Below are 56,401 nucleotides of genomic sequence, written 5' to 3'. Positions count from 1 at the left end.
GCGTGTCGCCGAATCCATCAAGGCCATGCAGCGCGACGTCGTCGCCGACCTGCGTCGTGACGTCCGCCCGACAGGCGAGGTGCTGCGTGAGTACCTTCAGCGCGGGCAGCACGTCATGCAGTCCACCGCCGAGGGTCGCGCCTTCGCCGGCGCGCTGCGGCTCATCGGCGATCCGGAACGCATCGACAACCTCACCGAGCAGCTGCACACGCTGCTCGCCCAGCCGTTCACACGCCTCATGGACGGGGAACAGCGCAAGGAGCTGGACGCCATCGGCCGCCGCGTCGAGCTCGGCGTCGAGGAGGTGCTCACCGCGCAGCGCCGCGCCTCGCGCGTCATCACCGGACAGGTCCGCACCCACGACCCGATCCGCGACCGTCAGGTCGACGATCTGCTCCGCGACGTCATGTCGGGTCTGCAGACGTGGACCCGCAGTTCGTCCTCTGATGCACCGGTCGAGCCGCTGCGCAGTCTTCCGATGGCCGACGTCGGCCATCTGCGGCAGTCGGTGAGCGACATCCGGCCTCCCGGCGCGCCCGCTCCGCTTCCCACCTCGGACGAGGACGCGGTGTTCACGGATGCTGACACCCGCGCGTGGGGCGGACCCCGGTACGCCGAGCTCGAGGCGTATGTCGCCGGCCTCGGCGACGAGTTCGATCTGGGCGACGCGTTCCAGGGGGCGGACGACGACGCCCGACGACCGGTGGACCTCGTCGGCCTCCTCGAGATCGCGCACCGCAACGGCATGAGCGAACCCGGCGGGGTGTCTGTCGTCGAAGCCCTGCGCCCTGACGGGACGACGCGACGGTTCGCGTTCGGATCCGTGACCGCCCGCACCGCGAAGGAGCACGATGATGACTGAGACCGCCACACAGAGCGATCTCGACGCCACCGACGCCGCCGTGGAGGACGCTGCCGCGGGCGAGGCGTTCATCGCGCCCGCTGCGATGGAGAACGACCTCGACGAGCTCTTCCCCGGCGACCGCGGCGTGCTCGACCCCGCCGTGCGGCGTCTGTTCGTCCACGTCCTGCAGCGGCGGTTCCTCATGGCGGACCGCAACCGCGAGGAGTGGACGGTGCTGCTCGACAACCAGCAGCTCATCGAGTCGCGTCTCAACGATCTCTTCGTGCGCCTCGTGGTCGACCACGACCGCGGCGTCGCATACAAGCAGCAGGTGCGCTCCGACGAGTTCGAGATGCCGATCCTGCTCAGGGATGCCGCCTACACGCGCTCCGAGACCCTCGTGCTCGTGCACCTGCGCACCGTCTATCAGCGCGAGTCGGCCGCGGGTGAGCCGGCGGCGCGCGTGGACATCGAGGACGTCGAGCAGACGGTCATGAGCTACTTCGTGGACGCCGACGGCGACACCGCTCGCCGCCAGCGGTCGATCCGCAAGGCGATGGACCGGCTCGCGCGCGACGGCATCGTCGACGAGGAGACCACCGGCCGGTTCCGCATCAGCCCACTCGTCGAGATCGTGCTGAGTGCCGAGAAGCTGCGCGAGCTGCGCGACTGGCTGCGGACCCAGTCGGATCCGGCCGTCGCGGGGGGCGCAGCATCCGTCGCCTCCGTCGATGTGTTCGACGAGGCCGAAGACGACGACGAAGACGACCTCGAGGAGGCCGCGCTGTGACGATGCTCGACACGCTGTTCGGGCTGATCCCGGCGGCATCGCGCGGGCAGCAGTGGCTCGCCGAGGACCTGCAGCTCGTGAACTGGGGTGGTTACGACGGCGCGCACCGCGTGCGGTTCTCACCCGAGGCGACCCTGCTGTGCGGCGGCTCGGGCTCGGGCAAGTCGACGCTGATGGACGCGTACATCGCGCTCATGATGCCCCACACGACGCCGTTCAACGGCGCGTCGAACGGGGGAGTGACGGGGCGTCCGCGCGGCGACGAGCAGCGCAACATCCTCTCCTACGGACGCGGCAAGCTCGACGAGTCGCGCACCGAGGAGGGCACGAAGATGCGCGTGCTCCGCGGCGACGGCGAAGACACGTGGACCGCCGTCGCGATGACGTGGATCGACCACGACGGGTCCCGCTTCACCGCCGTGCGCGCGTGGTACATCCCGGCCGGCGCGCGCGTGCTCGAAGACACCGTGCGTGTCCGCGCGACGACGGACCGCGCGTTCGATCTCAGCTCGCTCCAGCAGGCTGCGGCGCTGCGCCTCTCCGACCTCTCGCTCCGCAACGCCGGACTCGACCCCGTGAGCACCGATCGCGAGTTCTCGGCGCGGCTGCACGCGGTGCTCGGGATCGGCGCCGCGGGCGCGGGTGGCAAGGCGATGAGCCTGCTCGCCCGCATCCAGGCCGGCCAGCAGATCACGACGGTGGACGATCTGTACAAGCGGCTCGTGCTCGAAGAGCCCGAGACGATGACCACGGCCGACGCCGTCGTCGCGCACTTCGACGGCCTCGAGAGCACGCGCACGCGCATGCTCACGGCGCGCCAGCAGGTGAGTGCACTCGAGCCGATCCATGAACTGCGCGAGAAGATCGCGGCAGCGGTGGAACGTGTGCGGCTCATCGACGAGGTCGGCGAGTTCTCCGACCCGGCATCGCTGGCGACGCTCTGGCGCGCCGATCGGCGACTGGGCATGCTGCGCGAGGTCGAGACCGAGCTGCGCGATCGGAAGAACGCCGCCGACACCACGCTTCGTGAGAAGCGTGCGCTGGCCGACGCCGCAGAGGCGGAGCGCGACGGACTCGTCGAGGTGCTCCGACTCTCGGGCGGCGATCGCCTCGAGACCGCGCAGCGGGAGCTGCGCGAGGTCGAGCGGCGGCTGACCGCGACGCAGAGCCGCCGCGCGGGGTTCGACGCAGACCTGCGCGCCATCGGCGAGGCCGCCGCCACGCACGCGGAGTTCACCGAGCTGATGGACCGCGCCCGCGCAAGCCTCGCAGACCGCGATGCGAAGGGCGGCGTGCGGGCCGAGTATGCCGAGGCGATCTCGGCGGAGAAGTCCGCAGCACGCGAGATCGCCGAGCTGGAGGCTGAGGTGCGGCGCGCGACCGGGCTGCAGGGCAACATCCCGCGGGCGCTGCACGAATCGCGCGAGCTCGTGGCGCGTGCGGCCGGCATCGAGGTCGAGGACCTGCCGTTCGTCGGCGAGCTCGTCGAGGTGCGCACGGAGTTCGAGCCGTGGCGCGAGGCCTTCAACCTCGCGCTGGGTGGTTTCGCGACGACGCTGCTCATCGACGTGGACCATCTCGGGCGGTTCCGCACGGCGATCGACGCGGTGCGCACGCCGGTGCGGCTGCGCTACGAGGGCGTCCACGCCGGACTCGACGAGGCGGACCTGCGCGACACGACCACGCTGCCCGGTCGTCTCGATTACCAGAGCACGCCGTTCACGGGCTGGCTGCAGGAGCGCCTCGCCGACCGCTTCGGCTTCGTGTGCGTCGACTCCGCCACCGGCCTGTCGCAGCACCGCATGGCGCTCACGATCACCGGTCAGATGTCGCAGGGCAGTCGAGGTGCGCACGGCGGCCACGGCCGTGAGAACGTGCTCGGGTTCTCCAACGACCGGCGGCTCGCCGACCTCGCGCGGCAGCTCGACGACGCCCGTGCGCGGCTCGAGCGAGCGGCGGAGAACCGCAAGCGGGCGGATGCCGCGCTGGACGCCGTCGACGCTCGCTTCGCGGTGTACGCCAAGGTCCGCGATCTCACGTGGGAGCAGGTCGACGTCGCCGCCGTCACGGCCGAGCGGGACCGCTGGCTCGCCGTGCAGGACGACGTGACGGCAGCCAATCCCGAGATCGCCCGCGCGCAGGGGCAGATCGCCGCGGCCAAGGGCAAGGCGGCACGCCTGCGCGAAGAGATCGCGCGCACCACGGTCGAGCGCGAGCAGATCGAGTCGCAGTGGAGCGACGTCATCGACGACGTCGACGCGGACCAGACGGTGATCGACGCCGCCGAAGACGCGGGACGGATGCTGCGCCCCGAGCAGATCGCGTTCCTCGACGAACGTTTCAGCCTGACCGAGACATCGCGGCCGGCGAGCGCATCGGACGCGCTGGCCGGTTTCGTCGCCGCGCTCACGACCGCCGCGCAGCGGTTGACCGAGGACCGCCGGGCCGCCGCCGACTCGCTCGAGCAGCAGCGCGACAGCGTGCGGCGGATCATGGTGAGCTTCCTGGAGCGCTGGCCGAACCCGAACCTCCTGCCCGACCCGGATGAGTCCGTCGACGACTTCGAGCGCATCCTGGAGGCGCTCCGAACGAGCGGGCTCCACGAGCTCGAGGCCGAGTGGCGCGACAGCCTGCTGAAGCTGTCGGGCAACGACCTCACGAACCTCGACTCGACGCTGAGCCGCTCGATCCGCGAGATCCGCGATCGCATCGAGCCGATCAACGAGATCATGCAGGACCTGCCGTTCTACGACGACGATCACCGCCTGCAGATCACGACGCGCGAGAACCAGTCGGAGGCGCGCCGCCGCTTCCGCCGCGAACTGCGCGAGGTGCGTGCGCTCATCGAGGCGGCATCGTCCGACGATGAGCGCGAGCAGGTCTACCGGCGGATGTCGAAGCTGATCGGCCACATGCGCCGCTCGGCCCCCGACTTCGGCGACCTGATCGACGTGCGCAACCATGTGCGCGTGAGCGCCGAGCGCGTCGACGCCGCGACCAAGCAGCACGTCGCGCTCTACGACCACATCGGCGAGAAGTCCGGCGGCGAGTCGCAGGAGCTGATCGCCTTCATCGTCGGCGCGGCCCTGCGGTATCAGCTCGGCGACGCCGGTGCGGTGCGTCCGCGCTACGCCCCGGTGTTCATGGACGAGGCGCTGATCAAGGCCGACGCCCACTTCACCAAGCGCGCGATCGGCGCGTGGCGGGGCCTCGGCTTCCAGCTCGTGATCGGTGCGCCGAACGACAAGTACAGCGCCATCGAACCGCACGTCGACGTCGAGTACGACATCCTCAAGGACACCCGCGGTCGCTCGTGGGCGAAGCCCAAGGTCGGCCTGCAGGCCCGCTAGGAACCGGCGCTGAGAAGCGGCACGGTCACCACGCCCGATGCCCCGTCGACGGTCACATCGACGCCCGTCGTGATCGTCTCGGTCGCGCGCGCAACTCCGACGACCGCGGGGATGCCGTACTCCCGCGCGACGACCGCGCCGTGGCTGTTGGCGCCTCCCATCTCCATGACGAGGCCGCCCGCCGTGAGGAACAGCGGGGTCCAGCCCGGATCGGTCGAGGGGGCGACGAGGATCTCGCCGGGCTCGAGGTGCGCCCCGACCGGGTCGAGGATGACGCGCGCGGGGGCGGTGACGATCCCGGCCGACGCCGGGGTGCCCCGCAGCGCCCCGGGCTGATCAGAGGCGGCGCCGACGGCTTCCGGTTCCGTGCCGTCGGAGAGCAGCATGCGCGGCACATGCCGACGCCGGAGCTCGGTGTCGTATCGCTCTCTGCGCTCGCGGACCGTCGCACGCATGTCGGTGCCGGCCGCGGCGCGGTTCGTCTCGTCGAAGTCGAGGAAGAACACGTCGGCGGGATCTGCGACCCGACCCGCGGCGGCGAGCTCGACGCCGATGGCGACCAGTTCCGCGCGTGCCCGGCGCATCGCGATGATCATGAGGAACTTCGGCATCTCGCGCATGCCGACGAGCGCTCGAGCCCGCCGAAGGCAGAACCCGGCGGCGGCGGCGCGAAGCCGGCTGCGCTCACGCGCGCGGTGGACGAGGGTGTCGATCATCGCCTCGGCGTCGCGCGCACCGGCGGCGAAGTGCTGCGCGGGGGTCGCAGCATCCGTGTCGAGGCGAAGGTAACCCGTCAGCACGCCGAAGAGGTGGGTGGGGTCTTCAGCCCATCGCGGCATGCCGAGATCGATCTCCGCGACGGCGCGGTGGCCGTAGCGGGCGAGGAAGTTCGCCATCGCGCGCTGCAGCACGGCCGGCAACGCGCCCGCGAGGTAGGCGTCGGCGAGGTCTTCGGCGTCGCGGGTGCGAAGCGCCGCAGCCGACTCGGCGTCGCGCCGCGCGCGCACCGCGACGTCCCACAGTTCGAGATCCATCTGCGTGGTGACGTTGTCGGGCACACTGCGGAGCACGGTCTGGAGGTCTCCCGGCTGCGTCGAGCCGCGCAGCAGCCGGGCGGCGAGCCCGAGCATTCCGAATCCGACGACGGCGCCGGGCAGGCTCCGCGGCGCCAGGGGCATCGTGCGCAAGAGCAGATCGACGACGCCGTCGACGCGGGTCGGGATGTCGCCGCCGGCGATGTCCCGCGCCCGCACCTCGGCGGCGAGCCGCTGCACCCGTCGCTGGGCGGCGGCCGGGCTGAAGAACGCCTGTCCGAGGAGCAGGGGCAGCCGTATGCGGGCGGCAAGGTGCAGGAAGCCGCGGGCGAAGCGTCGCCGCGACCGCGGGAGCACCGTGAACCGCGGGTCGTCGAACAGCCCGCGCAGCACGACGGCGGAGCGCGCCTCCATCACGTCGAGCGCCCGAGGGAAGATCTCACGGCCGACCGCCGAGCGCACGACGGGCGTCGCGTCGACGAAGATGCGCTCGCCGCCGATGGCGAACGCGCCGGGTCCGTCGACGATGCGGGCCGGGCGTCGGCCGATGAGGTCGAGGAACCCCGAGCCGATCACCCGGAAGGCGGCGATGCCCATCGGCGTGATGGGCCGATGGAGCCCCTGCGCGAGGCTGACGCAGAAGTACACACGGGTGTCGGTGGCAGGGCGGGGTGCATCGCGTACCGGCACGGGGAAGAGCGTCGTCACCGGCCGCGACTGGGTGAGCCAGGCGTGCCCGTCGCCGTCGATCGCCCACTCGATGTCCTGCGGGCTGCCGAACGCGCGCTCCACTCGGTCTCCGAGCGCGGCGAGCGCACGCACCTGCGCGTCGGTGACGCTCGCCGGCTGGTCGGCCTCACCGCCGGGTCGCCGATCGAGGATCCGCCCTGTCGCCGTGTCGACGACGAAGTGATCCGGGTCGACCGAGCCCGACACGACGGCCTCGCCGAGGCCGCGTGCCGCGTCGAGCACCGCCTGACGGCGGCGACCGGTCACCGGGTCGGCCGTGAACAGCACGCCGGCGGACTCGGCGTCGACCATCCGCTGCACGACGACCGCCAGCGCGACTCCCGCGCCCTCGATGCCCTGGGCGGCGCGGTACGCGACCGCTCGGTCGGTCCAGAGGGACGCCCAGCAGCGGTGGACGGCGTCCAGCACGTCGTCGACGCCGGCGACGTCGAGGTATGTGTCCTGCTGGCCGGCGAAGCTCGCTCCGGGCAGGTCTTCCGCGGTCGCCGACGATCGGACGGCGACGGCGCCTGCCCTGGGCGCCAGGCGATCGTACGCCTCCCGCACCGCCCGGGCCACCTCGTAGGGGAACGGCGCCTCGAGCACGGCCGCACGGGCGGCCGCGGCATCCGTGATCGTCCCCGATTCGACCGCTGACCCACGCACCGCGCGCCGATACGCCGCGGTCGTGACGCAGAAGCCCGGCGGGACGTCGAAGCCCGCGCGGATCAGTTCGCCGAGGTTCGCCGCCTTGCCGCCGACGGTCGCGAGGTCAGCGACCGACAGCTCCGCGAGGTCGACCACGAAGCTCCCCTGCGGTGCGGGGCTGGACGCGGCCATGGTGTCGTCCTATCGGCCAGGTCGGCCCACGCTCGTGGGCTCAGGTGCAGAATCGCACTCCGCGCACCCCGCCACAAGATCGACACCGGCCCGGCCGGGCGTCAGTCGGCCCAGGCCCCCTCGATGGCGATGTCGCGTCCGAGCACCCTCGACGCCGCGCGGTGGCCCGAGAACATCGCGGCGGGCACGGTCGCCGGGTCGTCGGTCCACGTCGCCTCGCCGGCGAGGTGGAGCACGCCGCCGATCGGCGTCGCGAGGTCGTCGTGGTCGGCCGTCGTCGACCCGACCGTCATGTAGGCGTACGACCCGTGGGACCACGGGTCGTCCTGCCAGTCCGTGACGTGCACGTACGTCGGCAGCTCGACGCGGTCGCCGTACAGGCGCCGGAGCTGCACGAGGATGGACTCGACGATCTCGTCCTCGGTCCAGTCCCACGTCTCGACCGCCGCCGGGCCGGCCGCGAAGGTCAGCAGCGTCGGCGTGCCGTCGAGCGCGGTGAGGTCGTACCACGAGTGCCACCACCGGCTCTCCGGGCCCTGCTGGCGGATCGCGTAGACGCCGTCGTCCCAGAACTTCGTCGGGAACCGCAGGAACACCTTCTCGAACGCGTTCATCGTGAGCCTGCTCAGCGCACCTGCGACGGGTTCAGGCAATGCGGGCTCGATCACGAACTCGTCCGACTGCAGCACGCCCACCGGCACCGTGACGATCGCGGTATCGGCGGCGAACAGCCCGTGGTCGGTCGTGACCAGCACGCCCTCCGCCGACCACTGCACGTCGGACACGACATGGATCAGACGGATGTCGAGTCCCTCGGCGAGCCGCCGGGGAAGGCGGTCGTACCCGTCGGGGAACACGACCTCGTCGCCGTCGATCGAGTCGTCGTCGAGCCCGTGGGCGGCGAGGTCCTCGATCCAGGCGCCGTACTGCTCCTCCGAACGGTGCTCGAGGTACTCGCGCACGCGCTGCGTCCGCTCCGCGTCCCATCCCTGGGCGGCGAGCGCGGCGTCGGTCACGTCGCGGTACGACGCATCGGGAGCGGATGACGCGACCACCTCCCGCAGCGTGGCGTCCACGGCGTGGATGTCGTCGATGAATGCCCGGGTGGCGGCATCCGTCAATCGCTTCCCGTCGGGTCCGTAGTACGCGATCGGCCGGCTGTCGGGCTGGTAGCCGCCGACGGTGAACTCGACGGTGCGCATGCCGAAAGCCTCCGCCGCCGCGGCGACGGGGGAGTCGGTGATGCCGTGGATCCACGAGGCGCCCATGTCGGTCACGATCCCCGGGAAATGGCGGTCTGTCGAGACCCGGCCGCCCACGCGGTCGCGGGCCTCGAGCACGACGACACGATGGCCGGCCCTGCCCAGGAGGCGCGCGGCGGTCAGACCCGCCACCCCCGCGCCCACCACGATCGTGTCGAAATGCTCCATCTGCGATCCTCCTGGCCGGCGCATCACCGCGCCCTTCGACGCTAGCGGCATCCGGGCGATCGTCGATCCCCACCGCCGTCGCGTCAGAGCTTGTACCCGATGGCGCGCAGCAGATCGCGGCGGTCGGCGACGTCCTGTTCGGTCTCGACGCCGGCCGGCGGCCGGCCGTCGATGACACCCGCGACGCCGCGGCCGGCGTCGGTCACGGCGACGAGCATCTGGATGGGGTTCGCGGTCGCGCAGTAGACGGAGCAGACCTCGGGCACGGCCTTCACCTGGTTGAGGACGTTCACCGGGAAGCCGCCCTGCAGCATGATCACGAACGAGTGGCCCGCGCCGATCGCCAGCGCGGCGTCGACGGCGAGGGCGACGAGGTCGTCGTCGTTGCCGGTGCGACGCACGAGCCGCGCGCCGGACGCCTCGCAGAACGCGACCCCGAACCGCAGGGTTCCCCCCACCCCGGCGAGCGCTTCGTGAAGATCCTCGACGGTCTTGATGAAATGCGATTGGCCCACGATGACGTTCACGTCGTCCGGCTTCTCCAGCGGAACGACCTCGATGTCGACGGTCATGGGAACCTCCTCCGACAGCGCCAGCCTAGACTCCCGGCCCCCTCGCCGCGCGGGGTGCACGCGCCCTGTCCTGCCCGGCTGGTGAGCCTGGCCTACCGCATGCTCGACCTCGGTGGGACCATGAACCATGGCGACCGAGGCCGACGGGGGCGGAGCCGAGAGCGACGCCGCGCTCGCGCGTCGGCTGCAGATCCTCGCGACCGAGCACTGGGGGCTGCTCGCCGCCCGCAGCACGGCGCAGAGCGAGGTGCTCACGCGGATCAGCATCTATCTCACGCTCGTCTCGGCGGGCCTCGTCACGATCGGCCTGCTCGGGCAGGCGACGCGGTTCGGGTCGTGGTTCCCCGCGGCGGCGCTCGGCATCCTCGGGTTCCTGTCGGTCGTCGGCCTGCTCACGCTCATGCGCGTGATGACCGTCGCCGAAGAGGACCTCATGTACGTGGTCGCGATGAACCGCATCCGCGGCGCCTACGCCGACGTCGATGCCACCGCCGCCGGCTATTTCCTCGCCTCACCCAGCGACGACCAACTCGGGTCCATGGTGACGTACTCGTTCCTTCGCTACCGCGGCGGGCTGGAACAGGTGCTCGGCTCGTCGATGATCCTCAGCATCCTCGTCAACGGGTCGGTCGGGGGCATGTTCGTCGGCGGTCTCTGCGCGGCGCTCGGGATGCCCGTGATCGCGGCGGTCGTCGTCGGCGTCGTGGTCGGTCTCGCCATCGTCGCGACCGCCGTCTCTTACGGCGGGTTCCGCTACCGGATGGTGTGGAAGACGTATGCGCCGCTCCGCCCGAGCGCGGGCGCGCCGCCGCACTGGCGCGGACGCTGACCTCCACACCCCGACAGGCGGTGCAGGACAGCCGCGTCGCGTCGCGGATGTATCAGGCGGCCGCCCAGATGCTCTGTCGTGTCGTTGAACCCGACACCGAGGAGCTGTCATGCGCATCACCTACCGCATCCTGTCATTCGCCATCTGCGCGCTCGTCGCGCTGCAAGCCGCCTCGCACGCCTGGGCGTCGGCCGGCCTGGGGCTGTACATCGCCGAAGGCGGCGTCGTCGACGCGTCCGCGCAGGAGGGCCCGCCGCCTTTCCCCGAGGTGATGGGCTTCATGATCCACGGCATGAACGGCATGTTCGTCATCCCGGCGCTCGCGCTGATCCTGCTGATCGTGTCCTTCTTCGCGAAGATCCGGCGTGGGGTCGCGTTCGCGGCAGGCGTGTTCGGCCTGGTCATCCTGCAGGTGACGCTCGGCCTCTTCGGCCACGGGATCCCGCTGCTCGGGTTCCTGCACGGCGTCAACGCGCTGCTGCTGTTCACGACCGCGCTCCTGGCCGGACTCAACGCCTCGAAGCGCCGCGTCTCGGCACAGGCCGACGCGGTCGCCGCGCCCACTGCCGCCAGTGCTTCCGCCTAGAACCGCATCGGCGAAGAGCCGGTGGGCGTGGTTCGCCCGCCGGCTCGGCGCCGTGCTGGGTCTGGTCGCGGTCGGGCTCGTCGGCTGGATGTGGTGGGCCAGCGTGCTGCCCGGCTCGTACTCGGCGCTCGACATGGGCGTGCCGGATTTCGGGGGCGGCGCCGGCTCCGAAGCCCACGCCGTGGCGCACGGCCACAGCGCCGCGGCCGGCGCCGGCGCCGGCGCGGCCGTGCCGGCGAGCGCCGACGGGATCAGCGTGCCCGAGCTGACCGCCGACCCCGACCGGCCCGCCGACGTTCACGTCGAACTGACCGCGCGGGCCGAGCGCGTGAGCATCGCCGGAGGACAGCCGTTCGACGGCTTCACCCTGAACGGCACCACGCCGGGCCCGACGATCCGCGCGACGGAGGGCCAGCTCGTCGAGGTCGTGCTGCGCAACGAGGACGTGCCCGCCGGCGTCACCGCGCACTGGCACGGGGTCGACGTCCCCAACGCGATGGACGGCGTCGCCGGTGTCACGCAGGACGCCGTCATGCCCGGGCAGAGCTTCACCTACCGCTTCGTCGCCGAGCAGGTCGGCACGTTCTGGTACCACGCGCACCAGGCGTCGCATCCGCAGGTCGTCGGCGGCCTCTTCGGTGCGCTGATCCTCGATCCCGCTCCGGAGACGGATGCTGCCGCCGCCGCGGACGTGAACCCTCCTGCCGTCGACGTGGTCGCAGCGATCCACACCTATCCCGGGGGTCAGCGCACGATCGGTGGCGCTCTCGGCGACTCCCACCGCGAGTCCGCCCGGGGCGACATCGTCCGAGTGCGACTCATCAACACGGACTCGACGCCGACGAGCGCCTGGGTGACCGGTTCGCCCTTCCGAGTACTCGCCGTCGACGGTCACGACCTCGTCGGCCCCACCTCGGTCGCCGACCAGAGCGTGCAGATCACCGCCGGCGGTCGCGCCGACCTCGAGGTACGGGTTCCCGAGAGCGGGGCAGTCGGCGTCCAGGTGCCGGGGGCCTCGGTCACCATCGGCCCCGATGGCGTCGATGCCGACGAGACGTCAGCGCCCAGGGAGCATCTCGACCTGCTGTCCTACGGGGAACCGGCAGACGTCGCCCTCGACCCCGAAGCGCCGGATCGCCGGTTCGCCTACGACATCGGCCGCCTTCCCGGCTTCCTGGATGGCCGGCCGGGCTACTGGTGGACGATCAACGGCGGCATGGGGGCCGCGGTGCCGATGTACATGGTCGACGAGGGCGATGTCGTCGTCATGACGATCTCGAACAGCAGCGGCGAGGGGCATCCGATGCACCTGCACGGCCACCACCTCCTCGTCCTCTCACGTGACGGCGTACCGTCGTCGGGCAGCCCGTGGTGGGTGGACTCCCTCGATGTCGCGCACGGCGAGTCGTTCGAGGTCGCGTTCGTGGCCGACAACCCCGGCGTCTGGATGGACCACTGCCACAACCTCCCTCACGCCTCGGAAGGTCTCATGACCCACGTCGCGTATCACGGCGTCACGACGCCTTTCCGCCTCGGGCGGGACACCGGCAATGACCCGGAGTGAACGCCCGGCCGCGCCGCTCGCGTGAGAGTGTGGGCGCATGACCCTGCGTGACGGCTCGGCTCTCGTGATCCGGCAGGAGGAACGGGCGGATGCCGCCACCGACCTCGAGCGGTCGGTCGAGCTTCTGCGAGCCGTCGCCGACGGCACGATCGCCGCGCACCGGGTGGTGCGGGTGTACGCGCCGGTGCCGACGGTCGCGATGAGCCGGCGCGAGAGCCGGCTGCCCGGATTCGAGGTCGCCCGGGCCGCCGCGGTCGAGCGGGGCTTCGCCCCGGCCATCCGCCCCACCGGCGGGCGGGCGGTCGCCTACGACGAGAGCTGCATCGTGTTCGACGTCGTCGCGCGCGAGGCCGAAGGCTCGATCGACCAGGCGCGGTTCTTCCGCGAGGTGGGTGACGCGCTCGCCGCCTCGCTGCGCGGGCTCGGCGTCGACGCCCGCGTCGGCGACGTGCCGGGGGAGTACTGCCCCGGCGAGTTCAGCCTCAATGCGCGCGGCGCAGTCAAGCTCATCGGCACCTCACAGCGCGCGGTGCGGGGCGCTCGACTGCTCAGCGGGATGCTGCCGCTCGGCGCGGTCGATCGGTTCACCGATGTGCTCCTCGCGGTCAACGCGGCGCTCGAGCTCGACTGGGACCCGGCCACTTTCGGCACGCTGGCGACCGAGGTCCCTCGCATGCCGAGGACGATGGTCGAGGACGCCCTGATCACCGCGCTCGCCGCGCCGCTCTGATCGCCCGCACAGAATCGGAGGTCCTGGCCGGCGCGCCGGGAGATGGATGCTGCGGCCCGGCGTGTCGCGCAAACTCTCCGATTCTGTGCACGCGCCGGCGCACGGCTCACCCGGTGATCGAGCCGAGGGGCTGCGGGATGCCGCCGCCGGCGGGTCGGAGGGTGCGGGCGTAGTCCTCCTTGAGCACCGCCAGGTGGAACCACGCCTCGACGCCCGAGACGCCGGGGATCTCGCGGATCCGTTCGAGGCTCGAGTACAGCGCGCCGGCCGACGGCTCGACGAGGGTCGTGACCACGTCGAAGCGGCCGAGGGTGCGCGCGGCGAAGTCCACGCCGCGCCACGTGCGCAGCGCCTCGGTCACGCGATCGTCGGCGCCCGCGAGGTTGAGGCCGACGCCCATCGACAGCTGACGGTGCACGAGGCCGCGTGCCTCGACGGCGCTGATCTTGATGACGCCGCCGTCGACGAGCCGCTGTACCCGCGTCGTCACCGCCGAGGGGGACAGGCGCACGGCCTCACCGAGTGCCCGGTAGCTCTTGCGGCCGTCGCGCTGCAGCTGCTCGATGAGTGCGGTGTCGATCGCGTCGATGGTGACGTCGCCGTGGTACTCCGACACGAAGAACCCCTTGACCACATCGGTGTAGATGAGGGTGTTGATGTCGGCGACGCCGGGCAGCGCCCGGATCTGGGCGAGCAGGTCGTGCAGCGCCGGCATCGACCCGAGTCGCACCTCCGTCACGAGGTCGTACGCGCCGCCGACCGCCGAGACGAGCACGGTCTCGCTGAGGCCGCGCAGGTGCTGCGCCACGGGCTCGACACCGCCCTGCGTGCGGATGGACACGTGGGCGAGCACATGCTGACCGAGGAACACCGGGTCGACGGCGGCGACGACGCGCACGGTGCCGTCGGCGAGCATCGCGTTGAGCCGGGTCGAGACGGCGGCGCGGGACTGGCCGAGGCGACCGGCCAGCGTGTGGATGCTCGCGCGGCCGTCGACCTGCAGCTCGCGGATGAGTTCGGCGTCGAAATCCATCGCGATCCTCGAATTCGTCGATTTCCCGGAGAACGCGCGTCCTGATGCGCAGAATCCGAGTCTAGAACCATAGGAACAGGACGCCGCATGTGATTCTGTGCACCGAGCCCGACAGAACCCCAGTGGATCGCGTCCGACGCTGGAGTTCTGCGCTTGCCAGCGGCATCCGTTCGTCTCTAGCCTCATCGCATCCCCGATACATCCGCAAAGGAGCGGTCATGACTTCCACCACCAGCAGGGCGCGGCGCGCAGGCATCGCCGCGTTCGTGGGAACCACCATCGAGTGGTACGACTTCTACGTCTACGCGACCGCCGCCGCGCTCGTGTTCGGGCCCCTCTTCTTCCCGAGCGGCGACCCGCTCGCCGAGACCGCCGCCGCCTTCGCGACGTTCGCGGTGGCGTTCCTCGTGCGCCCGCTGGGCGGCATCATCTTCGGCCACATCGGCGACAAGCTCGGGCGTCGCGTCTCGCTCGTCATCACGCTGCTGCTGATGGGTGTCTCGACGGTGCTCGTCGGATGCCTGCCCACGTACGAGGCGATCGGCATCGTCGCCCCGATCCTCCTCATCCTGCTGCGCGCCCTGCAGGGCCTCGCTGTCGGCGGCGAGTGGGGCGGCGCCGTGCTCATGAGCGTCGAGCACGCTCCGGCCGGCAAGAAGACGTTCTACGGCGGCTTCACGCAGCTGGGCAACCCGGCCGGCGCGCTGCTGGCCTCGGGGATCTTCGCGATCATGTCGCGCTTCGGTGACGACTTCATCATGAACGGCGGATGGCGCATCCCGTTCCTGCTCTCGATCGTGCTGGTGGCCGTCGGCTTCTGGGTGCGCTACCGCGTCGAGGAGTCGCCGGTCTTCGAGCAGAAGGTCGAGGGCCGCAAGCAGACCATGCCCCTGGCGTTCGCACTGCGCGTCAACTGGAAGCCGATCCTGCTCGGCATCGGCCTGCTGCCGATCTCGACCGGCGGCTACTACCTCGCCACCACCTTCGCGACCTCGTACGCGACCGGCGAGCCGATCAGCATGAGCCCGCAGCTCATCCTCGACGCCATGACGATCGCCTCGTTCATCGAGTTCGTCGTCACGCTGCCGGTCGCGTGGCTCGGCGACAAATGGGGCCGCAAGAACATCATGTACATCGGCCTGGTGACCTCTGTGCTCACGTTCGTGCCGTTCATGCTGGTGCTGCCCGGCAAGGTAGAGCCCGTCATCTTCCTGCTGGCCTCCCTCGTGCGCATCGCGATGAGCGCCACCTACGCACCGATCGCCGCGATCCTCGCGCAGATGTTCCGCCCGCAGGCGCGCTACACGTCGATCGCGCTGTCGTACGGCGTCGGCGCGGCGATCTGGGCCGGCTTCTCGCCCTGGTTCGCGACCATGCTCATCGCGTGGACCGGCAGCGTCTGGTCGGTCATCTTCATGTTCATGGGGATGGCCCTGCTCGCCGGCCTCTGCACCTGGCTCGCACCGCAGCACTCCGACGAGGCGCCCGTGACGGACTCGTTCACGCCGCGCACCGACACCACGGCTGCCCGCACCCTCTGAGCACGGCTCCGTCCGCACTCGAACTCGAACCGAGGACACCATGAGAAAGCTCGCTCCCTTCGACCGCCCCGCGCAGCAGACCCCGCGCCTGGTGATCGCCGGTGCCATCCACACCGTCGACGCGCAGGACAGCACCGCCACCGCGATGCTCACGGACCGCGGACGCGTCGTCGCGATCGGCACGGCACAGGAGTGCCGGGATGCTGCGGCCGCCCTCCGCCTGGACCCCGAGGTCGTCGACCTCGGCGACGCGGTCGTCGTGCCGGGCTTCGTCGACGCCCACGCCCACCCGCTCATGTACGGCCAGCTCATGACCTGGGTGGACTGCGGTCCCGAGAAGGCGGGCAGCATCCCTGAGATCGTGGCGCTGCTGAAGGCCGCGGCCGCCGGGCTGCCGGCAGGGCGGCCGGTGCGGGGGTACGGCTATGAGCACCGCAACCTCGCCGAGCAGCGGCATCCGTCCCGTTTCGAGCTCGACGAGGTCGCGACCGACCGCGAGGTCTACCTCATGAACGCGTCGGGGCACGGCGGCGTCGTGAACTCTTACACGTTCGAGATCAACGGCGTCGACCGCGACACCCCCAACCCCGAGGGCGGCGAGATCTTCCGCGACGCCGACGGCGAGCTCACCGGCGAGATCTCGGATGCCGCGTGCAACATGCTCACCGGAGTGCACGGCGTGAAGATCGGCCACCACGGTCCGAACTTCCACCTCGCCGACGAGCCGGAGGAGCACCTGCGGCAGCTGGATGTCGCGACGCAGCGGTTCCTCGCCGGGGGAGTGACGACGATCGGCGACGCGCAGGTGTCGCGCCGCGAGTTCGACATGTACCTGCGCCTCGCCGAGGCCGGCCGGCTGGAGCTGCGGGTGTCGATGTACCTGCTGTCGCACCTGCTCGACGAGGCGCTCGAGATGGGGCTGGTCGGCCAGTTCGGCAACGCCCACCTGAGCTTCGCCGGCATCAAGCTGTACGCCGACGGCACGCTCGGCGGCTGGACGGCGTACTTCCCCGACGGCTACGTCGGCGACCCGTGCCGGACCGGGCAGCTCTACCACGAGCCCGCCGAGTACGCCGAGCTCATCCGCAAGGCGCACGCCGCAGGCCTCCAGACCGCGACGCACGCCCAGTCGCCGACGGCGATCGAGATGGTCGTGTCGGCGATCGAGGCGGCGCTCGCCGAGCACCCCGACGACGACTCCCGCCACCGCATCGAGCACTGCGGGCTGCCGACCCCGGAGCAGATCCGGCGCATGGCGGCAGCCGGCATCCGTCCCGTCAACCAAACCCAGCACTACTTCAACTGGGGCGAGGGGGTCGAGCAGGCGATCGGCACCCCGGGGGAGCGGTTCAACCCGCTCGGCGAGTTCGAGGCGGCCGGGGTGCCGTTCACGATCTCGTCCGATGCGCCTGTCGCCGAGCCCATCCCGCTCGAGGCGATCCAGACCGCCGTCACGCGCGTGACGCGCCGTGGGCACAAGCTCGGTCCCGACTCCCTCCGGGTGTCGGCGGATGCGGCGCTGCGCGCCCACACCTATGAGGGCGCGGTCTCACTGGGCCGCGAAGACGACCTGGGCTCCCTCGAGGCCGGCAAGTACGCCGACTTCGCGGTGCTCGGCGCCGACCCGCTTGCGGTCGACGCGAGCGAGATCTCGCGGATCCCGGTGCTCGAGACGTGGGTCGCGGGCGAACGACGGTACGCGATGGCGCGCGTCGAGGCGCTGACACCATGACCGACATCGCGGACCAGTACTCCGACACGACCGGCCGCGCCGTGCTCGAGACCGTGCGCAACTACGGGGTCACCGCGGTGTTCGGCATTCCGGGCACGCACAACCTCGAGTTGTACCGGCCGCTCGAAGGCCTCGGCATGCGCGCGGTGACCAACCGCCACGAGCAGGGCTCGGGCTATGGCGCCGATGGCTGGGCGCAGCAGACGGGGCTGCCCGGCGTCGTCATCACGACGTCGGGCCCGGGTCTGCAGAACGCGATGAGCGCGATCGGCACCGCGTTCTGCGAGTCGCGGCCGCTGCTGGTGATCTCGCCGGGCGTGGCCCTCGGGGCCGAGTTCCGCGACGTCGGCACGCTGCACGAGACGAAGGATGCGACCGCGATGGTCGGCGCGATCGCGGAGTGGTCGCGTCGCGTGACGACGGCGGCGGACGCCGTGGACGCGGTGCACGATGCGTTCGCGCTGTTCCGCACCGGGCGCCCCCGCCCGGTGCACATCGAGATCCCGCTGGACGTGCTCGAGGCTCCGGCCGACGTGCCGGCGGCGGCGCGCGAGGCTCGTCCGGCTCCCGCGCCGGTTCGCGGTGACGCGGCTGCGGTGCGCGACGCCGTGAAGCTGCTGACGGATGCTGCGCGCCCGGTGATCGTCGCGGGTGGCGGCGCCACGCGTGCCGGCCGCGCGATCACGGCGCTCGCCGAGCGGCTCGGCGCCCCGGTCGTCACGACCCTCAACGGCAAGGCCACCGTGGATGAGCACCACCCCTTGTCGCTGGGGTCGAACCTGCGCCTCGAGGCCGCGCGCCGGGTCGCCGAGGACGCGGACGTGCTGCTCGTGCTCGGCTCGAAGCTCGGCGAGGCCGAGCTGTGGGCGCCGCGACTCGACGCGCGCGGCGCGGTGGTCCGCGTCGACATCTCGGCCGCGCAGCTCCACAAGAACCTCGACGCGTCCGTCGGCATCGTGGGGGACTGCACCGCCGTGGTCGAAGACCTCCTCGCCGCGCTTGCCGACGAGCCTCGCGCACTCCGTGACGTGACGGCCGAACGCGCCGCGATCGCCGCCGAGACGGCCGGAATCCTCCCCGGGACGGTCGCGCTCGCCGAGACTCTCGCGGCCGCACTTCCGCCCGACGCGATCGTCGCCGGCGACTCGTCGCAGATCGTGTACCTGGCGCTCGCCAACGTGCTGCGCCAGTCGTGCCCGCACTCGCTCCTGTACACGCCGACCTACGCGACGCTCGGCTACGGGCTCCCCGCCGCGATCGGCGCCCGCATCGCCCAGCCCGCCGTCGGCGGCCGCCCCGTCGTCGCCGTTGTCGGCGACGGCGCGCTGATGTTCTGCGTCAACGAGCTCGTGACGGCAGTCGAGCAGCGCCTCGACCTCACCGTCGTATGCGTCGACAACGGCGGCTACGCCGAGATCAAGCAGAACGAGGTGGATCGCGGCATCCGCCCGGTCGGCGTGGATCTCGTGCAGCCCGACTGGGTCGCCCTCGCCAACGCGTTCGGGGCGACCGGCCGGCGTGCCGAGACCTCCGACGACATCGCCGCTGCGCTCGGTGAAGCCCTCGCCGCCGGCGGCGTTCAGCTCGTCCACATTCCGCAGAACGCCGGGGCGCAGCATCCGTCGACCGAATCTTCGACCCTGAGAGGTGAGTCATGACTGACGACCGCGAACCCGTCGGCCCCGTCGACGCATCTGTCTACCCGCGCTACGCCGGCATCGCGACGTTCGCACGGCTGCCGCGCATCGAGGAGGTGCCGCGCGCCGATCTCGCGATCGTCGGCATCCCGTTCGACACCGGCGTGAGCTACCGCCCGGGAGCGCGTTTCGGCCCGTCGCACGTGCGCGAGTCGTCGCGGCTGCTGCGGCCGTACAACCCCGCGCAGGACGTGTCCCCGTTCGCGGCCGCGCAGGTCGTCGATGCCGGTGACATCCCGGCGAACCCGTTCGACATCGGCGAGGCCGTCGCCGACATCGAGACCGCGGCCACGGCCCTCGGCGAGCGCGTCGACCGCATCGTCACCGTCGGCGGCGACCACACCATCGCCCTCCCGCTGCTGCGCGCCGTGAACAAGAGGCACGGGCCGGTCGCCGTGCTGCACTTCGATGCGCACCTCGACACCTGGGACACCTACTTCGGCGCCCCCGTCACGCACGGCACGCCGTTCCGCCGCGCGAGCGAGGAGGGTCTCATCGACCTCACCGCGAGCTGCCACGTCGGCACGCGCGGGCCGCTGTACTCGAAGCAGGACCTCGACGACGACGAGCGTCTCGGCTTCTCGATCGTCTCGAGCGTCGACATCGAGGAGCGCGGCATCGAGGCCGCGATCGAGCGCGTTCGCCGCCGCGTCGGCGACAAGCCGCTGTACATCTCGATCGACATCGATGTGCTCGACCCTGCCCACGCCCCGGGCACCGGAACCCCGGAGGCGGGCGGCATGACGAGCAGGGAACTGCTCCGGATGCTGCGTGCCCTGAGCGACCTGGACGTCGTGGGGGCGGACGTGGTCGAGGTGTCGCCCGCGTACGACCACGCGCAACTGACCGGCATCGCCGCGAGCCATGTCGTGTACGAGCTCGTCACGCTGATGGCGGCGCAGATCGACGCCGCGCGGAACTGAGTCCTAGCGCGCACCGTGCCCGGTGACAAGCCCCTCCACACGGCGTTCTGCCCGCCGCAGTCTGGGAGGACCCCAGAAGGAGGACGCTCATGAGCGACCACGCAGAGCACATGGACACCCCGCGGCAGAACGCGCGCGCCGAGGAGCCGATCGCGGCCACGCGCCGCGAGCAGCGCGAGCGCGAGGCGGCCGACCCCCGCGTCGGTACCCCGGCCGACGCCCGCCAGAACGCCGTGCCGGAGCGGGATGAGTCGATCCCGCAGGAGCCCGTCGAGCACAGTGCGACGACCGACCACGACGTGATCCGCCAGTGGGCGGAGGACCGTCACGCGACCCCGGCCATCGTCGAAGGCACCGAGGACGACGGCGACGTCGGCGAACTCCGCTTCGACTTCGACTTCGGCAACGACCTCGAAGACCTCAAGGAGGTCTCGTGGGACGACTGGTTCCGCGCCTTCGACGAGCGCGGCCTGGAGTTCGTGTTCCAGGAGAGCACGCGCCCCGACGGGTCCGCCTCGAACGACTTCACCCTCGAGCCGGCTGGTCAGACGCGCACCTGACGCCTCATTGCCGGGCTGCGCCCGCGGGTGCGTGAGACTGAACGCATGGGTTTCACGCGCGCCGAACTGCAGACGTACCGCGGGCGCAGCATCCCGGATCTCATGCCCTCGCACCCGAAACTGGTGTTCGTGGGCATCAACCCGGGTCTGTGGACGGCCGCCACCGGCGTGCCGTTCGCGTACCCGGGCAATCGCTTCTACCCGGCCCTCGTCGCGGCCGGCATCATCGAACGGATGCCGCGCATCGGGGATGACGGCATGGCCGAAGCCGACCGCCGCATGCTGCTCGACGCGGGCATCGGCATCTCGAGCATCGTGCGGCGCGCCACGGCGCGCGCGGACGAGCTCTCGCGGACAGAGCTCCGCGAGGGCGCCGAGCGGCTGGCCCGCGATGTCGCCGGCTGGAGGCCCGCCGTGGTCGCGATCCTCGGGCTCACCGCCTATCGGCAGGGCTTCGCGCAGCCGCGGGCGATTGCAGGCCGGCAGCCCGACGATCTCGGCGGCGCCGCACTGTGGGTGGTGCCCAATCCGAGCGGCCTGAACGCCCACATGACGGTGGCGACGCTGGCCGAGGCGTACGCGGAGCCCGCTCGAGCCGCGGGCGTGATCTCGTGACCCGCACTCGTCGGCTCGTCGCCGCGCTGCTGCTCGTCGTGACGGTCGCCGCAGGGCTGCTGGTGCACGGCCTGCTGCCGGACACGGCAGCGACCGACATCGCCGGGGACGCCCTCTACGCCGTCGCGGCGTACCTGGCGGTGGTGCTGACCGCCCCGCGCCTTCCCCCGCTCGCCGCGGGCGGGATCGCCGCCGCGTGGTGCGTCGCCGTCGAGCTGTTCCAGCTCACAGGGCTCCCGCTCGTCTGGGGTGCGACCTTCCCACCCGTGATGCTCGTCCTCGGCACGGTGTTCGACGCCCGCGACCTCCTGGTCTACGTCGCGACGATCATTCTCGCGACCGCCGTCGATGCCGGGATCCGCAGAGTCCGGCGTGCGGCCGAGGCTCCTGGCAGCTGACCCCGCCTCAACAGGTCAACCGGGCCTCTACAGGACCAACGCCGCGCGCTTCTCCTGTAGAACCCCGGTTGACCTGTGGGAGAAGGGAGGAAGCCGGGGTCAGCCCGCGGCGCGGGCGCGGGCCACCATGATTCCGCGCTGCGAGGTCGGGAAGCGGTCGAGCATCGCGCGGAGCTCGATGGCGTCGACGTCGGCGCCGAAGGCCTCGGCGCCGGGCTCGAGCATGATGCCCGCAGCGAGGGGCCCCGCGAGCACCGGGTCGAAGCCCAGGTCGTCGACGAGCCGCATCACGAGTGCGACCGATGCCTCGTCGTCGCCCGCCACCGCGATCGCCTTCCGACCGGGGGACCCGACCGGCCGCGCCTCCTCGTCGAGATCGCGGTAGCCCATGTGGTTGAACGCCTTCACGACCCGGGTCTCGGGCATGAACCTCTGCACCGTCTCGCTCGTCGTGGTGCGCAGGTCGCCGAAGTCGGCTCGCAGCCCGTCGACCTCCCACCAGTAGTTCATCGCGTCGATCGCGAGCTTTCCCCGCAGATCTTCGGCGGGCAGCGTGTGGTGCTGGGGGAGCGGCAGAGCGAGCACGATCGCATCCGCGTCGCGTGCGGCAACGGATGCCTCGACCGCGACCGCGCCGGGAGCCACAGCCTCGATCGTGCCGGCGATCCGTGCGGGGTCGCCCGAGCCGGCCACGAGCACGCGGTGACCGGCGGCGATCGCGAGGCGGGCGAGCACCTGCCCCACCCGCCCGGCGCCGATGATGCCGAGCGTCCGGATGCGGGGTGGCGCGCCGGCATCCGTGATCCCCGTCCCCGTGCGCTCACCCACGCGAATCAGGCTAGCCGCCGTATCACCCGCGAGTCGGTTCCGCTCCTCACCGGTGGAGATCCGCCCGCCGGGCGGTCCCGGTGAACGGAGGCAGCTATGGCCGAGTCATGGACGATACGTCTGGAGCGGCTGTTCGTCGACAATGCGGACGAGGACGACTTCTGGTCGGACGGAGACGAGCCGTACATCGTGATGGTCGGATTCCGGTCGAAATTCCTCACGCCGGGGTCGACGAGCGTGTTCTGGAGCGGGGTGCTGAACGACGACTGGGCGAACGGGATCGATTCGGGGGAGTCGAAGGCCGTTCCCGCGAATCAGGGCGCCGTGCGCTTCGACGACGTCACGCGTCCGACTGCGGAACAGGTGAAGTCGGGGCAGTTCCCCGAGCTGCTGGGCGCTCTCGTGCTGGTGTTCGAATCGGACGCGACGCCGTTCTCCGCGGTCCGCGGCCTCATCAACGACCTCGTGAATGCGGTGCGCACGCAGCTGAAGAGCCTCGTCGAGGGCGGCAAGCTGTCGCTCACCGATCCGAAACCCGACATCGACGCGGCCGTCGCGAAGATCCGCGCCGCGATCGAGCCCGACACGCTCGGCAAGATCGGGCTCTTCCTGAGGTCGTGGGGCGATCCCGACGATCTCATCGGCATGACGCCGCTCATCTTCGCGGCCGTCGACACCTCGATGGGGCTGCCCATCCCGGTGGTCGCGCCGGCCCCGGTCAACCTCACGTACACGCCGAGCGGAGTCAAGTACCGGCTGACGGGGAGCCTCTCGCAGGCGCCGACGGGTGTGGGCTGGGAGTCTCTGGGCGGTGGACTGAACACCGGGCCGGCGGCGGCTTCGTGGGGCACCGGCCGGCTCGACGTGGTCGCGGCGGGCACCGACAACGCCGTCTGGCACAAGTGGTTCGACGGCAGCTGGCACAACTGGGAGTCGCTCGGCGGGATCATCACCGCAGACCCGGCGGTCTCGTCGTGGGGAACGCGCCGGCTCGACGTCTTCGCCCGCGGCACCGACAACGCGCTCTGGCACAAGTGGTTCGACGGCAGCTGGCACAACTGGGAGTCGCTCGGCGGTGGCCTGAGCTCGGGCCCGGCGGCCGCCTCGTGGGGTGCGGGACGCGTCGACGTGTTCGTGCGCGGCACGGACAACGCGCTGTGGCACAAGTGGTTCGACGGCGGCTGGAGCGGCTGGGAGTCGCTCGGCGGAGGCCTCACCTCCGACCCCGCGGTCGCGTCGTGGGGTCCCGGTCGCCTCGACGTGTTCGTGCGCGGCACCGACAATGCGCTCTGGCACAAGTGGTTCGACGGCGGCTGGAGCGGCTGGGAGTCGCTCGGCGGTGTGCTGACGTCGTCTCCGGGTGTCGCCGCGTGGGGCCCCGGACGCCTCGACGTCGTCGTGCGCGGCACGGACAACGCCTGCTGGCACAAGTGGTTCGAGAACGGCTGGAGCGGCTGGGAGACCCTCGGCGGCGGCTTCACCTCGTCGCTCGACATCTCGTCGTGGGGTCCGCGCCGGCTCGACATCGTGGGTCGCGGCAACGACGGCGCCCTGTGGCACAGCTGGTTCGACAACGGCTGGTCATGACGGATCACGGATGCCTCGTCCCGGCACAATCGGCGGGACGAGGCATCCGTGTGTCGGCGTCAGGTTGCGTCATCCGTCATCCGGGCCGACCATGGGGGAATGGGGGATGCCGAGACCGACGGCCCGGCAGCGGTCGAACCCGACAGCATCGCGCCGTCGAAGCGCCGACCGAACGTCTGGGTCGTGCTGGCGCTCGCCGCGGCGCTCCTCGCCGGCGCCCTGACCGTGGCGTGGCTCGTCCGTCCGCCCGCCACGGAGGCATCGGCCGCACCGACTCCGACCGTGACGGCGACCCCGACCCGCACCGCCACGCCCGCACCCACGCCGACCCCCACGGGGTTCGCCGCGAACACCGCGTCGTACGACGTGTCGACCCTCCCGCAGATCAGCGTCTTCGCCATCATTCCGGCGCTGCCCGTCGACGATGCCGCGTTCACCGCCCCGCTGCCCACGCACGCCGTCGCAAAAGGCATCGGCGCCCCCGTCTGGGCCGATCCCACCGCCGAGCCGGTCGCCTACCTCCCGCACGAGTACCCCTATGACGGCACCTCCGTCCCGGTGGTCGAGGAGCAGGAGAACTGGGTCAAGGTCCTCCTCACCGGGCGCCAGGCCGTCCCCTCGCAGGGCAACCCGGCCCAGACCGCCGGGTGGATGCGCAAGACCGACATCGACCTCGCCCCGACCGACACCAGCGTCGTCGTGAGCATCTCCGGTCGCACGATCGACATCGTCCGCGCCGGCGTGCCCGAGCGCATCGCGTCGGACTTCGCGTGGGGCACCGATCGCACGCCAACCCCCCTCGGTCGCGCGTTCATCATGACGACGCGTGTGGTGCCCGAGTACGCGTACACGCGCGGCCACCCGATCGTGTATCTGTCGGTGCAGTCGCCGACCCTCGACGGCTTCGGGGGAGCGGATGTCGCGGTCACGGCCTTCCACTACCACGACGACCGCTCCGGACCGATCTCGAACGGATGCCTCCGCGTCGACCCCGATGCGATCACCAAGCTCTCCGAACTCCCGCTCGGAACCCCCGTCATCGTCAATCCGTAAGCTCCACCGCCACACAACCCCACTTCGGAGGATCCTCATGCAGCAGCGCGCACTCGGCCGCACCGGACGCTCGGTCTCGGCGATCGGCCTCGGCACCTGGCAGCTCGGCGCCGATTGGGGTGCCGTCACCGAGGACGACGCGACCGCGGTGCTCGCAGCATCCGTCGACGAAGGCGTCACCCTCTTCGACACCGCGGATGTCTACGGCGACGGGCGAAGCGAGTCGATCATCGGCCGATTCCTCGGCGCGCGGCCCGGCCACGGCATCACGGTCGCGACGAAGATGGGCCGACGTCTCGCGCAGGAGCCGGAGAACTACACGCCCGAGAACTTCCGCGCGTGGACCGACCGCTCGCGCGCGAACCTCGGCGTCGACACGCTCGACCTGGTGCAGATGCACTGCCCGCCGACCGCGGTGATCGAGGATGACGCCACGTACGACGCCCTCGATGCGCTCGTCGCCGACGGTGCGATCGCGGCGTACGGCGTCTCGGTCGAGACGACGGCGCAGGCGCTCGCGGCGATCGCCCGCCCGAACGTGACGAACGTGCAGATCATCTTCAACCCGTTCCGCCTCAAGCCGCTCGACGAGGTGCTGCCCGCCGCCGAGGCCGCCGGGGTCGCGATCTTCGCGCGCGTGCCGCTCGCATCGGGCCTGCTGTCGGGCAGGTACACCGCGGCCACGACCTTCGCGGCCGACGACCACCGCACCTACAACCGCCACGGCGAGGCGTTCGACCGCGGCGAGACGTTCTCGGGCGTCGACTTCGAGACCGGCGTCGCGGCAGCTGCCGAGCTCGCCGCTGCCCTGCCGGACGATGTCTCGCTGCCCGCCGCGACCCTCGCGTGGATCGCATCGCGCCCCGGCGTCACGAGCGTCATCCCCGGCGCGCGCAACGTCCGGCAGGCGGAGTCCAACGCGGCGGCGGCCGCCCTCGTCGAGGGTGGCTTCGACCTGGCCGCGTTCGACCGCGTCGTGCACGACGTGTACGACCGCGACCTCCGCGCAGCGATCCACCCGCACTGGTGAACCTCCGTCGCTGAATCACGGATGCCTCGACCCCGCGCAGCGCGCCGGGCCGAGGCATCCGTTTCCGGGGGTCTTTACGGGGTGGGGTAGTCCACCACGAACTGCGGGGCTCCGGTGTTGGTGGCGTCGGCCTGGTCGCCGACGCCGTTCACGACGTGCTGGAGCGTGCCGGCCGACAGGTTCACCGTCATGATGTGGTGCAGCTTCACGCCGGGCGCCTCAGGCACCTCGAACCCGTTCGCCGTGATGATCGACGGGTTGTTCTGGTTGAACACGTACACGCCGGCGCCGTCGAGCTCGTGGTTCTCGACGTGGTCGGCCACCTTGTAGCCGGGGTATCCGAGAGTGCCGTTCGGCTGCGTCCAGTCGGCCTGACTGGGCGGGTCGTAGGGGAGCTCGTTCTGGTAGAGAATGACCCGGCCGTTCTCGCCGTTCCAGAGCGTGTTGTACCTCTGGAAGTGCTCGACGAACAGCCCCGTCGCGGTCACGTCGTCACCGTTGACGATGACGCCGTTCGTGCCGGTGTTGGTGTTCCAGCGCTGGGTGTCTCCGTTGACGCCGTTGTTCGGGTCGAAGCCCTCGACGCCGTGGTCGCCGCGCCACACCCAGGTGTGGTCGATGAGCACGTCGTCGGCGTTCACCTCGAGCGCCGTCGTCGACTTGCCCACGTGCGGGCCGCCGACGCGGAAGTACACGTCGCTCAGCGTGATCGGGTTCTGCGCATCGAGCTTCTTGTTCCCGTTGGGGCTGCCGACGCGCAGCAGCACCGGCGAGAGCTGCGCGCCCGCGTCGATGGTGACGCCCGCGACGACGATGCCGTCGGCGTCCTTCACCTCGAGCGGCACCGCGCCGTTCACCGCGGTGAGCGTCGCGTGACCGAGGCCGAGCACGACCGTGTTCGCGCGCTTGACCTGGATCGACTGGGCGACGTCGTAGATGCCCGGCGTGAGGATCAGGTGCTGCCCGCGCGCGAGCGCGTTGTTGATGTCCTTCACCGAGTCGGATGGGGTTGCGATGTAGAAATCGGTGATCGGGATGCTGCGCCCCGCGGTCTCACCCGCGCCCCAGCTGATCCCGCTCGTGTCGCGCTGTGCCGCAGGCACCCGGACGTTGTAGCGGCCCTCGTCGTCGACGTAGAGGTACGGCTTCTCGCGGCTGACCGGCGTCTGGTCGACCGTCGTGTACGGCGGGTTCGGGAAGCCGGCCTCGTCGGGCGCGCCGACGACTCCCGAGAACACCTGGTTCCAGACGGCGTTCGACCAGCCGGCGACCTCACTGTTGCGGATCAGCCACTGCTGCTGCGAGCCGTTGATCACGAACGGCAGACGCGAGTCGGTGATGAAGCCGCCGCTGGCGTACTGCGGCCCGGCGGTGCAGTAGTCCATGAGCGAGAGGTTGCCGCCCGAGATGTCGAGGCGCCGCATCGAGACGGCCTGCGACACGGCCCAGAAGTCGGCACCGCTGCGGCACCCGCGATCGGGTGTCTGGATGTCGATGGACAGGTTCGAGATCGTGCGCCAGAAGTTCACGAGCGCGAGGCAGTTGCCCGTGCCGCCGTCGGCGAGACAGCGGTTGTAGACCTCGACGGCGCCGTGGACGGTGACGTCCTCGGGCGAGGCGCCGAGGCCCGCGATCTCGGTGTAGTAGCCGACCTTGACCTGCAGCGGGTCGGCGGTCGAGCCGTACTGGCCGGGCAGGAAGTACACGGCCTGGCGGTTGGTGCTCATCTCGGCGTCGACCTGCTGCGCGTGCAGCGCGTCGAGGTCGGCCTGGATCTCGTCGACGGGAGTGTCGGGGGAGTAGATCGTGACGTTCGGGCCGAAGTCCGGGTTGTACGGGTCGACGGCGCGCGGCGGCGCTGCGACGGCCGGTGTGGCCATCAGCGCGCCTGCGACGAGGGCAGTGCCGGTCACCACGGTGCCGATGCGCACGGCGCGGGCACGCCGGCCCGATCGTGCGGTCGGTGCCGTGAGGCGTGAAACGGGGGCGGGCATGGGGAGTCCTCTCCGTTGAGGTGACGCGGCGGGGTGCCGCTTACTTACCGGACTGTAACCAACCGTGGGAGCGGTCTCAAGGGGCAGTTTCCGACGAGAGCTCGCTGAGTCGTTTCAGAAGTCGAGGCGCATCACGAGGCGTCGCTTCGTCGGATGCGTGACCTCTCGGAACCCCGCGGCGAGGAACGGTCCGACCGGTCCGACGCTGAGTTCGTCCCAGACGACCTTCTTGCCGTCGGTCAGCATCGGATACCCCTCGACCGCCGCTGCGCCGCGTGCGCGCGCGTGCTCGGCGGCGGCCGCGACGAGCGGGTACGTGATCCCCTCACCTCGGTGGCCCTTGCGCACGACGACGCAGGCGATCGCCCAGACCGACTCGTCGTCGGGGTCTTCGTCGCGGCCCTGCCAGGGCACCGGGGAGCCGCGAACCCGCCCGTAGACTCCTCGCCGGTCGACCGCGCACCACGCGACGGGCTCGTCGCCGTCGTAAGCGACGATGCCGATCGTCTCGGCCGCGCGCGGGTCGTCGCAGTTCGTCTCGGCGCGCAGGATCGCGGCGCGTTCCGACTCGGGCATGCGCCACCAGTCGTGATCGCCGAGGCGCTGACGCTGGCATCGGCACCGCCCCGCGGCGCCCGTGAGGATGGCCTGCAGGTCGTCCCACGAGGCCTCGTTCGCTGGAACGAAGCGCAGTCCGTTCATGTCGGCAGGGTATCGCCGCCTCCCGACAGCCCGGGAGTATCGTGTGGCTTGTGCCCCTCGCCCCTCGCGTCGCCGTGGTCATCCCCTGTCGCAACGACGCGGGATACCTCGACGCGTGCCTGGCCGCACTCGCCGCGCAGACGCATCAGCCCGACGTCGTGATCGTGGTCGACAATGCCAGCACGGATGCCTCCGCCGCCGTCGCCCACGCGTACGACACCGTCGTGGCATATGAGCCGTCCATCGGCATCTGGCCGGCCGTGTCCCGCGGCTACGACGTGGCGGTCGAGCACGCCGACATCATCGCTCGGCTCGACGCGGACTCGCGGCCGCACCCCGACTGGATCGCGCGACTCGTCCGTGCCTTCGTCGCAGATCCGACGCTCGGCGTGCTGACCGGCGGCGCCGAGTTCTACGGCGGCACGCCCCTGCAGAACTACCTCGGCGAGCGCTGGTACATCGGCGGCGGCCACTACTGGATCAAGAAGTGGCTCGGCATCCCGCTCGTGTTCGGCTCGAACTTCGCGATGCGCACGCGCGTCTGGGAGCGCGTGCGCGATCAGGTCGACCGCGGGAACGCACGCATCCACGACGACCTCGACCTCACGATCCGCCTGCGCTCGTCCGACGGCGTCCGCTACGACCCCCAGCTGCGCATGCCCGTGTCGGCACGTCCGGTGCAGACTCTGTCGGGGCTGTCGCGGCGGGTGTTCAAGGTCGCGTCGACGTTCGCGGCGAGCTGGCCCGAGGGTGCGAAGTGGCGCCGGGCCGAGCCGTCGCGGGTGGCGTCCGCGTCGGGCGAGTGGGCCCCCGACGGCGACGACTGGGCCCCCGAGTACGGTCGCTGACGGGTCAGCTGCCGAGAGCCGGGGCCGTCAGGTACACATAGGCCGCGAGCGCGAGGACGTTCACCCCGACCGTGCCCCAGAACGCGCGCCGGAACGACCGCTTGCGGGTCTTGTGGCGGAAGAGCTGCTGAGCGACGAGCGCTCCCGGCCAGCCACCGACGAGGCCGAGGATGAGCAGCGTCTGTTCCGAGATGCGGTTCGCCTGGCGGCGCGCGGCCGCCTTGTCGATGCCGTAGGCCGCGAACGCGGCGATGCTCGCGGCACCGTAGAGCGCCGGCACCCACCACGCGAGCTCGAACACGAAGCAAGCACCCGCGAGAGTTGCGGCGAAGGCGATCAGGGTGATCCAGCTGAGCGCCGCGGGCAGCGGCTTGGAGAGATCGCGTCCGGGGCGCTCCGGCGTCGCGAGGGGAGCGCGGGGTCGCGGGTTGGGCATGCGCTCGATCCTATGGGGGAGGCTCGGCGTACGGTGTCAGCATGCATGAGCTCACCGAAGAGGCGCTGGTCGCAGCATCCGTCGATGTCGCATGGCGGGAATTCACGGTCGCGGGTCGTCTGTCGGAGTGGTTCTGGCCGCCGCGGTTCGAGACGACGGCGGTCGTCGAGCTGCGCGAGCTCGGCCGCTGGGAGGTGCGGTCGGTGCCCGTCGACATGGCGGTCGAGGGCACAGTGCTCACCTTCGAGGCGCCGCGTGCGCTGCGGCTCGGGTGGCGGTGGGCGGGGGAGGAGCACACCACCGATGTCGAGATCGAGCTTCAGTCCGCGGCGGATGCTGCCACCCGCGTGATCGTCAGGCACTCCGGCTTCGCGACCGCCGAGGAGCGCGACAACCACGTCGACGGGTGGTCGAGCTGCCTGCAGCGCCTGGTGGATCGCCACGGCGGTGCGCCGGGCGAGCACCTGTGATCATCGAGTTCGACGGCGACGTCTTCCGCTGGGACGCTCGAGATGATGCGGCCTGGTTCTTCACGTCGGTGCCGCCCGAGCTGAGCGAGGAGATCCGCGAGATCCCGCGCCCATACCGCGGCTTCGGCTCGGTGCGTGTGCGCGCGCAGATCGGCGGGACGGAGTGGACGACGTCGATCTTCCCCTCGTCGGACTCGGGCTCGTACGTGCTGCCGCTGAAGAAGGCGGTGCGCGATGCGGAAGGCCTGGCCGACGGCGGTCCGGTGACGGTGCGACTCGAGGTGCTCGACGGCTGAGATCGCCAGGCGGTCAGGCGGGCGTCTCGAACATGCGGCGCTGGATGCGACGGTCGAGGTCGTCCAGTTCGCCGATCACATCGTTCGTCGCCCACACGCGGCCGCGCTTGCGCCCGGTGATCTCGGTGATCACGCCAGCCGCAGTGAGCCGGTCGAGCGCCGCGTATGCCGTCGCCGGGGTGCTCCCGATCGCCGCGATCGCGTCTTCGCCCGACATCACGGGGTCGTCGAGGAGTGCGGTGAGGAGTCGATCGGTGGCGGAGCCGTCGGCCGCGTCGACGAGCGACCGCCACTCGGTGGGGAGCTCACGCAGTGCGTCGATCGACGTTCGCGACTCGACAGCTGCCGCGACGGCTGCGCGCACCATGATCTCGATGATGGCGGTGGGCTCACCCTGGCGGTACGCCGTGAGCGAGGCGAAGTAGTCGTCTCTCACTGCCAGCAGGCCGCTCGCGAGCGGCATGACAGCGGTCTTCGTGACCCCGCGCCGGCGCAGGATCGCGCTGACGAGCGCGCGGCCGATGCGGCCGTTGCCGTCGGTGAACGGGTGGATGGACTCGAACTGGGCGTGCGCGATCGCCACCTGCGCGAAGACGGGAGTGTCGTCGCGCGCTGCCCACTCGATGAGATCGTCGAGCAGCGGAGCCATGAGATCGGGGGGCGGCGGCACGTACAGGGCATTGCGCGGACTGTGGTCGCTGCCGCCGATCCAGTTCTGCACGTCGCGCAACCGGCCGGCGTAGTGCGCCTCGGCGGAGTCGTCGGCCATGAGGGTGCGATGGGCTGCAAGCAGATCCTCGACGGTGATGCTCCCCGTCTCGCCGGCGCGGTCGACGAGGCGATGCAGCGCGGCGGATGCGGCCACCATGCTGGTGGCGCTGCTGTTCGCCCGGCTTCCCGCGAGAGCGCGGGCGTAGTCGGCGGCGCTCGCCGAGATGCGCTCGATCTTTGAGGACGCCACCGACTCGGTGCGAAGCATGAAGCGCCCGAGCGCGCGCGACTGCGCTCGTGCCTCGACGTCGGTCGTCGCCACCTCGACGAGCGCCCGCTCTGCGGCAGCGGTCAGGTCGGGGCTCGGCGTGTAGGTCAGGTGCGCGATGCGCGGGGGGATCGACACGGCTACGGAGCGCAGCATCCGATCGTCCCGGCTGCCACCACGGACGGACTGCCGCCAGTCCCGCATCTCGGTGGTGTGGGCGGACCAGAGCGGTGCCTTGGAGAGTGAATCAGCGGCGGTCACTGTTTCAGTTTAGCGATCTTGATTGAAATAAGACTCGGGTTTGATCCGGTCGTCCGGGTCGCGCGGCTCCGGTATGTTTGCGCTCGAGGATCATTCTGCTGGGGAGCATGATGTCGGACGGGTCTCAGGCGGGACCGCCGCCCGGTTGGTATGAGGACGCTTCGCGTGCTGACCGCCTGCGGTGGTGGGACGGCGCTGCGTGGACGGAGGACTACCGTCCGGTGGCGACGGATGCTGCCGCCACGGCTGCGATCGAGGTCGCGGGTGCCGCGGATGCGGCGGCTGCGCCGCTGAGTCGTGCACAGTCGCGCGCGCGACGGGCGGATTCGGATGCCGCGGGTCCGGATGCTGCGGGTTCGGATGCTGCGGGTTCGGCGGCTGCGGTGGGCGAAGCGCCGGGGATCCCTGGCGTGGCGGTCGGGTCGGCTGCGCTGCCGTCGGTCGCCGAGGAGCCGCAGGCCGCCGCCGTGTGGCCGGCTCCTTCCTCGCTGGCTGAGCCCGCGGAGGTGCGGGACGAGGCATCCGTCGATGCGCCGGTGCCGGTGCCGGAACCCGAGGTCGGGGCTGCAAAGGGCGAGACCTTTCCCGACCAGATCACGCCCCGGCGTCCGGCTCCGGTCGACGATCGTCCGCCGATGCCCGTCGTGTACCAGCCGGTGTCGAGTTCGTACGTGGGGGAGATGCGTCCGCCGCTGCCCGAGGCAGCGCCGGCGAACGTTCCGGCGCGTGCGTCGATCGTGCTGATCGCGGTGGCCGCGCTCGGTGGCCTCGCGGTGGTGTTCTGGCTCGGCGGTTGGAACGAGTCGATCGCGGGTCTGGTCAGTCTTGTCAGCGTGGCGTTCGCGGCTGGTGCGTTCTTCCTCGCGATCGGCGGCCTGATCGTCGCGACGCAACGCCGGACGAGCAGACTTCTGTCGGGGATCGCGATCGTGGTGTCGGTCGGGTTGGCGGCGTGGCTGTCGATCGTCGCGACGCAGCAGGCGCTCGCGATCCTGAACTGAGCTGCAGCCGTTACTCAGAAGGGTGGCGGATCGACCGGCACCGTCAACGCGGTCGGTGAGACCCACCATTTCGCGCCGGTGGCCTCGTCGCGGTAGAGCACCCATTTGCTCTTGGTCTTGATCACGTGATGTCGCTCGCACAACGGACTGAGGTTCGTGTCGGCGGTCTTCCCGCCGTACTGCCAATCGAGGCGGTGGTCGATGTCGCAATCTCGGGCGGATCGCAGGCATCCGGGTCCGGTGCACACCTGGTCGCGAACCCCGAGCCACCGTTGCAACGCCTTCGGTACGCGATACGCAGTGCGATCGACGTCCAGAACCGTGCCGGTAACGGGGTGGGTGAGGATGCGGACCCAGCTGGATGCCCCACCAGCGAGCTGCCGTGCGGTCTCGGTGTCGATCGGGCCGTAGCCGTCGAGCGTGGCGGGCTCGTCGTCGTGTCCGAGGAGTGTCATGACCGGCACGGTGATCGCGACAGACGCACGCGCACGCCAGGCGCTCGTCTCGGTGCGGATCGACATGCCTCGGGTGATGAGGTCGAGCACCACGTCAGCGCGAAGCTGGGCGAGTGTGCGTTCCTCGCCGTCCTGCGCCCGCAGGTGCCGCGCGTGCGCCTCTGCATACCGCTGCACGAGCATCACCTTGTCGGCGGTCGTGAACACGGTGAAGGAAGCCATCCCGTCGGGCTCGGGCTGGAACCACGTGTTGCGCTCGTCCTTCGCGCGCTTGTGCCGCTCATCGATGTGCTCAGGGTGCACGCGGTCACGGACGACCCTGGCGCGAGTACGGAACTTTCCTGACGCGAGCGTCTGCGCCGACCCCGCGAGCTGTTCGTCGAACCTCGCCCAGGCGTCGGTGGAGCGGGCAGGAAGGGTGGCGGCCTGCTGTGCTGCTGACGAAGCGTTCCGCTCGTTCACCCGGCCGGCCCGGAACGCCTCCCAGATGTTCGGGCACCGCTCGCGCAGAGTGTCAGCGTGCGCGGCGCGAGTGCGGACGATGTTCTCCGACATCCCGAGGCGCACCGCGAGCTCCAGCGCCGCGGCGCGCACGGCGATGTTCCGACGCTCTGCGCGGACGACCGCCGTCGATCGCCCCTGCGGATCGAGCCATGCGTGGTCCTGTGTCGGATCGGGGCCGACCCACGGGTCTGGGGAGGCCGCAGCATCCCTCAGCACATTCGCGATGCCGGCGTACTCGTCGGCGATGAGGAGTCGCGCTCGCACGCCGATGCCCTCGAGCTCGGTGATCGCGGCCTCGTGCGCGGCGCCCGTCGTTTCGAGCTCGGCGAGTTCGAGGGGCGGCAGGATCTCACCCGGCTCGAGGAGATCCGACGGGTCGAGGAAGAGCTCGGGATCGCCGTCGATCCTCGCGTCTCCATCGATCCTGTTCGAATATATCTTCACGTTTGTAGTGTATTACGCCCCTCCGACATTCGATCAGAAAATCCAGCCAGCTTCGAACCCGAAAGACTGACAATGCCAGCACGCTGCGCGGGTCGAGTTCGCCCGCCGCCTCACTCGAGCCGTCCTGTCGCGCGCGAGTTGTGCGTCGACCTCGGCTATCGCCCGCTCGGCCAACGTCCCGGCCAACTCGTACGTGCATTTCCAGCGAAGGCGGGAACGGGTGCCGTCCGGGACCTCACCGCGATGCGAGGGACCGATGCTCTATACGTTGCTGCGGGTCGTGAGGGCAGCACGTATTCGATCTGCCGGCGCCGTCGTACGAGCGCGGTCAGGGTAGTCGCTGGGTCGTAGATCCCACCCCTGCTGCGGAAGCCGGTCGGGGCTGGAGCCTCCGAACTCTCTGATCGACCGCCGCGCTGTTCGCCGCGACCCCGTCATCGGGACCGCCTCACTGTCAATCGAACAACGGATGCCTGCGACCCGCTGTGTCAGGAGGGCGACCAGGGGAATGGTGGGCAAAGGCCCGCAACGCAAGGTATTCGCGCGGTCTGGCTGAGGCTTTCTTAGGCGAACACTGCGCGCGCTTTCGTTGACACCCGCCTGGGCGAATGAGAGCGTCTATGGCGGGAGGGGATTCACGTTTTGCGCGTGTGTCTCAAACCCAGCTCTAACAGAGTCTGGGAATTGTTACTGGGGTGTTTGAGACCGGGCGCATTGGCGCGCTCCGGTCGGTTAGAGCTGACCTTTCAACTCACACTGGGGAGAGACGCGCCATGCGTGCAACTATCAAGAACTACATTGAGGCGGCGAACCGTCGTCGCGAAGAAGAGGGCGAAGAAGGCTTCTCCCTCATCGAGCTCATCATCGTCGTTGTGATTCTCGGCATTCTTGTCGCAATCGCGATTCCGATCTTCGGCAACATCCAGTCGACCGCGCAGGACAACGCGTTGAAGGCGGCCGCCGCCAGTGGCGCCACCGCCGTTGCTGCCGCTATTGCGGACAGCGACGCGAATTCGACTGCAGCTTCGGCAATCACCAAGGGCTCGACGACTGAGATCGTTCTCAGCGAGGCCTCGGTTCCGGCGACCGTGGACGCCGTTTGCGTTACCGCAACCGGGTTCAACAAGAAGGTTTCCGCAGGCCCCGCGTGCACCGCTGGTTCGCAGTCCGTGACAGCGGCGCCGTAGCCGCGACGTAGCGACCGCGCTAGGGCCGGGCCACAGCCCGGCCCTAGTGGCCCGGTTGTCGTGGAGACTTTGGCACTTGGGGAGGTGCGCTGATGAGGGGACGGACTGCGTCCGACGAAGGCCTCGGGATGATCGAGATCATCATTGGGATGATCTTGCTTGCGATCATCGCGGTCGCCATCCTTCCAGCGCTGTGGCAGGGGATTCAGTATTCCTCCCAGCAGTCGGCGACCGCGACGGCGACGCGGGAACTCAACTCCTTGATCGAAGGGATTCGAGAGAATCCGGACTGCGGGCAGATCGGAACCGCCACATCCGCCCACACGTTCACTGACGGGTCTGGCGCAACGATAACCAGCGCGGGTAGCTATTCTGCCTGTCCCGCGACGTCAAGAACAGTGACAATTTCACTCACTGCGACAGATGCAGGCGGCTATGTGCTTGCGACGCTCAAAGCGATCGTGTACGTGCCATGAGCACCATTGAATCACGCGAGACATCGGCGATTTCGGGCGACGCCGGTCTCTCCCTGATCGAACTGATCATCTACATCCTGCTGTCCAGTCTGCTGTTATCCGCGATGGCCGTGGTCCTCGTTAATTCCTGGAGCACGCAGAAGGACGTGGCAAGCGTGACTCAGGCGACGAATCGAGGTCAGGTGATCGGATCAGCCATCGAGCGTGCGATGCGAAACGCGCTCGACTTCGATGTGGACGATGCGACGGGCACAGAATTGCGCGTTCGCACATCTTTGGGCGGAAATCTTGCCTGCCAAGCTTTTCTACTAAAGGACGGCGACGCTCGCTTTACTACCTCATCCGGGGCTCTGCCCACGCTGGCGTCGGACTGGGCAAGGTGGGAGAACGGCATTGCACAGTACGCATCGACGCCGTTCTTCGTCGAGAACGGCGACGTCGTCACCTATACATTCGACATCGAGACCGATTCCGCACCGGTGCGGTTTTCGGGAGAGGCCGCGGCGCGGTCGACAGCAACAGGAGTGAGCTCGCCATGTTGGTGATCAATCAGTCTCTCCGTCGTGCGAGAAGCAACGACGACGGCGCAGTCCTCGTGACCATCGTCATCGTGATGCTTGTCGGTTTCGTCATCGCGAGTCTCATCGCGGCATCGGTCCTCTTCACGATCCGCGCGAACGCAACGAACAAGGGTCAGACACAGGCGTTCATCGCCGCAGAATCCGGACGCGACGTCGCGATGGCGACGATGGCTTCTTGCTCTGCCACGCATTTCACGGGAACCGACCCGACTTACGATACGACGATCTACCCGTACCCGGACAACACAGGAGATCGTCCGACGTCGTCGAATGGCCTGACTGCCGGCTGCCCCACGTCGTCCACTGACTACGTCGTGATCAAGTCCACCGGCACCGGTACTGGCGGCTCAACAGTGACGATCGACTCGGTGTATCCCTGGCAGGTCACCTATTCGCAGCAGCCCGGTGGCGTCGTTACCTACTTCTCCGGGGGCTTCACCGCCGGAGTCGCGCACTACACGGGCGACCTCGTTCTGCGCGACGGCAACTGGGCGTGCAACATCGACGGAACGTTGACGGGTGATCTCTACGTGCTGGAGGGTACGACATCCCTCTCGAACAACTGCGTGATCAACGGCGACATCTGGTCGAACGGCAACGTCACGAGCAATAGCCAGGCACCGAAGGTTTACGGCGACATCACGACCAACGGTTACGTCTCGATCTCATCGAACGGTGGGGCTCTGATCGACGGGTCGATCTCGGCAAAGGGGAACATCAATCTCAGCGACCAGGGCAGCACGCAGGCATCGATCACCGGATCGCTCACCAGCCGCAACAGCGTCACGGTCGGGACGACGTGGACCGCGCCTGGCACGCGTACGCCGAACAGCCCGTCCGACCCGGTCTTCGACCCCACGCTCACCTGGCTGAAGGCCGCGACGAAGTGGATCGATCTCGACAACACCAACTGGGGTGCCAAGTACACCGCTACGCCCGTGTGCAACCTCCTCAACAACAACCCGAGCCCCAGTATCGGAAGCCTTGTGTCGACAGCGGGCGGCCCGCTCGTGCTCGACTTCACGGCCTGCACCAGCGCGGTGAAGATCTCGCTCAGCAACGTGAACGTGAAGCGTGATGTCGTCATGATCGCCAAGCCTTCGGTGCGAATGGAGGTCGCACTCTCTGGAACGATCACCGACGACGCGGCGGCCAAGCACCAGGTTCTCTTCGTTCATTCCGACTCGTCGCGTGCGTACACGAACGGCGAACCCGTTCCGAACTGCGGGAACGGCAACCAGAACGACAAGTTCGATGTGAGCGGATCGATATCGTCGACGCTCCGAGTGATGATCTACTCCGCGTGCGGCCTCACCGGTACAGCGACTTCCAGCTTCAGCGGTCAGTTCTACACGAACGACACGACACACATGCATGCCGACGCGACCTACACCTGCGCCTCCATGTCGTGGAGCCCGGCATTCGACCAGCTTGGCTGCAAGATCAAAGGCGAGGGCGGCGTCATCGAAGGCTCCCTGGTGCAGCGGATCGGCGAACTCGTCTACCAGACGGAGCGTTAGCGCATGACATCCCTCACCATCTTCCTCGTCGTCATCGCGGGGATCCTCGGACTCCTTGTCGGGTCGTTCCTCAATGTTGTCGCCTACCGCGTGCCGGCACAGATCTCGCTGATGCGCGAGAGCCGTTGCCCGCACTGCGACACCTCGATCAAGCCCTGGCATAACGTGCCGGTGCTCGGGTGGATCGCGCTCCGAGGCAAGTGCGCGAACTGCAAGGCGCCGATCTCGGCGCGGTACCCGATCGTCGAGGCGGTTACAGGCATCGCGTTCGCCGTCGTGACGTGGTGGTGTCTTGTGGCTTACGAAGGTCTTCTCGGCATGAACCTGCCGGAGTACCTGCTGCTGCCGGCTGTGGACGGCATCGTCCGTCCCGCCGACCTCTGGGCGCTTGGTCTTGTCATCGTCGCCTACCTGTACTTCGCGGCGATCTCGATCGTCCTCACGCTCATCGACCTCGACACCCACCGTCTCCCGAACAGCATCGTTCTACCGGGCTATCTCGTGTCCGGCATCCTGTTCACCGTCGCCGCCTGGCTGACGGGCGAGTGGGGACTGCTGCTCGGCGCCGGGGTCGGTATGGCCGGCATGTACCTCTTCTACTTCCTGCTGCGCGCGGCGCGACCTGGAGGCATGGGCGGGGGAGACGTCAAGCTCGCCGGGGTGATCGGCATCTACCTCGGCTGGCTCGGCTGGGGCGCGCTCGCTGTGGGGGCGTTCGCGGCCTTCTTGTACGGGGGAGTGTTCGGTATCGCGCTCCTGCTGTTGCGCCGAGCCGGTCGCAAGACCGCCATTCCGTTCGGACCCTGGATGATCCTCGGGGCCTGGACCGGTGTTTTCGCCGGCGAAGCCGTCGGCAAGTGGTACGTGGATCTCTTCGTCGGCGCCTGACGCCGACGGTCTTTGGGGAAGGGGAAATCATGGGGAAGACGATTGTCGGGCTGGAGGTGACCGAAGAGAGCCTCCGCGCAGCGGAGATCTCACTCGGTCGCAAGCCCCAGCTCGTCGCGTACGGCGAAGTGCCGCTGCCGCCCGAGGCAGCGCGCGACTCGGAGGTGCTCGACTCGGGCGCCGTCGCGGTCGCGCTCCGGCAGCTGTGGACCGGAGCGAAGTTCAGGAGCAAGGATGCCGTGCTCGGCGCCGCCAGCCGGCGCATCCTGGTGCGCGAATACACGACCCAGGCGATGCGGCCTGATCTGCTGCGCGAGGCCCTGCCATACCAGGTGCAGGACCTGCTGCCCGTGCCGGCGAGCCAGGCGGTGCTCGACTTCTTCCCGCTGTCGCAGGACGGCGACCAGGTCTCCGGCCTGCTCGTCGCGGCGGTGTCCGAGAACATCGAGCAGATCATCTCGACCCTCGCGAAGGTCAAGGTCCGCGCCCAGGCGGTCGATCTCGCGGCCTTCGGCCTCGCACGCGTCACCGCACCGCTCGCATCGCCCGAGGAGACTGTGGCGACGGTCAGCATCGGCGACCACACCACCCAGGTCGTGATCTCGCGCGGCGGCGTCCCGCTGTTCGTACGCCTGTTGCCGATCGATGTCGCCACGGCAGCCACGCGGCGGCACAACACCGAGGCCGTCCAACCGGAGCTGGAACTCGCCGCCGTGGCGGCGGGCAACGGGTCGGCTACGGGCCTCACGGTGCCCAGCCGCACGCGCGGCTCGATCCGCGCGGCGACGCCTCCCGGAGTCTCCGACCTGGCGGCCCGCCTTCGCAGCACCCTCGCGTTCTTCGGCAGCCGTGCCGCCGCAGTTCCACTCTCGCGGGTCTTCGTCACCGGGGCCGGTGCTGCCGTCGACGGCATCCTGCCGGCGCTCGGGGCGGCGATCGACACGCCGATGACCATCGTGTCGGTCGGTGATGTCATCTCGATGTCGGCCCCGCCGCCCGCCGGCGAGGTCGCGCTGAACCTCGTCGGAACCGTCGGCATCGCACTCGGGGAGGCCGCAAAATGACCGCCATCCCGGTTCCCTTCTCGGGAGCGCCGCGCGTCAACCTCATGCCGCGCACCGAGGTCGCGCGGCGCGAGCGCGACCAGCTCGTGCGCCTCTGGGTGTGGATCGTGCTCGGTGCGATCGTCGTCGCGGTGCTCATCATCGCCGGGGCGTTCGCGTTCAAGTTCTTCGCAGATCAGCGCCTCGTGGCCGAACAAGCCCGCACCAACACGCTGCTCACCGAAATCGCGTCGCTCTCGGAGGTGAGCCAGGCGCTCGCGACCGAGTCGGAGCTCACCGACTATCACACCGACGCGATGGCCACCGATCTCGCGTGGACTCCCGTGATCGGCAAGATCACTAGCATCCTTCCCTTCGACACCACCCTCACCGGCGTCGACCTCGCCGTCGGCGGCGCGCCGGTCGGCGACGACCCGACGCTCGAACAAGGGCTCGTCGGCACGGTCACCTTCGACAGCCCGACGCCGATCGACATCGTCCCGCTCATCCGCTCGCTCCGCGGTGTGGAGGGAGTGCTGTACGCCGACGGGCAATCGGTCACCTCGAGCCAGGTCTCGTCGGGGCGGTACTCGTACCTCCTCACGGTCGAGTTCGACCAGACCGTGTACTCGAACGAGTACGCGGCGGAAGATGGGAGCGAGTGATGCCCAAGCACATCGTCACCGCGATCGGACTCATCGTCTCGCTCGGCATCATCGCGCTCGGAGTGTTCCTCGTCGCCATGCCGCTGTACTTCCAGGCGGTCTCCGTAGACGGCCAGACCGCGACCGTCGCGAGCACCAACGCGCTGTACCAGGCACAGGTCGACGAGCTCACGGCGCAGCAGGAGAATCTCGGCGAGATCGAAGCGAACGTCGCCGGGCTCCGCGCGCAGATTCCGGCCACCGGCCAGCTCGACGACGTCTTCGAGGTCGTCGCACGTGCGGCCGAGGCATCCGGTGTCCAGATCACCTCGGTGACCGCAGGAGAGCAGGTTGCGTACACCACCCCCACCGGCGCCACCGAAGGCGACGCTGCGGCCGTCCCGGCACCCGCGCCGGAGGCGACGGAGGCAGCGACCGACGCCACCACCGGGACGCCGACGGATGCTGCGGCGCCGGCCGCCGAAGCCGCAGCAGGCGCCGGGCGCCAGCAGGTCGACTTCGTCATCAGCGCCACGGCGGTCGACATGGAGCAGGCGACTGCGTTCCTCGACGCGCTGCGCGCAGGTCCGCGTCTGCTCAACAGTGTCAGCGCGACCATGACCCAGAGCGGCGAGGGCACGGTCGACGTCCAGATCTCGGCTCTGACCTTCGTCGACGCGGAAGGGTGAGGACCATGGAAGACCTCGACTTCGAGAAGCTCCTCGCATACGGTGCCCGCCACCGCGCGTCGGACGTGCACATCACCGCCGAAGCGCCACCGCTGCTGCGCGTCGACGGCGACCTCGTGCCTGTGGAGGCCTACCCCGCCCCGCTGTCGACGGAGTGGGTGGAGCGCACCGCCTTCGACCTCATGACCGAGGGCCAGCGCCGCGAGTTCATGGAGCATGGCGAGGTCGACCTCGCCCACGCGACGCCGGGCATCGGTCGCTTCCGTACGAACGTCTACCGCCAGCTCGGCTCGATCGCCATCGCGCTGCGGTACATCCCCGACCGGGTGTACTCGCTGGAAGAGCTCGGTGCGCCCGCGATCGCCCGCGACCTGGCCTTGAGGCCCCGCGGACTCGTCCTCCTGACCGGCCCCACCGGCTCGGGCAAGTCGACGACGCTCACGGCGATGGTCGACATCGTCAACCAGCTCGTGCCGGCGCACATCGTCACCATCGAGGACCCGATCGAGTTCCACCACCAGTCCAAGCGCTCACTTGTTCATCAGCGCGAGGTCGGGCGAGACACGAACTCGTTCGCCGAGGCGCTGCGCCGCGTGCTGCGTCAGGATCCGGACGTCATCCTCATCGGTGAGCTCCGCGACCCCGAGTCGATCCGCACTGCTCTGTCGGCGGCTGAGACCGGCCACCTCGTGCTCTCGACGCTGCACACCCAGGGCGCCGCGAAGAGCATCAACCGCATCATCGACGTGTTCCCCGCCGACCAGCAGCACCAGATCCGCACGCAGCTGGGCGATACCCTCCAGGGGATCATCAGCCAGACGCTGCTGCCGCTCGCCCAGGTCAACGGACGCACGATCGCGACCGAGGTGCTCATCAACACCCCGGCCGTCGCGAACATGATCCGCGAGGGCCAGGTCGCGCAGATCTACTCGGCGATGCAGGCGGGCTCCGAGATCGGCATGCACACGCTCGACCAGGACCTTCGCCGCCTCGTCGCCGAAGGGACCATCGCGCGCAACGTCGCAATGGATTTCGCGGTCGACCCGAAGAGCCTCGACGGCGTCTACGTCAAGCCGCGCGACCTCGACGCGGAGGAGTGGGCACACCACGCCGGAGAGTGGCGGCAGGGGGAGCTCACGGCTCCTGCAGCGAACGCGACGCAGGGCACCGGCATCGGCATGGGATCGCGCTTCGGCACGCCCACCGTCGGCGGCCGGGTCGACCCGACCGCGCGCGATGTCGAGTGGGGCGGCGTGGACGATCTCGAAGCATGGGCCGCCGCGAACGGGGAGGGCTGACATGGCCGTCGTACAGGAGTTCGTCTACCGGGCCGTCGACCCGCGCGCCGGATCGGTCGTGAAGGGCACGATCGAAGCCGCGAGCGAGTCCGCGGTCACGGGCAAACTCAAAGCGCAGGGGCTCACTCCGCTCGAGGTGACGCTCAAGTCGAACACCGGGCTGAACAAGGACATCAAGCTGCCCGGCGCGACGAAGACAGTGTCGGCACGCACCCTCGCGGTGTTCTCGCGCCAGATGGCCGGACTTATCAACGCCGGGCTGCCGCTCATGCGGACGCTGGCCATCCTGATCGAGCAGACCGACGACAAGAAGCTGCAACCGGCGCTCGTGCAGGTGCAGGCCGACGTCGAGTCGGGGTCGTCGTTCTCAGCAGCGTTGGCGCGGCACCCGCAGACGTTCCCACCGCTCATGCTGTCGATCATCAAGGTGGGTGAGGCGGGCGGCTTCCTCGGGAGCGCCCTCGGCTCGATCGCCGACAACTACCAGCGCGAAGCCGAGCTGCACAACAAGATCCGTGCGGCGGTGACGTATCCCGCGATCGTGCTCTTCATCGCGATCGTCGGCGTGCTCGTGATGGTGACGTTCGTCGTGCCCATCTTCGAGGGGATGTTCAAGGGGCTCGGCAGTTCGCTTCCGTTGCCGACGCAGATCCTCGTGAGCATCTCGAACAATATGTGGTGGATCATCCCGTCGATCGTCCTGGTGGTCATCGTCGCGCTGATCTGGTGGCGGGCCAACCGTCACACCGAGCAGTACCGCCGGTTCGTCGATCCGATCAAGCTGAAGATGCCCGTCTTCGGAAAGCTGACCACGAAGATCGCGGTCGCGCGCTTTGCCCGGAACCTGTCGATGATGCTCAACGCCGGTGTGCCGATCATCCAGGCACTCGCGATCGTCGGTCAGGCGTCGAACAACTGGAAGATCGAGCAGGCCGTGCGTGACGTGCAGGAATCGATCCGCCAAGGTCGCTCGTTCGCCGCACCGCTCGCCAAGGCCGAGGTCTTCCCGGCGATGGTGCCGCAGATGGTGTCGGTCGGCGAGGAGTCGGGCACGCTCGTCGACATGCTCGCGTCGATCGCGGACTTCTACGAGGACGAGGTGGAGACCGCGACCGCTCAGCTGTCGTCGACGATCGAGCCCATTCTCATCGTGGGTCTCGGCATCGTGATCGGCGGCATGGTCATCTCGCTGTATCTGCCGATCTTCACGCTGTACGGGGAGATCGCCAACCAGGCCTAGAAGCTGGGGAGCTCAACGACCGGTGCGCAGGCGCCGGTCGTTGAGTTTGCCGGTGCGTCGGAACCCGACGCGGCGCGGGAACCGCTTCTCACACCGTGACGCGCAGCACTTCCTCAATCGTCGTCAGCCCCTGCGCGACCTTCGACCACCCGTCCTCGCGCAGCGAGATCATGCCCTGCTCGAGCGCGACCTGACGGATCTCCGACCCCGTCGATCGCGTCACGACCAAGGACTCGATCTCGTCGCTCAGCGTCATGATCTCGTGCAGCGCCACGCGCCCGCGGTATCCGGTGTTGCTGCAGGCGGGGCATCCCGCCGCCTTGAACAACTCCGGCACGTCCGCAGGGTCATGCGGGAAGCCCAGGGCGCTCAGCACCTCCGAGGTCTCCAGCAGCGGCTCACGGCACCGCATGCACAGCCGCCGCGCCAACCGCTGCGCGATCACCGCCGACAGTGCCGTCGCCACCAGGAACGGCTCGCACCCGATCTCGGTCAAGCGGGTCAAAGCCGACGGCGCATCGTTCGTGTGCAGCGTCGACAGCACCAAGTGGCCGGTCAACGCCGCCTCGATGGAGATGTTCGCCGTCTCGAAGTCGCGGATCTCACCGACGAGCACCACATCAGGATCCGATCGCAGGATCGAGCGCAGCGCGGTAGAGAACGTCAGCCCCGCCCGGTTGTTCACCTGCACCTGGTTGATGCCGGCGATCCGGTACTCGACCGGGTCCTCCACCGTGATCACGTTGATCTTCGGGTCAGCGATCGCACGCAGCGCCGTGTACAGGCTGGTCGACTTGCCCGAACCCGTCGGCCCGGTCGCGAGGATCATCCCGTGCGGCTTGGTGATCGCCTCGCGGAACCGCTTCTCGTTGGTGGGCGAGAACAGCAGGTCGCGCATGGTCATGACCTGGCCGGTGTTGTCGAGGATTCGCATGACGATCTTCTCGCCCCACACCGTGGGGAGCGTCGCGACGCGAAGGTCGACGGTGCGGTTCTCGTGCGTGACCGAGAGCCGGCCGTCCTGCGGCTTGCGCTTCTCGGCGATGTCGATCGACGACATGATCTTCAGGCGCGAGATGATGCCGTCCTGGATGGCGCGGTCGGCCTTCTGCATCTCGTGCAGCACGCCGTCGATGCGGAACCGCACGGTCAGCTGCTTCTCGCCGGGCTCGACGTGGATGTCGCTCGCGCGGTCGTTGATCGCCTGCGCGATCAGCAGGTTCACGAACCGCACGATGGGGGCGGTGTCGTCCTGCTCCTCCAGGCTCTCGGTGAACGCGGCCTGGTTGGACTCGCTCGACTCCTCGATCGTCATCGACAGCTCACTGAGCTCTTCGTCCGAGCGCAGGAACCGCTCGAACATGTTCAGCAGCGCGTCTTCGGCGACGACGACAGGCTCGACGAAGAGATCCGTGATCGAGGCGACGTCATCGAGCGCGACGATGTCGGTCGGGTCGAGCACGCCCACGGTCAGTCGTTCGCCGCGTCGGTCCACGGGGATGAGACCGTACTTGCGGCACAGGGTGCCGGGGACGAGGGCGACCACGTTCGGGTCGAGCGGCATCTCGGCGAGGTCGACGTACCGGTGGCCGGTGTGAAGAGCGATCGCCTCGGCGACCTGGCTCTCGGTGACCAGCTTCGAGCTCACCAGCAGTCGCTGCAGCTCCGGACCTTCGCCCACCTGGGCGAGGGCGGCCGACATGTCGGCGGCTCTGACCGCTCCTGTGAGCACCAGCGTCTGTGCGAGACCTCTCACGGCAACACCCCTATCCCAGGGACATACTATGTGGCGCACGTCAACCCTGGGCTGCTCGTCCGTGCGTGCTCGATAGGGTCGTGCCATGGCGGACCTGATCGCGAAGCTGACGGCCTGGGCACTCTCCCTCCGACCCGTGCGCGTCTGGTTCCACTACCTCGAACGCCGCGGTCCCATGCTCTCCGACAGCATCACGTACCGGTCGCTGTTCTCGGTGTTCGCGGGAGTGCTGCTCGGCTTCTCGTTCGCCTCCGTATGGCTCGCCGACAACCCTGCGGCGTGGCAATCGTTGATCGATGCGGTGGATGCTGCGATCCCCGGCCTGCTCGGAACCGGAGACGACGGCATCATCGACGTCTCCACGATCGAAGCACCGGCAGGCCTCACCATCACCGGCATCATCGCGCTCGTCGGCCTTGTGGGCGCGGCGATCGGCGCCATCGGCTCGCTGCGCGTCGCCCTGCGCACGCTCGCCGACAAGGTGCACGACGACGTCTTCTGGATCTGGGTGATCCTGCGCAACCTCCTCCTCGCCATCGCCATCGGCGGCGGCTTCGTGCTGTCCGCCGGTGCGACGTTCATCGGCACCTCGTTCGTCGGCGCGGTGCTCGACTGGCTCGGCATCGGTCACACCGGAGTCGCCGACTTCGCCACCCGCTCCGTCTCGATCGTCGTCGTGTTCCTCCTCGACGTGGCGATCGTCGCCGTCGCGTTCGTGTCGCTCAGCGGGATCAAAGCCCGCCCCGGCTCGCTGTGGTCTGGCGCGCTCATCGGCGCTGTAGGGCTCACGGTGCTGCAGCAGCTCTCGTCCCTCTTCGTCGCCGGTGCGGGGTCGAACCCGCTGCTCGCCTCGTTCGCCTCGCTCATCGCGCTGCTGCTGTGGCTGAACCTCTCGGCGCAGGTCATACTCCTCGCGTCGACCTGGATCATCGTGAGTGAACGTCAGCGGGTCGACCGCGTCCGCGAGCGGTTCGGATCCCCGACGTTCGCCTTGCGACGTGTGCGTCAAGCGGAGGATGCTGTGCGCGTGACCACCGAAGAGCTCGAGCACGCGCGCGCCGACGTCGAGCGCGAGAAGCTCGCCGCGCGAGAACGCCAGGCGACATGAGCGAGCGCGTTCCCACCTTCACCGCCGACCAGGTGCGTGCGGCGGAACGCCCCCTGCTGGACCGCGGAGTCCCGCTCATGCACCGCGCCGCCGCGGCTCTCGCCGACGTCGTGCGCGCCGAACTCGCGATGCCCGAGACCGTCGTCACGTTGACCGGCGTGCTCGAACCCGTGATCCGGGAGACTCCGGTGGCGCTGCGACCACGCGTGCTGGTGCTCGTGGGCTCCGGCGACAACGGCGGCGACGCCCTCTACGCCGCCGCGCACCTCTCCCGCATCGCCGATGTCGACGCGCTCCTCGTCTCGGAGCGGTTCCACGTCACCGCCCTCGCCACCGCGGTCGCCGCCGGAGTCCGCCGCGTCGACCTCCCTGAGGTCGACGACGTCGTGCGCCACTACGCCCTCGTGGTCGATGGCATCCTCGGGATCGGCGCCGCGAGCGATCCGGCCCTGCGCGGCAGAGCCCGCGGTGCGGTCACGGCGATCCGCGACGACCTCCGGCGAGGGGGACGGATGCCGCGGGTCATCGCCGTCGACATCCCCAGCGGTCTGCACCCCGACACCGGCGTCGCCGACGACGCCGTGCTCGCAGCATCCGTCACCGTCACGTTCGGTGCGGTGAAGGTGGGACTCGTCACCGGTCGCGGCCCCGAACTCGCCGGCGACATCGTCCTTGTCGACATCGGTCTCGGCCCTGCACTGGAATCGGTCGAGCCGGTGGGCGAGGCATCCGTCTGGCGAATCGTGACGGTACCGACCGACTGAGCGCAGCGTGCGCGCCCCGACTACTCGTCGCTCGGCTCGTCCTCGCCGCTGTTGCCGGGGAAGCCGGGGTCATCCTTGTGGTGGCCCCAGGCCCTGCCCTTCCCGTTGCCCGGGCCGTCTTGCTGGTCGTCCCCGTCGCCCTTGTTCCCCGGAAAGTCAGGCGAATCCTTGTGATGCCCCCAGGCGTTGCCGTCGTCGCCCGGGAACGCGGGGTCGTCCTTGTGGTGACCCCACGCCTTCCCGTTGCCGGGCGCGCCCGGTGAGTCATCCGGCGCGACGATGCTCGTTGCGGGCAGCACCCGAGCGAGCGGAACGCCCGACGCGACGCTCGGCACGATGATCGCGGCCGCTGCGACGACGGCGATCACGGCACCCGTGATGAGCAGCTTCTTCGAGCCCATGACGCACCTCGATCTCCCCAGGCGGAGGCAGCCGGTGCCGGGAGCGTACCACCGCACCACCGCTGTGCGAAGAGGCTCAGCGGGCGTAGCGCTCGACGAAGGTGCGCAGCATGCGGCTGGGGTGCGAGACGTCCGCGCGGCGCACGGCCGCGAGCGTGAGCTCGAGCTCGTCGGCGGCGAAGTAGCCGTAGCCGGCGTACGCGTGGATGCGCGTGGTGATGCCCTCGACGTCGAGCTCGGGGTGGAACTGCGTCGCGTACACGTTCTCGCCCACGCGGAACATCTGCACCGGGCACGTCGGCGACGACGCCAGCAGCGTCGCCGACGCGGGCAGCTGAGTGATCGCCTCCTTGTGTCCGACGAAGGCGCCGAAGGTCGCAGGGATCCCCGCGAGCAGGGGATCGGATGCCCCGGCCCCGGTCATCGTCACGGGCACGACGCTGATCGGCTCGGAGTAGGTGCGATCGATCACCGCGCCCTGGTGCGCGCCGAGCGTGCCGACGCCGTAGCAGGCGCCGAGGAACGGGAAGTCGCGCGCGACGACCTCGTCGAGGAGGATGCCGAACTCCTGCTCGACCCGGCGCTGCGTCGGCGACTTCTTCTCGAGCGGGTCGGATGCGTTGAACGGCCCACCGCCCACGAAGATGCCCGACAGCGCATCGAGCTCGAACCGCGGCATCGCCTCGGCCTCGAGCCGCACCCGGATGAGCTCGTCTGGCGAGAGGCCCGTGTATCGCAGGAAGAGCGCGTACTCCTCGTCGGCCGGCACGTCCTCGGCACGGGTCGCGAGGAGGACGAACGGCTTCACCGCACCAGCCTACGGCGGGAACACGGATGCCCCGGCCCGGCGCGCAGTGCGCCGGGCCGGGGCATCCGTCATCCTCACTTGGTGAACTGGTGCGTCCAGGTCGAGACCGCACCCGAGGCCAGGGCGAAGCCGGCCTTCGGGACCGCAGTGACCTGCACCTTCGAGCCGGCGGGCACCTTGACCAGCGGCTTCTCGGCCTTCGCGCCGTTGACGTAGTAGTCGAACGACTTGTCGGGCGTGACGACGACGTGGTCGGAGTTCGAACCCTTCGGGTCGGTGAACTTCGGCGCGCCGGGCGTCGCCGCGGTCGTGAGCACGGGCACGTTCGCGAAGTCCATGTCGCTGGCGAAGTAGTAGCTCGTGTACGACGGCTGGTTGTAGGTGGTGTTCTGGCGGGCCACCTCAGCGCGGTACTGCACGTCGTGCATGAGCGTCGGCAGCTTGTGCGTCGTCACCTCGGTGCTGGTGTAGATGCGCAGCGCACTCGAGTCGACGGTGCGCACGAGCAGCTCCTCGCGCCAGTCGCCGAACACGTCGGCCACGAGCGACGGGTTGCCCTTGGTGCCGTTGTTCGTGCGGGTGCCGGTGGCGGTGAGCACGGTGCCGCGCGTCCAGTCCTTGATGGTCGGCGTGACCTCGAGGGCGCCGTCGACGATCTGCGTCGTCATGTCGCCCGCCCAGCGGATCGACTGATTGGTGCCGGGAGTGGATGCCGCGAGCGGCGCGTTCGCCGCACTCAGCAGGCCCGAGCCCTCGGTGCCGTTGGGCATGCTCGCCCACACCTCGAGTCCCGGCACATCGGCGCGCACGTCGCCGATCATGCTGCGGCCCGTGTCGCGGCCCGAGTACGCGCCGAAGAGCACCTCTCCGGTCGCGGCATCGCGCATCGCGGAGCCGTAGGGGGCGAAGGTGGCGCCCTCGTGCGCCGTCCAGATCTCGAGACCGGGACGGTTCGGGTCGATGTCGGTGACGTGCATCGCGTCGCCGTGGCCGAGCCGCACGTTCTCTCCGGGCGCCGCGCTGCCGGTGGGCAGCACATCGAACGAGCTGTACAGCAGCCCGCCATCGTCGTCGATCGTGGCGGAGCCGTAGACGATCTCGTGCTTGCCGTCGCCGTCGACGTCCGCGGCGCTCAGCGAGTGGAAGCCCTGCGTCGTGATCGAGCCGTACACCGGATCGGTGCCGTCGCGGCCATGGGGGCCGTCGTTGAACGGGTTCGTCATCGGGACATGCCCGCTGTCGACCGCCCACCGCGTGGTCAGGTGCTGGCCGTCCCAGTCGTACGCGTGGATGGTCGTGCGCGTGTAGTAGCCGCGGGCGAAGACCGCGGAGGGGTGCGTGCCGTCGAGGTACGCGACTCCGGCGAGGAAGCGGTCGACGCGGTTGCCCGGCTCGATACGGGCCATCGCGTAGTCGCCCCACAGCAGGCCGTCGTCGTCGCGGCCGGGCTCGTAGCGCACGGTCTCGAGCTCCTCGCCGGTGGCCGAGTCGAAGACCGTCAGGTACTCCGGGCCGTCGACGATGAATCCCTCGAACGTCGTGAGGTCGTTGCGCGCGCTGCGGCCCGGTGCGTAGGTGCTGATGAAGTAGTCGACGAGCTCGGTCGCCGACGCGGTCGACAGCGGGTACTCGTGCGTCACTGGGATGCCGAACGCCTCCTCGAGGGTCGCCGGCCAGTGGCCCGCCACGACCTCGGGGTGCTCCGACCAGCCCTCGAACACCTCGATGAGGTGCTGGCGGTAGTCGGCGGCGCTCATGCGGTAGTCGTCGTCGTGCGAGTAGCCCGCGGCGATGTCGTCGGCGAGCATCGTGACGAACGACTCCGAAGCGACCGAGCCGTCGGCGTTGTAGCGGATGGACTTCGTCCCGGGTGCCGTCTTCAGCATCGTCTCGGCGCGGCCGTCGCCGTCGAAGTCGTAGACCATGAACTGGGTGTAGTGGGCTCCGGCGCGAATGTTCACACCCAGGTCGATGCGGTTCAGCAGTGTGCCGTCCAGCTCGTACGTGTCGACGTAGACGGTGCCCGTATAGCCCTTCTGCGACACGTCCTTCGAGTTCGAGGGATCCCACTTCACGACGAACTCGTACGCGCCGTCGCCGTCGACGTCGGCCACAGACGCGTCGTTCGCCGAGTACGTGAACGCCTCGCCGGCGGGGGTGACGCCATCGGCCGGCTTCTGCAGCGGCAGGTCGTAGAACCCGTCGCCCCACACCGACACGGGCGCGGACTGCTCGCCGGTCACGTCGTTCCATGCGGGAGCGACCGTGTAGACGGATGCTGCGGACCCGCCCTCGTCGGCGTAGTTCGTGCTGTCTTCGACCGTGGCGATGCGCTCGCCGTCGCGGAACACCGCGAACGACGGGCCGCTCACGCCGGTCTCGGTCGCGGGACCGGCCTCGGTCCCGAGCAGGCGCCAGCTGAGGAATACACCCTCGCCCGTCGAGACGGCGACGAGGCCGCGGTCGAGGGCTTCGAGCTGTGCGCCGGCGGGTGGGGCCTGCTGGGCCAGCGCGGGTTGCGCCAGTCCGAGCGTGAGGGCGCACGCGGCCGAGCCGGCCACGAGCGCGCGGACAGAGGTGCTGCGGAGATTCATCGTCGAATCGCTCTCCCGAGGTTGCGGCCCGCTGGGGACGGGCCCATGTGGGTAAAAGTAGGAATACGTTTTCCCGCACGACCCTAGTCAGCGACCACCTGCGGGTCAACCGCCCTCCCGCGCACATTGGAACGATTTAATGTGCAGGGTCCTGAGCACAGAATCGGAGGCCGAGCGCGACGCGCCGGGTGGCAGCATCCGTTCCCTGTCGTGTCGGCCAGGGCCTCCGATTCTGTGTATTCCCGGCGACCCCCTGGGCCTGGGAGCTTCCTCCCCAGCCGGCTCGCGCGCGCCGGCTGCCCACAATCCGGCCCAGGGGAAGGGGGGCGGATGCCGCGGCCGCGAGTCTGGCCGGATGTGCACCGCCTCTCCGCCCGCCGTCACGACGTATCGAGAACTGAGGGCATCGGGGCTCTCGAGGTCGAAGATCGCCGCAGCGCTCGCCGATGGCTCACTGATCTCGGCCCGGCGGGGTGTGTACGAGCGCCGCGGCGTGTGTGCGGACATCAAGACCGCGGCGGCGCACGGCGGCTGGGTCGTCTGCGTGAGCGCGGCACAACACCTCGGGCTCTGGGTCGCGGAGCACGGTGGCGGGTTGCACGTCGGACTTCGCGCCCACGGGCGTGCCTATTCGCACCCGGACTGCTCCTGCGTCGTGCACTGGAGCGACCAGGACGACGTGACGCGCGGTGCGTTCGGTGTGCCGTCGGTTCGGGTCGTCCTGCGGCAGATCCTGCGGTGCCAAGGGCTCGAGGCGTTCTTCGTGGCACTGGAGTCGGCTCTGCGGCGGCGCACGCTGTCGAACACCGACCTCGACTGGCTGCGGCGGGGCACGAACGCCGACGCGAGGGAGGCGATCACCTTCGCTCGCAGCGATGCCGACAGCGGGCTCGAGTCGTTGCTGCGGTGGCGGCTTCGGCGTCGCGGGCTCCGGGTGCGGACACAGCAGTCGATCACCTCGGTCGGCCGGGTGGACTTCGTGATCGGCGAGCGCCTGATCGTCGAGGTCGACGGCGCGCCCAACCATGACAGCGAGTCGCACAGACACAAGGACCTCGTGCGCGATGCGAACGCAGCGGCGTGGGGCTTCGTCACCCTCCGCTTCGACTACGCCCTGGTCGTCCACGACTGGGATACCGTCGAACTCGCCATCCTCGGCCTCGTCGACCGCGGGCTGCACCTCGCCTGAGTGCGCACAGAATCGGATGTTGTCGCCGACACGCCGGGTGGCAGCATCCGTTCCCTGGCGTGTCGGCCAGAGCCTCCGATTCTGTGCGTGCCACAACACCAGGAACGACGAATGCCTCGGCCCGGCGCGGTGCGCCGGGCCGAGGCATGTGCGAAGCCCTACGAGGCGTAGGTGACGAGGCCGAGCTCCACCGGCGACACGAGCTGCGGGTGAGCGGGGCGCACGCGGACGGTGTAGCCGAAGGTGCCGGTCACGCCGAGCGGAAGGGTGCCGCTGAACACGGTCGCGCCGTCCGCCGCGGACGCGCCGGGGGAGAGGCGGTACACCGAGTGGTCGCGCGCCAGCGCGTCGTCCTCGTTCGTGGCGCCGTACAGCAGCTCGACTGCGACGTCGTCGGGCGAGAGGCCGTCGAGGCGGACGTCGGCGCGCACCTCGAGGGTGTCGCCGGCCTGCGCCTGCGCTGGGATGCCCGAGCTGTCGACGCTCGCGATCGACACGCGCCCCCACGCCTCGCGGACGCGGCTGACGAACGCGGCCACCGTGCGCGCCTCGAAGAACTCGTTCGCGCGAAGCGCGACGTCGTGCGCCGCCGCCGGCACGTACAGGCGCTGGACGTAGTCGCGCACCATGCGGTCGCTCGTGGCCTTCTTGCCGAGCTCGGTCATGGTGTGGCGCACCATCTCGAGCCAGCGCAGCGGTATTCCGCCCTCGCGCTCGTAGAAGCGCGGCACGAGCTGGTGCTCGATGAGGTCGTAGAGGGCGGCTGCCTCGGCGTCGTCGCGCTCCTCGTCGTTCGACGCGGTGTCGGCCGTGGGGATCGCCCAGCCGTTCTCGCCGTCGTACCACTCGTCCCACCACCCGTCGAGGATCGAGAGGTTCAGCGCGCCGTTGAGCGCGGCCTTCATGCCGCTCGTGCCGCATGCCTCGAGCGGGCGCAGCGGGTTGTTGAGCCACACGTCGCAGCCGGGGTAGAGGTCCTTCGCGAGCGTGATGTCGTAGTCGGGCAGGAACACGATGCGCCCGCGCACCTTCGGGTCGCGGCTGAAGCGCACGAGCTGCTGGATCAGGATCTTGCCCGAGTCGTCGGCCGGGTGCGACTTGCCGCCGATCACGATCTGAACCGGGCGCTCGGGGTCGGTGAGCAGGCGGGTGAGGCGCTCGGGGTCGCGCAGCATGAGCGTCAGGCGCTTGTACGTCGGCACGCGGCGCGCGAAACCGATGGTGAGCACCTCCGGATCGAGCAGGTCCTCCACCCAGGAAGGGGTGTGGCCGTTGGACACGGATGCTGCGACCCGCCGCCGCGCCTCCGCCACGAGCTCGCCCTTCATCTGCTGGCGCACGCCCCACAGCTCGGCGTCCGTCACGACGGCGCGGTCGGTCCAGTCGTGCGTGTCGGTGTGCGCGTCGCCCCACGCGCGCTCGCTCACGGCCTTGAGGGCCGGGTGCACCCAGGTCGGAGCGTGCACGCCGTTGGTGATCGAGGTGATCGGCACCTCGTCGGTGTCGACGCCCGGCCACAGCATGCCGAACATGCCGCGGCTGACCTCGCCGTGCAGCACCGAGACGCCGTTGGCGTGCTGGCCGAGGTGCAGGCCGAGGACGGCCATGTTGAAGACGCCCTGGTCGCCCCCTTCCCATGTCTCGAGGCCGAGCGAGATCGCGCGGCCGGCGTCGAGGCCCTGGAACAGGCCGCTCGAGAGGAAGTCGGCGATGAGGTCTCGGGGGAAGCGGTCGATGCCCGCGGGCACCGGTGTGTGGGTGGTGAAGACCGTGCCCGCGCGCACCTGCGCGAGGGCTTCGTCGAAGCTGAGGCCGTTGTTCGTGATGAGCTCCGACATGCGCTCGAGTCCCTGGAACCCGGCGTGGCCTTCGTTGGTGTGGTAGACGTCCGGGGTGGGGCGGCCGTTCAGCTCCGACCACGCGCGCACCGCACGCACGCCGCCGACGCCGAGGAGCAGCTCCTGCAGCAGGCGGTGCTCGCCACCGCCGCCGTAGAGGCGGTCGGTGACGCGGCGCATCTCGTCGGTGTTCGACGGCGTCTCGGAGTCGAGCAGCAGCAGCGGGATGCGGCCGATGTCGGCCACCCAGACGCGGGCGTGCAGGCGGCGGTCGCCCGGCAGGTCGAGTGCGATCTCGACGGGGGCACCCTCGCGGTTGCGGAGGAGCGTCAGACCGAGGCCGTACGGGTCGAGCAGCGGGTAGCTCTCGCGCTGCCAGCCGTCGTCGCCGATCGACTGGCGGAAGTAACCGGCACGGTAGAAGAGGCCGACGCCGGTGAGCGGAACGCCCAGGTCGGACGCGCTCTTGAGGTGGTCGCCGGCGAGGATGCCGAGGCCACCGGAGTACTGCGGCAGCGAGCCGTCGACGCCGAACTCGGGGGAGAAGTACGCGATGTGCACGGGCTTGTCGCCCTCGAGCTGCTGGAACCAGCGGTCGCCGTCGAGGTAGGCGGTGAGGCGCTCGTCCTCCTCGCGCACGCGGGCGACGAACTCGTCGTCGCGGGCGAGCTCGTCGAGTCGCTCCTGGCCCAGGGCACCGAGCATCCGTGCCGGGTTCGCGCCGATCTCGCCCCACAGGGCGGGATCCATCGAGGCGAACAGCGCGTGCGTCGCGCGACTCCACGACCAGCGCCAGTTCGAGGCGAGGCGGTCGAGCGGTGCGAGGGATTCGGCGAGGACGGGACGGACGGTGAACGTTCGGATGGCCTTCACGCTCGCGATTCTAGAGGCAAAAGCTGGAAGCGCTTGCACGGAAGTCGTTGGGTCTACGCTGGCGCTATGGCAATCGCACGACTGCACGGCGGACCCCTCGACGGACAGATCATTCCGCTCGACCCGACCGTCTCCGACTCGTACATCGTCCCCTACGGCGAGGGGCAGCTGGTCTACCGCCGCGAAGGCGACGAGACCCACACGGGCGACCAGGACGGGCCCACCGAGACCCGCTTCGTGTACGTCGAGGCGACCGAAGACATCGACCCCAACCCCGACGGTCGTGACGACTGACCGCACTCCCGACGCGGCCGGAGCGTCGCACAGCGTCGAGATCGAGCTGAAGTTCGACGTCGACGAGTCGACGCCGCTGCCCGACTGGTCGGCGCTTCCCGGCGTGGCGATCGTCGCCGCTCCCGAGTCGCGGCAGCTCGACGCCACCTACCTCGACAGCGACGACCTCGCGCTCGCGCATGCCGGCTACGCGGTGCGCCACCGCACCGGCGGGCCCGACGAGGGCTGGCACATCAAGGGCCCGCGGGGCGCCGACGGCGGTCGGGTCGAGCTGCACTGGCCGATCGGCCCGGTGGATGAGATCCCGGATGCTGTCGCCGACGCGGTCTCGAAGATCGCGAGCGCGTCGGACTTCGCGCCGATCGCGCGCATCCGCAACAGCCGCACCGCCTACGCGCTCGAGGACGAGCACGGCGGCCTCGTGGCGGAGTTCGTCGACGACCACGTGACAGCCACCGACGAGCGCTCCGGCGCTGACCGGTCCTGGCGCGAGTGGGAGTTCGAGCTCGGACCGGCCGCACCCGA

51 protein-coding genes (2 of these 51 only partly in view) are annotated in these 56,401 nt (G+C 69.8%); 36 read left to right on the top strand and 15 right to left on the bottom strand.

Annotated elements, in window-relative coordinates:
* The 3 genes in view from J2Y46_RS15705 to J2Y46_RS15695 are tightly spaced (each overlapping or abutting the next) and all read left to right on the top strand, a layout consistent with a single transcriptional unit that may run on beyond the window.
* A protein-coding gene (locus tag J2Y46_RS15705; RefSeq protein ID WP_310243502.1) for a DUF3375 domain-containing protein crosses the window boundary here: on the top strand, nt 1-862 show its 3' portion. Its footprint begins 611 nt before the window's first position; 862 of the gene's 1,473 nt are visible here — the last part of the coding sequence; the start codon falls outside the window, past its left edge; it ends in the stop codon at nt 860-862.
* Nucleotides 855-1,634, top strand: coding sequence for a DUF4194 domain-containing protein (locus tag J2Y46_RS15700; protein ID WP_084695564.1), 780 nt, complete (start codon nt 855-857; stop codon nt 1,632-1,634). The genes J2Y46_RS15705 and J2Y46_RS15700 overlap by 8 nt, the downstream gene beginning before the upstream one ends.
* Entirely contained in the window at nt 1,631-4,984 is a 3,354-nt protein-coding gene (locus tag J2Y46_RS15695) for an ATP-binding protein (protein ID WP_310243499.1), read from the top strand. The genes J2Y46_RS15700 and J2Y46_RS15695 overlap by 4 nt, the downstream gene beginning before the upstream one ends.
* Here the strand turns inward: J2Y46_RS15695 and J2Y46_RS15690 are convergent.
* The 3 genes from J2Y46_RS15690 to J2Y46_RS15680 all read right to left on the bottom strand — a co-directional run bounded on the left by J2Y46_RS15690 (nt 4,981) and on the right by J2Y46_RS15680 (nt 9,589).
* On the bottom strand, nt 4,981-7,587 hold the full coding sequence (locus J2Y46_RS15690) for a PEP/pyruvate-binding domain-containing protein (RefSeq protein WP_310243497.1): 2,607 nt from the start codon (nt 7,585-7,587) through the stop codon (nt 4,981-4,983). The two genes, J2Y46_RS15695 and J2Y46_RS15690, sit on opposite strands and share 4 nt — an antisense overlap.
* A gap of 101 nt (nt 7,588-7,688) precedes the next feature.
* The gene (locus tag J2Y46_RS15685; protein ID WP_310243495.1) at nt 7,689-9,017 is read right to left on the bottom strand and encodes an NAD(P)/FAD-dependent oxidoreductase; all 1,329 of its coding nucleotides are present in this window, start codon (nt 9,015-9,017) and stop codon (nt 7,689-7,691) included.
* An 83-nt stretch (nt 9,018-9,100) separates the two neighbouring features.
* Nucleotides 9,101-9,589: an adenosine-specific kinase gene (locus J2Y46_RS15680; RefSeq protein WP_045299093.1), complete on the bottom strand. Its 489-nt coding sequence runs from the start codon at nt 9,587-9,589 to the stop codon at nt 9,101-9,103.
* A gap of 127 nt (nt 9,590-9,716) precedes the next feature.
* Between J2Y46_RS15680 and J2Y46_RS15675 the strand changes: the two genes are divergently transcribed.
* From J2Y46_RS15675 to J2Y46_RS15660, 4 genes are all read left to right on the top strand, one after another.
* Entirely contained in the window at nt 9,717-10,418 is a 702-nt protein-coding gene (locus J2Y46_RS15675; RefSeq protein ID WP_310243493.1) for a hypothetical protein, read from the top strand.
* 109 nt (nt 10,419-10,527) lie between these two features.
* Entirely contained in the window at nt 10,528-11,004 is a 477-nt protein-coding gene (locus J2Y46_RS15670) for a hypothetical protein (RefSeq protein WP_310243491.1), read from the top strand.
* A complete protein-coding gene (locus J2Y46_RS15665) occupies nt 10,991-12,568 on the top strand; it encodes a multicopper oxidase family protein (protein WP_310243489.1) in 1,578 nt (525 codons plus the stop codon). The genes J2Y46_RS15670 and J2Y46_RS15665 overlap by 14 nt, the downstream gene beginning before the upstream one ends.
* Nucleotides 12,569-12,605: 37 nt before the next feature.
* On the top strand, nt 12,606-13,298 hold the full coding sequence (locus tag J2Y46_RS15660; RefSeq protein ID WP_045299085.1) for a lipoyl protein ligase domain-containing protein: 693 nt from the start codon (nt 12,606-12,608) through the stop codon (nt 13,296-13,298).
* 106 nt (nt 13,299-13,404) lie between these two features.
* Here J2Y46_RS15660 and J2Y46_RS15655 read toward each other — a convergent pair whose 3' ends face one another.
* Nucleotides 13,405-14,331 carry an Lrp/AsnC family transcriptional regulator gene (locus tag J2Y46_RS15655; protein ID WP_310243487.1) on the bottom strand — a complete coding sequence of 309 codons (927 nt, stop codon included), beginning with the start codon at nt 14,329-14,331 and terminating at the stop codon, nt 13,405-13,407.
* Nucleotides 14,332-14,549: 218 nt separating this feature from the next.
* On the opposite strand from J2Y46_RS15655, the gene J2Y46_RS15650 reads away from it, so the two are divergent.
* From J2Y46_RS15650 to J2Y46_RS15620, 7 genes are all read left to right on the top strand, one after another.
* Complete coding sequence (locus J2Y46_RS15650) at nt 14,550-15,872, top strand: MFS transporter (protein WP_310243486.1); 1,323 nt, start codon at nt 14,550-14,552, stop codon at nt 15,870-15,872.
* Nucleotides 15,873-15,912: 40 nt separating this feature from the next.
* Complete coding sequence (locus tag J2Y46_RS15645) at nt 15,913-17,604, top strand: amidohydrolase (RefSeq protein WP_310243484.1); 1,692 nt, start codon at nt 15,913-15,915, stop codon at nt 17,602-17,604.
* Nucleotides 17,601-19,262: a thiamine pyrophosphate-dependent enzyme gene (locus J2Y46_RS15640; protein ID WP_310243482.1), complete on the top strand. Its 1,662-nt coding sequence runs from the start codon at nt 17,601-17,603 to the stop codon at nt 19,260-19,262. The genes J2Y46_RS15645 and J2Y46_RS15640 overlap by 4 nt, the downstream gene beginning before the upstream one ends.
* Entirely contained in the window at nt 19,259-20,224 is a 966-nt protein-coding gene (gene speB / locus J2Y46_RS15635; RefSeq protein ID WP_310243480.1) for an agmatinase, read from the top strand. Before J2Y46_RS15640 ends, speB begins: the two co-directional genes overlap by 4 nt.
* A gap of 89 nt (nt 20,225-20,313) precedes the next feature.
* Nucleotides 20,314-20,784, top strand: coding sequence for a hypothetical protein (locus J2Y46_RS15630; RefSeq protein WP_310243478.1), 471 nt, complete (start codon nt 20,314-20,316; stop codon nt 20,782-20,784).
* A 45-nt stretch (nt 20,785-20,829) separates the two neighbouring features.
* Nucleotides 20,830-21,399 (top strand): mismatch-specific DNA-glycosylase, encoded by a 570-nt coding sequence (locus tag J2Y46_RS15625; RefSeq protein ID WP_310243476.1) that lies wholly within the window; start codon nt 20,830-20,832, stop codon nt 21,397-21,399.
* Nucleotides 21,396-21,797 carry a DUF2809 domain-containing protein gene (locus tag J2Y46_RS15620; protein WP_310243474.1) on the top strand — a complete coding sequence of 134 codons (402 nt, stop codon included), beginning with the start codon at nt 21,396-21,398 and terminating at the stop codon, nt 21,795-21,797. The genes J2Y46_RS15625 and J2Y46_RS15620 overlap by 4 nt, the downstream gene beginning before the upstream one ends.
* A 99-nt stretch (nt 21,798-21,896) precedes the next feature.
* Here J2Y46_RS15620 and J2Y46_RS15615 read toward each other — a convergent pair whose 3' ends face one another.
* The gene (locus J2Y46_RS15615) at nt 21,897-22,625 is read right to left on the bottom strand and encodes an NAD(P)-binding domain-containing protein (RefSeq protein WP_310243472.1); all 729 of its coding nucleotides are present in this window, start codon (nt 22,623-22,625) and stop codon (nt 21,897-21,899) included.
* A 96-nt stretch (nt 22,626-22,721) separates the two neighbouring features.
* Here J2Y46_RS15615 and J2Y46_RS15610 point away from each other — a divergent pair, with 96 nt between their 5' ends.
* From J2Y46_RS15610 to J2Y46_RS15600, 3 genes are all read left to right on the top strand, one after another.
* Entirely contained in the window at nt 22,722-24,212 is a 1,491-nt protein-coding gene (locus tag J2Y46_RS15610; RefSeq protein ID WP_310243470.1) for a hypothetical protein, read from the top strand.
* Nucleotides 24,213-24,311: 99 nt separating this feature from the next.
* Nucleotides 24,312-25,265, top strand: coding sequence for a L,D-transpeptidase (locus J2Y46_RS15605; RefSeq protein ID WP_245619578.1), 954 nt, complete (start codon nt 24,312-24,314; stop codon nt 25,263-25,265).
* A 37-nt stretch (nt 25,266-25,302) separates the two neighbouring features.
* Nucleotides 25,303-26,295: an aldo/keto reductase gene (locus tag J2Y46_RS15600; RefSeq protein ID WP_310243468.1), complete on the top strand. Its 993-nt coding sequence runs from the start codon at nt 25,303-25,305 to the stop codon at nt 26,293-26,295.
* Between the two features lie 74 nt (nt 26,296-26,369).
* On the opposite strand, the gene J2Y46_RS15595 is transcribed toward J2Y46_RS15600, so the two are convergent.
* Both J2Y46_RS15595 and J2Y46_RS15590 read right to left on the bottom strand, forming a co-directional pair.
* Nucleotides 26,370-28,289: a glycosyl hydrolase family 28-related protein gene (locus tag J2Y46_RS15595; protein ID WP_310243466.1), complete on the bottom strand. Its 1,920-nt coding sequence runs from the start codon at nt 28,287-28,289 to the stop codon at nt 26,370-26,372.
* 114 nt (nt 28,290-28,403) lie between these two features.
* Nucleotides 28,404-28,991: a GNAT family N-acetyltransferase gene (locus tag J2Y46_RS15590; protein ID WP_310243464.1), complete on the bottom strand. Its 588-nt coding sequence runs from the start codon at nt 28,989-28,991 to the stop codon at nt 28,404-28,406.
* 50 nt (nt 28,992-29,041) lie between these two features.
* Here J2Y46_RS15590 and J2Y46_RS15585 point away from each other — a divergent pair, with 50 nt between their 5' ends.
* Nucleotides 29,042-29,839 (top strand): glycosyltransferase family 2 protein, encoded by a 798-nt coding sequence (locus tag J2Y46_RS15585; protein ID WP_045299208.1) that lies wholly within the window; start codon nt 29,042-29,044, stop codon nt 29,837-29,839.
* Between the two features lie 4 nt (nt 29,840-29,843).
* Here J2Y46_RS15585 and J2Y46_RS15580 read toward each other — a convergent pair whose 3' ends face one another.
* On the bottom strand, nt 29,844-30,275 hold the full coding sequence (locus tag J2Y46_RS15580) for a DUF1294 domain-containing protein (protein WP_084695563.1): 432 nt from the start codon (nt 30,273-30,275) through the stop codon (nt 29,844-29,846).
* Between the two features lie 41 nt (nt 30,276-30,316).
* On the opposite strand from J2Y46_RS15580, the gene J2Y46_RS15575 reads away from it, so the two are divergent.
* Together J2Y46_RS15575 and J2Y46_RS15570 are read left to right on the top strand one after the other, a co-directional pair.
* A complete protein-coding gene (locus tag J2Y46_RS15575; protein ID WP_045299052.1) occupies nt 30,317-30,745 on the top strand; it encodes an SRPBCC domain-containing protein in 429 nt (142 codons plus the stop codon).
* On the top strand, nt 30,742-31,041 hold the full coding sequence (locus J2Y46_RS15570; RefSeq protein WP_045299050.1) for a DUF1905 domain-containing protein: 300 nt from the start codon (nt 30,742-30,744) through the stop codon (nt 31,039-31,041). The genes J2Y46_RS15575 and J2Y46_RS15570 overlap by 4 nt, the downstream gene beginning before the upstream one ends.
* Before the next feature lie 13 nt (nt 31,042-31,054).
* Here the strand turns inward: J2Y46_RS15570 and J2Y46_RS15565 are convergent, their stop codons facing one another.
* Nucleotides 31,055-32,281, bottom strand: coding sequence for a Fic family protein (locus J2Y46_RS15565; protein ID WP_310243458.1), 1,227 nt, complete (start codon nt 32,279-32,281; stop codon nt 31,055-31,057).
* A gap of 110 nt (nt 32,282-32,391) precedes the next feature.
* Here J2Y46_RS15565 and J2Y46_RS15560 point away from each other — a divergent pair, with 110 nt between their 5' ends.
* Complete coding sequence (locus tag J2Y46_RS15560; RefSeq protein WP_310243457.1) at nt 32,392-33,282, top strand: DUF2510 domain-containing protein; 891 nt, start codon at nt 32,392-32,394, stop codon at nt 33,280-33,282.
* A 14-nt stretch (nt 33,283-33,296) separates the two neighbouring features.
* Here J2Y46_RS15560 and J2Y46_RS15555 read toward each other — a convergent pair whose 3' ends face one another.
* Entirely contained in the window at nt 33,297-34,685 is a 1,389-nt protein-coding gene (locus J2Y46_RS15555; protein WP_310243456.1) for a DUF222 domain-containing protein, read from the bottom strand.
* Between the two features lie 773 nt (nt 34,686-35,458).
* On the opposite strand from J2Y46_RS15555, the gene J2Y46_RS15550 reads away from it, so the two are divergent.
* From J2Y46_RS15550 to J2Y46_RS15505, 10 genes are all read left to right on the top strand, one after another.
* Nucleotides 35,459-35,872 carry a prepilin-type N-terminal cleavage/methylation domain-containing protein gene (locus tag J2Y46_RS15550; protein WP_310243454.1) on the top strand — a complete coding sequence of 138 codons (414 nt, stop codon included), beginning with the start codon at nt 35,459-35,461 and terminating at the stop codon, nt 35,870-35,872.
* A 128-nt stretch (nt 35,873-36,000) separates the two neighbouring features.
* The gene (locus J2Y46_RS15545; RefSeq protein WP_310243452.1) at nt 36,001-36,348 is read left to right on the top strand and encodes a type II secretion system protein; all 348 of its coding nucleotides are present in this window, start codon (nt 36,001-36,003) and stop codon (nt 36,346-36,348) included.
* Nucleotides 36,345-36,893, top strand: a complete 549-nt coding sequence (locus J2Y46_RS15540; protein WP_310243450.1) for a hypothetical protein — start codon at nt 36,345-36,347, stop codon at nt 36,891-36,893. The genes J2Y46_RS15545 and J2Y46_RS15540 overlap by 4 nt, the downstream gene beginning before the upstream one ends.
* A gap of 50 nt (nt 36,894-36,943) precedes the next feature.
* On the top strand, nt 36,944-38,449 hold the full coding sequence (locus tag J2Y46_RS15535; protein ID WP_310243449.1) for a hypothetical protein: 1,506 nt from the start codon (nt 36,944-36,946) through the stop codon (nt 38,447-38,449).
* 3 nt (nt 38,450-38,452) lie between these two features.
* A complete protein-coding gene (locus J2Y46_RS15530; protein ID WP_310243448.1) occupies nt 38,453-39,337 on the top strand; it encodes a prepilin peptidase in 885 nt (294 codons plus the stop codon).
* A gap of 29 nt (nt 39,338-39,366) precedes the next feature.
* Entirely contained in the window at nt 39,367-40,401 is a 1,035-nt protein-coding gene (gene pilM, locus J2Y46_RS15525; RefSeq protein ID WP_310243447.1) for a pilus assembly protein PilM, read from the top strand.
* Nucleotides 40,398-41,045: a hypothetical protein gene (locus J2Y46_RS15520; protein ID WP_310243446.1), complete on the top strand. Its 648-nt coding sequence runs from the start codon at nt 40,398-40,400 to the stop codon at nt 41,043-41,045. Before pilM ends, J2Y46_RS15520 begins: the two co-directional genes overlap by 4 nt.
* Nucleotides 41,045-41,713 (top strand): hypothetical protein, encoded by a 669-nt coding sequence (locus tag J2Y46_RS15515; RefSeq protein WP_310243442.1) that lies wholly within the window; start codon nt 41,045-41,047, stop codon nt 41,711-41,713. Before J2Y46_RS15520 ends, J2Y46_RS15515 begins: the two co-directional genes overlap by 1 nt.
* 5 nt (nt 41,714-41,718) lie before the next feature.
* Entirely contained in the window at nt 41,719-43,011 is a 1,293-nt protein-coding gene (locus J2Y46_RS15510; protein ID WP_310243440.1) for a type IV pilus twitching motility protein PilT, read from the top strand.
* A 1-nt stretch (nt 43,012) separates the two neighbouring features.
* Nucleotides 43,013-44,251, top strand: coding sequence for a type II secretion system F family protein (locus J2Y46_RS15505; protein WP_310243438.1), 1,239 nt, complete (start codon nt 43,013-43,015; stop codon nt 44,249-44,251).
* 88 nt (nt 44,252-44,339) lie between these two features.
* Here J2Y46_RS15505 and J2Y46_RS15500 read toward each other — a convergent pair whose 3' ends face one another.
* Nucleotides 44,340-46,007 (bottom strand): ATPase, T2SS/T4P/T4SS family, encoded by a 1,668-nt coding sequence (locus J2Y46_RS15500; protein WP_310243436.1) that lies wholly within the window; start codon nt 46,005-46,007, stop codon nt 44,340-44,342.
* A gap of 85 nt (nt 46,008-46,092) precedes the next feature.
* On the opposite strand from J2Y46_RS15500, the gene J2Y46_RS15495 reads away from it, so the two are divergent.
* Nucleotides 46,093-47,115, top strand: coding sequence for a YihY/virulence factor BrkB family protein (locus tag J2Y46_RS15495; RefSeq protein ID WP_310243435.1), 1,023 nt, complete (start codon nt 46,093-46,095; stop codon nt 47,113-47,115).
* Nucleotides 47,112-47,879: an NAD(P)H-hydrate epimerase gene (locus J2Y46_RS15490; RefSeq protein ID WP_310243433.1), complete on the top strand. Its 768-nt coding sequence runs from the start codon at nt 47,112-47,114 to the stop codon at nt 47,877-47,879. The genes J2Y46_RS15495 and J2Y46_RS15490 overlap by 4 nt, the downstream gene beginning before the upstream one ends.
* A gap of 20 nt (nt 47,880-47,899) precedes the next feature.
* On the opposite strand, the gene J2Y46_RS15485 is transcribed toward J2Y46_RS15490, so the two are convergent.
* The 3 genes from J2Y46_RS15485 to J2Y46_RS15475 form a co-directional block, all read right to left on the bottom strand.
* A complete protein-coding gene (locus J2Y46_RS15485; protein WP_045299035.1) occupies nt 47,900-48,280 on the bottom strand; it encodes a hypothetical protein in 381 nt (126 codons plus the stop codon).
* Between the two features lie 76 nt (nt 48,281-48,356).
* Nucleotides 48,357-49,088, bottom strand: coding sequence for a glutamine amidotransferase (locus J2Y46_RS15480; protein ID WP_310243431.1), 732 nt, complete (start codon nt 49,086-49,088; stop codon nt 48,357-48,359).
* 74 nt (nt 49,089-49,162) lie between these two features.
* Nucleotides 49,163-51,682 carry a rhamnogalacturonan lyase gene (locus tag J2Y46_RS15475; RefSeq protein WP_310243429.1) on the bottom strand — a complete coding sequence of 840 codons (2,520 nt, stop codon included), beginning with the start codon at nt 51,680-51,682 and terminating at the stop codon, nt 49,163-49,165.
* Between the two features lie 355 nt (nt 51,683-52,037).
* Between J2Y46_RS15475 and J2Y46_RS15470 the strand changes: the two genes are divergently transcribed.
* Nucleotides 52,038-52,871, top strand: a complete 834-nt coding sequence (locus J2Y46_RS15470) for a type IV toxin-antitoxin system AbiEi family antitoxin domain-containing protein (protein WP_310243427.1) — start codon at nt 52,038-52,040, stop codon at nt 52,869-52,871.
* 158 nt (nt 52,872-53,029) lie between these two features.
* On the opposite strand, the gene glgP is transcribed toward J2Y46_RS15470, so the two are convergent.
* Complete coding sequence (gene glgP, locus J2Y46_RS15465; RefSeq protein ID WP_310243425.1) at nt 53,030-55,582, bottom strand: alpha-glucan family phosphorylase; 2,553 nt, start codon at nt 55,580-55,582, stop codon at nt 53,030-53,032.
* Nucleotides 55,583-55,648: 66 nt separating this feature from the next.
* On the opposite strand from glgP, the gene J2Y46_RS15460 reads away from it, so the two are divergent.
* Both J2Y46_RS15460 and J2Y46_RS15455 read left to right on the top strand, forming a co-directional pair.
* Complete coding sequence (locus tag J2Y46_RS15460; RefSeq protein WP_045299024.1) at nt 55,649-55,876, top strand: hypothetical protein; 228 nt, start codon at nt 55,649-55,651, stop codon at nt 55,874-55,876.
* Nucleotides 55,866-56,401, top strand: the 5' portion of a protein-coding gene (locus tag J2Y46_RS15455; RefSeq protein WP_045299022.1) for a CYTH domain-containing protein. It continues 112 nt past the right edge of the window; only the first 536 of its 648 coding nucleotides appear in the window; it begins with the start codon at nt 55,866-55,868; its stop codon lies off the right edge, out of view. The genes J2Y46_RS15460 and J2Y46_RS15455 overlap by 11 nt, the downstream gene beginning before the upstream one ends.

This window comes from Microbacterium sp. BE35 (assembly GCF_031457705.1).
Lineage (GTDB): Bacteria > Actinomycetota > Actinomycetes > Actinomycetales > Microbacteriaceae > Microbacterium > Microbacterium trichothecenolyticum.
This window is presented reverse-complemented; position numbering and strand designations above follow the sequence as displayed.

Bases quoted from the DNA above. Each gene is read 5' to 3' on its own strand.
- J2Y46_RS15700 (WP_084695564.1), top strand. From the start codon at position 855: ATGACTGAGACCGCCACACAGAGCGATCTCGACGCCACCGACGCCGCC.
- J2Y46_RS15690 (WP_310243497.1), bottom strand. From the start codon at position 7,587: ATGGCCGCGTCCAGCCCCGCACCGCAGGGGAGCTTCGTGGTCGACCTC.
- J2Y46_RS15685 (WP_310243495.1), bottom strand. From the start codon at position 9,017: ATGGAGCATTTCGACACGATCGTGGTGGGCGCGGGGGTGGCGGGTCTG.
- J2Y46_RS15680 (WP_045299093.1), bottom strand. From the start codon at position 9,589: ATGACCGTCGACATCGAGGTCGTTCCGCTGGAGAAGCCGGACGACGTG.
- J2Y46_RS15675 (WP_310243493.1), top strand. From the start codon at position 9,717: ATGGCGACCGAGGCCGACGGGGGCGGAGCCGAGAGCGACGCCGCGCTC.
- J2Y46_RS15670 (WP_310243491.1), top strand. From the start codon at position 10,528: ATGCGCATCACCTACCGCATCCTGTCATTCGCCATCTGCGCGCTCGTC.
- J2Y46_RS15660 (WP_045299085.1), top strand. From the start codon at position 12,606: ATGACCCTGCGTGACGGCTCGGCTCTCGTGATCCGGCAGGAGGAACGG.
- J2Y46_RS15655 (WP_310243487.1), bottom strand. From the start codon at position 14,331: ATGGATTTCGACGCCGAACTCATCCGCGAGCTGCAGGTCGACGGCCGC.
- J2Y46_RS15650 (WP_310243486.1), top strand. From the start codon at position 14,550: ATGACTTCCACCACCAGCAGGGCGCGGCGCGCAGGCATCGCCGCGTTC.
- J2Y46_RS15645 (WP_310243484.1), top strand. From the start codon at position 15,913: ATGAGAAAGCTCGCTCCCTTCGACCGCCCCGCGCAGCAGACCCCGCGC.
- J2Y46_RS15640 (WP_310243482.1), top strand. From the start codon at position 17,601: ATGACCGACATCGCGGACCAGTACTCCGACACGACCGGCCGCGCCGTG.
- speB (WP_310243480.1), top strand. From the start codon at position 19,259: ATGACTGACGACCGCGAACCCGTCGGCCCCGTCGACGCATCTGTCTAC.
- J2Y46_RS15630 (WP_310243478.1), top strand. From the start codon at position 20,314: ATGAGCGACCACGCAGAGCACATGGACACCCCGCGGCAGAACGCGCGC.
- J2Y46_RS15625 (WP_310243476.1), top strand. From the start codon at position 20,830: ATGGGTTTCACGCGCGCCGAACTGCAGACGTACCGCGGGCGCAGCATC.
- J2Y46_RS15610 (WP_310243470.1), top strand. From the start codon at position 22,722: ATGGCCGAGTCATGGACGATACGTCTGGAGCGGCTGTTCGTCGACAAT.
- J2Y46_RS15605 (WP_245619578.1), top strand. From the start codon at position 24,312: ATGGGGGATGCCGAGACCGACGGCCCGGCAGCGGTCGAACCCGACAGC.
- J2Y46_RS15600 (WP_310243468.1), top strand. From the start codon at position 25,303: ATGCAGCAGCGCGCACTCGGCCGCACCGGACGCTCGGTCTCGGCGATC.
- J2Y46_RS15595 (WP_310243466.1), bottom strand. From the start codon at position 28,289: ATGCCCGCCCCCGTTTCACGCCTCACGGCACCGACCGCACGATCGGGC.
- J2Y46_RS15590 (WP_310243464.1), bottom strand. From the start codon at position 28,991: ATGAACGGACTGCGCTTCGTTCCAGCGAACGAGGCCTCGTGGGACGAC.
- J2Y46_RS15580 (WP_084695563.1), bottom strand. From the start codon at position 30,275: ATGCCCAACCCGCGACCCCGCGCTCCCCTCGCGACGCCGGAGCGCCCC.
- J2Y46_RS15575 (WP_045299052.1), top strand. From the start codon at position 30,317: ATGCATGAGCTCACCGAAGAGGCGCTGGTCGCAGCATCCGTCGATGTC.
- J2Y46_RS15560 (WP_310243457.1), top strand. From the start codon at position 32,392: ATGTCGGACGGGTCTCAGGCGGGACCGCCGCCCGGTTGGTATGAGGAC.
- J2Y46_RS15550 (WP_310243454.1), top strand. From the start codon at position 35,459: ATGCGTGCAACTATCAAGAACTACATTGAGGCGGCGAACCGTCGTCGC.
- J2Y46_RS15545 (WP_310243452.1), top strand. From the start codon at position 36,001: ATGATCGAGATCATCATTGGGATGATCTTGCTTGCGATCATCGCGGTC.
- J2Y46_RS15540 (WP_310243450.1), top strand. From the start codon at position 36,345: ATGAGCACCATTGAATCACGCGAGACATCGGCGATTTCGGGCGACGCC.
- J2Y46_RS15530 (WP_310243448.1), top strand. From the start codon at position 38,453: ATGACATCCCTCACCATCTTCCTCGTCGTCATCGCGGGGATCCTCGGA.
- pilM (WP_310243447.1), top strand. From the start codon at position 39,367: ATGGGGAAGACGATTGTCGGGCTGGAGGTGACCGAAGAGAGCCTCCGC.
- J2Y46_RS15520 (WP_310243446.1), top strand. From the start codon at position 40,398: ATGACCGCCATCCCGGTTCCCTTCTCGGGAGCGCCGCGCGTCAACCTC.
- J2Y46_RS15515 (WP_310243442.1), top strand. From the start codon at position 41,045: ATGCCCAAGCACATCGTCACCGCGATCGGACTCATCGTCTCGCTCGGC.
- J2Y46_RS15510 (WP_310243440.1), top strand. From the start codon at position 41,719: ATGGAAGACCTCGACTTCGAGAAGCTCCTCGCATACGGTGCCCGCCAC.
- J2Y46_RS15505 (WP_310243438.1), top strand. From the start codon at position 43,013: ATGGCCGTCGTACAGGAGTTCGTCTACCGGGCCGTCGACCCGCGCGCC.
- J2Y46_RS15495 (WP_310243435.1), top strand. From the start codon at position 46,093: ATGGCGGACCTGATCGCGAAGCTGACGGCCTGGGCACTCTCCCTCCGA.
- J2Y46_RS15490 (WP_310243433.1), top strand. From the start codon at position 47,112: ATGAGCGAGCGCGTTCCCACCTTCACCGCCGACCAGGTGCGTGCGGCG.
- J2Y46_RS15485 (WP_045299035.1), bottom strand. From the start codon at position 48,280: ATGGGCTCGAAGAAGCTGCTCATCACGGGTGCCGTGATCGCCGTCGTC.
- J2Y46_RS15475 (WP_310243429.1), bottom strand. From the start codon at position 51,682: ATGAATCTCCGCAGCACCTCTGTCCGCGCGCTCGTGGCCGGCTCGGCC.
- J2Y46_RS15470 (WP_310243427.1), top strand. From the start codon at position 52,038: ATGTGCACCGCCTCTCCGCCCGCCGTCACGACGTATCGAGAACTGAGG.
- J2Y46_RS15460 (WP_045299024.1), top strand. From the start codon at position 55,649: ATGGCAATCGCACGACTGCACGGCGGACCCCTCGACGGACAGATCATT.